General features: G+C 65.7%; 50 protein-coding genes (1 of these 50 cut by a window edge). 22 read left to right on the top strand and 28 right to left on the bottom strand.

All coding sequences use genetic code 11. The features are described 5' to 3' along the window. Positions 1 to 278, bottom strand: partial view of a CoA transferase subunit A gene (locus B0G38_RS19350; RefSeq protein ID WP_264670952.1) — the 5' portion only. Its footprint begins 439 nt before the window's first position; the window shows 278 of its 717 coding nt (coding positions 1-278); it begins with the start codon at positions 276 to 278; the stop codon falls past the left edge of the window. Between the two features lie 176 nt (positions 279 to 454). Here B0G38_RS19350 and B0G38_RS19345 point away from each other — a divergent pair, with 176 nt between their 5' ends. Next, a complete protein-coding gene (locus B0G38_RS19345) occupies positions 455 to 1,243 on the top strand; it encodes an IclR family transcriptional regulator (RefSeq protein ID WP_264670951.1) in 789 nt (262 codons plus the stop codon). 50 nt (positions 1,244 to 1,293) lie between these two features. On the opposite strand, the gene B0G38_RS19340 is transcribed toward B0G38_RS19345, so the two are convergent. The 5 genes from B0G38_RS19340 to B0G38_RS19320 form a co-directional block, all read right to left on the bottom strand. After that, the gene (locus B0G38_RS19340) at positions 1,294 to 2,391 is read right to left on the bottom strand and encodes a hypothetical protein (protein ID WP_264670950.1); all 1,098 of its coding nucleotides are present in this window, start codon (positions 2,389 to 2,391) and stop codon (positions 1,294 to 1,296) included. 97 nt (positions 2,392 to 2,488) lie between these two features. Beyond that, entirely contained in the window at positions 2,489 to 3,829 is a 1,341-nt protein-coding gene (locus B0G38_RS19335; protein WP_264670949.1) for a dihydrolipoamide acetyltransferase family protein, read from the bottom strand. A 9-nt stretch (positions 3,830 to 3,838) separates the two neighbouring features. Continuing rightward, positions 3,839 to 4,831: an alpha-ketoacid dehydrogenase subunit beta gene (locus B0G38_RS19330; RefSeq protein ID WP_264670948.1), complete on the bottom strand. Its 993-nt coding sequence runs from the start codon at positions 4,829 to 4,831 to the stop codon at positions 3,839 to 3,841. A gap of 29 nt (positions 4,832 to 4,860) precedes the next feature. Continuing rightward, complete coding sequence (pdhA, locus tag B0G38_RS19325) at positions 4,861 to 5,955, bottom strand: pyruvate dehydrogenase (acetyl-transferring) E1 component subunit alpha (RefSeq protein WP_264670947.1); 1,095 nt, start codon at positions 5,953 to 5,955, stop codon at positions 4,861 to 4,863. Positions 5,956 to 5,999: 44 nt separating this feature from the next. Continuing rightward, on the bottom strand, positions 6,000 to 6,485 hold the full coding sequence (locus tag B0G38_RS19320; protein ID WP_264670946.1) for a CBS domain-containing protein: 486 nt from the start codon (positions 6,483 to 6,485) through the stop codon (positions 6,000 to 6,002). 262 nt (positions 6,486 to 6,747) lie between these two features. Between B0G38_RS19320 and B0G38_RS19315 the strand changes: the two genes are divergently transcribed. Together B0G38_RS19315 and B0G38_RS19310 are read left to right on the top strand one after the other, a co-directional pair. Continuing rightward, on the top strand, positions 6,748 to 7,431 hold the full coding sequence (locus B0G38_RS19315) for a hypothetical protein (RefSeq protein WP_264670945.1): 684 nt from the start codon (positions 6,748 to 6,750) through the stop codon (positions 7,429 to 7,431). A 21-nt stretch (positions 7,432 to 7,452) separates the two neighbouring features. Beyond that, positions 7,453 to 8,511, top strand: coding sequence for a Gfo/Idh/MocA family protein (locus B0G38_RS19310; protein WP_264670967.1), 1,059 nt, complete (start codon positions 7,453 to 7,455; stop codon positions 8,509 to 8,511). 6 nt (positions 8,512 to 8,517) lie between these two features. Here B0G38_RS19310 and B0G38_RS19305 read toward each other — a convergent pair whose 3' ends face one another. Together B0G38_RS19305 and B0G38_RS19300 are read right to left on the bottom strand one after the other, a co-directional pair. Next, entirely contained in the window at positions 8,518 to 9,522 is a 1,005-nt protein-coding gene (locus tag B0G38_RS19305; protein ID WP_264670944.1) for an aldo/keto reductase family protein, read from the bottom strand. A gap of 41 nt (positions 9,523 to 9,563) precedes the next feature. Further along, complete coding sequence (locus tag B0G38_RS19300; RefSeq protein WP_264670943.1) at positions 9,564 to 10,148, bottom strand: TetR/AcrR family transcriptional regulator; 585 nt, start codon at positions 10,146 to 10,148, stop codon at positions 9,564 to 9,566. A 99-nt stretch (positions 10,149 to 10,247) separates the two neighbouring features. Between B0G38_RS19300 and B0G38_RS19295 the strand changes: the two genes are divergently transcribed. From B0G38_RS19295 to B0G38_RS19280, 4 genes are all read left to right on the top strand, one after another. Further along, positions 10,248 to 10,775, top strand: a complete 528-nt coding sequence (locus tag B0G38_RS19295) for a DoxX family protein (RefSeq protein WP_264670942.1) — start codon at positions 10,248 to 10,250, stop codon at positions 10,773 to 10,775. A gap of 233 nt (positions 10,776 to 11,008) precedes the next feature. Continuing rightward, entirely contained in the window at positions 11,009 to 11,485 is a 477-nt protein-coding gene (locus B0G38_RS19290) for a hypothetical protein (protein WP_264670941.1), read from the top strand. Continuing rightward, positions 11,485 to 13,272 (top strand): glycoside hydrolase family 15 protein, encoded by a 1,788-nt coding sequence (locus B0G38_RS19285; protein WP_264670940.1) that lies wholly within the window; start codon positions 11,485 to 11,487, stop codon positions 13,270 to 13,272. The genes B0G38_RS19290 and B0G38_RS19285 overlap by 1 nt, the downstream gene beginning before the upstream one ends. A gap of 100 nt (positions 13,273 to 13,372) precedes the next feature. Next, a complete protein-coding gene (locus tag B0G38_RS19280) occupies positions 13,373 to 16,888 on the top strand; it encodes a chitobiase/beta-hexosaminidase C-terminal domain-containing protein (protein ID WP_264670939.1) in 3,516 nt (1,171 codons plus the stop codon). A 119-nt stretch (positions 16,889 to 17,007) separates the two neighbouring features. Here the strand turns inward: B0G38_RS19280 and B0G38_RS19275 are convergent, their stop codons facing one another. Together B0G38_RS19275 and B0G38_RS19270 are read right to left on the bottom strand one after the other, a co-directional pair. Further along, a complete protein-coding gene (locus B0G38_RS19275; RefSeq protein WP_264670938.1) occupies positions 17,008 to 17,670 on the bottom strand; it encodes a response regulator in 663 nt (220 codons plus the stop codon). Then, complete coding sequence (locus B0G38_RS19270) at positions 17,660 to 19,495, bottom strand: sensor histidine kinase (RefSeq protein WP_264670937.1); 1,836 nt, start codon at positions 19,493 to 19,495, stop codon at positions 17,660 to 17,662. Before B0G38_RS19270 ends, B0G38_RS19275 begins: the two co-directional genes overlap by 11 nt. A gap of 191 nt (positions 19,496 to 19,686) precedes the next feature. Between B0G38_RS19270 and B0G38_RS19265 the strand changes: the two genes are divergently transcribed. Further along, the gene (locus B0G38_RS19265) at positions 19,687 to 21,213 is read left to right on the top strand and encodes a CitMHS family transporter (RefSeq protein ID WP_264670936.1); all 1,527 of its coding nucleotides are present in this window, start codon (positions 19,687 to 19,689) and stop codon (positions 21,211 to 21,213) included. Positions 21,214 to 21,301: 88 nt separating this feature from the next. On the opposite strand, the gene B0G38_RS19260 is transcribed toward B0G38_RS19265, so the two are convergent. The 11 genes from B0G38_RS19260 to B0G38_RS23365 all read right to left on the bottom strand — a co-directional run bounded on the left by B0G38_RS19260 (position 21,302) and on the right by B0G38_RS23365 (position 31,853). Further along, entirely contained in the window at positions 21,302 to 21,955 is a 654-nt protein-coding gene (locus B0G38_RS19260) for an SAM-dependent methyltransferase (RefSeq protein WP_264670935.1), read from the bottom strand. Between the two features lie 69 nt (positions 21,956 to 22,024). Beyond that, a complete protein-coding gene (locus tag B0G38_RS19255) occupies positions 22,025 to 23,227 on the bottom strand; it encodes an MFS transporter (RefSeq protein ID WP_264670934.1) in 1,203 nt (400 codons plus the stop codon). Positions 23,228 to 23,369: 142 nt separating this feature from the next. Beyond that, positions 23,370 to 24,884, bottom strand: coding sequence for an amino acid permease (locus tag B0G38_RS19250; RefSeq protein WP_264670933.1), 1,515 nt, complete (start codon positions 24,882 to 24,884; stop codon positions 23,370 to 23,372). 57 nt (positions 24,885 to 24,941) lie between these two features. Beyond that, positions 24,942 to 26,345 (bottom strand): aspartate ammonia-lyase, encoded by a 1,404-nt coding sequence (locus B0G38_RS19245; protein ID WP_264670932.1) that lies wholly within the window; start codon positions 26,343 to 26,345, stop codon positions 24,942 to 24,944. 15 nt (positions 26,346 to 26,360) lie between these two features. After that, positions 26,361 to 27,371 (bottom strand): asparaginase, encoded by a 1,011-nt coding sequence (locus B0G38_RS19240; RefSeq protein ID WP_264670931.1) that lies wholly within the window; start codon positions 27,369 to 27,371, stop codon positions 26,361 to 26,363. Positions 27,372 to 27,430: 59 nt separating this feature from the next. Continuing rightward, on the bottom strand, positions 27,431 to 28,129 hold the full coding sequence (locus tag B0G38_RS19235; RefSeq protein WP_264670930.1) for a FadR/GntR family transcriptional regulator: 699 nt from the start codon (positions 28,127 to 28,129) through the stop codon (positions 27,431 to 27,433). 92 nt (positions 28,130 to 28,221) lie between these two features. Then, on the bottom strand, positions 28,222 to 28,650 hold the full coding sequence (locus tag B0G38_RS19230) for a DUF1801 domain-containing protein (protein ID WP_264670929.1): 429 nt from the start codon (positions 28,648 to 28,650) through the stop codon (positions 28,222 to 28,224). Between the two features lie 31 nt (positions 28,651 to 28,681). Next, positions 28,682 to 29,749, bottom strand: a complete 1,068-nt coding sequence (locus B0G38_RS19225; RefSeq protein WP_264670928.1) for a zinc-dependent alcohol dehydrogenase — start codon at positions 29,747 to 29,749, stop codon at positions 28,682 to 28,684. Positions 29,750 to 29,851: 102 nt separating this feature from the next. Continuing rightward, positions 29,852 to 30,490 carry an HD domain-containing protein gene (locus tag B0G38_RS19220; protein ID WP_264670927.1) on the bottom strand — a complete coding sequence of 213 codons (639 nt, stop codon included), beginning with the start codon at positions 30,488 to 30,490 and terminating at the stop codon, positions 29,852 to 29,854. Between the two features lie 123 nt (positions 30,491 to 30,613). Then, positions 30,614 to 31,594: a GlxA family transcriptional regulator gene (locus B0G38_RS19215; protein ID WP_264670926.1), complete on the bottom strand. Its 981-nt coding sequence runs from the start codon at positions 31,592 to 31,594 to the stop codon at positions 30,614 to 30,616. Between the two features lie 58 nt (positions 31,595 to 31,652). Continuing rightward, positions 31,653 to 31,853 (bottom strand): PLDc N-terminal domain-containing protein, encoded by a 201-nt coding sequence (locus B0G38_RS23365; RefSeq protein ID WP_413542095.1) that lies wholly within the window; start codon positions 31,851 to 31,853, stop codon positions 31,653 to 31,655. Between the two features lie 523 nt (positions 31,854 to 32,376). Between B0G38_RS23365 and B0G38_RS19210 the strand changes: the two genes are divergently transcribed. The 5 genes from B0G38_RS19210 to B0G38_RS19190 all read left to right on the top strand — a co-directional run bounded on the left by B0G38_RS19210 (position 32,377) and on the right by B0G38_RS19190 (position 42,004). Continuing rightward, positions 32,377 to 34,422, top strand: a complete 2,046-nt coding sequence (locus B0G38_RS19210; RefSeq protein ID WP_264670925.1) for an Hsp70 family protein — start codon at positions 32,377 to 32,379, stop codon at positions 34,420 to 34,422. Position 34,423: 1 nt separating this feature from the next. Further along, entirely contained in the window at positions 34,424 to 37,033 is a 2,610-nt protein-coding gene (locus B0G38_RS19205; protein ID WP_264670924.1) for a LuxR family transcriptional regulator, read from the top strand. A gap of 152 nt (positions 37,034 to 37,185) precedes the next feature. Next, positions 37,186 to 38,457, top strand: coding sequence for an IniB N-terminal domain-containing protein (locus B0G38_RS19200; RefSeq protein WP_264670923.1), 1,272 nt, complete (start codon positions 37,186 to 37,188; stop codon positions 38,455 to 38,457). Between the two features lie 107 nt (positions 38,458 to 38,564). Then, positions 38,565 to 40,394: a dynamin family protein gene (locus B0G38_RS19195; protein WP_264670922.1), complete on the top strand. Its 1,830-nt coding sequence runs from the start codon at positions 38,565 to 38,567 to the stop codon at positions 40,392 to 40,394. After that, positions 40,391 to 42,004 (top strand): dynamin family protein, encoded by a 1,614-nt coding sequence (locus tag B0G38_RS19190; RefSeq protein WP_264670921.1) that lies wholly within the window; start codon positions 40,391 to 40,393, stop codon positions 42,002 to 42,004. The genes B0G38_RS19195 and B0G38_RS19190 overlap by 4 nt, the downstream gene beginning before the upstream one ends. On the opposite strand, the gene B0G38_RS19185 is transcribed toward B0G38_RS19190, so the two are convergent. Then, a complete protein-coding gene (locus B0G38_RS19185) occupies positions 41,912 to 42,520 on the bottom strand; it encodes a hypothetical protein (RefSeq protein ID WP_264670920.1) in 609 nt (202 codons plus the stop codon). The two genes, B0G38_RS19190 and B0G38_RS19185, sit on opposite strands and share 93 nt — an antisense overlap. A 149-nt stretch (positions 42,521 to 42,669) precedes the next feature. Between B0G38_RS19185 and B0G38_RS19180 the strand changes: the two genes are divergently transcribed. Both B0G38_RS19180 and B0G38_RS19175 read left to right on the top strand, forming a co-directional pair. Next, positions 42,670 to 43,944: a glycerophosphodiester phosphodiesterase family protein gene (locus tag B0G38_RS19180; protein WP_264670919.1), complete on the top strand. Its 1,275-nt coding sequence runs from the start codon at positions 42,670 to 42,672 to the stop codon at positions 43,942 to 43,944. Between the two features lie 136 nt (positions 43,945 to 44,080). Then, complete coding sequence (locus B0G38_RS19175; RefSeq protein WP_264670918.1) at positions 44,081 to 44,827, top strand: DUF4386 family protein; 747 nt, start codon at positions 44,081 to 44,083, stop codon at positions 44,825 to 44,827. A gap of 61 nt (positions 44,828 to 44,888) precedes the next feature. Here B0G38_RS19175 and B0G38_RS19170 read toward each other — a convergent pair whose 3' ends face one another. The 3 genes from B0G38_RS19170 to B0G38_RS19160 all read right to left on the bottom strand — a co-directional run bounded on the left by B0G38_RS19170 (position 44,889) and on the right by B0G38_RS19160 (position 47,576). Next, on the bottom strand, positions 44,889 to 45,365 hold the full coding sequence (locus B0G38_RS19170) for a heavy metal-responsive transcriptional regulator (protein ID WP_264670917.1): 477 nt from the start codon (positions 45,363 to 45,365) through the stop codon (positions 44,889 to 44,891). Between the two features lie 75 nt (positions 45,366 to 45,440). Continuing rightward, positions 45,441 to 46,460: a PHP domain-containing protein gene (locus tag B0G38_RS19165; RefSeq protein ID WP_264670916.1), complete on the bottom strand. Its 1,020-nt coding sequence runs from the start codon at positions 46,458 to 46,460 to the stop codon at positions 45,441 to 45,443. A 78-nt stretch (positions 46,461 to 46,538) separates the two neighbouring features. After that, positions 46,539 to 47,576: an NAD(P)-dependent alcohol dehydrogenase gene (locus B0G38_RS19160; protein WP_319801272.1), complete on the bottom strand. Its 1,038-nt coding sequence runs from the start codon at positions 47,574 to 47,576 to the stop codon at positions 46,539 to 46,541. 96 nt (positions 47,577 to 47,672) lie between these two features. On the opposite strand from B0G38_RS19160, the gene B0G38_RS19155 reads away from it, so the two are divergent. Then, a complete protein-coding gene (locus B0G38_RS19155) occupies positions 47,673 to 48,353 on the top strand; it encodes a TetR/AcrR family transcriptional regulator (protein WP_264670915.1) in 681 nt (226 codons plus the stop codon). A 48-nt stretch (positions 48,354 to 48,401) separates the two neighbouring features. Here B0G38_RS19155 and sigJ read toward each other — a convergent pair whose 3' ends face one another. Next, a complete protein-coding gene (gene sigJ, locus B0G38_RS19150; RefSeq protein ID WP_264670914.1) occupies positions 48,402 to 49,277 on the bottom strand; it encodes an RNA polymerase sigma factor SigJ in 876 nt (291 codons plus the stop codon). Between the two features lie 76 nt (positions 49,278 to 49,353). Here sigJ and B0G38_RS19145 point away from each other — a divergent pair, with 76 nt between their 5' ends. From B0G38_RS19145 to B0G38_RS19135, 3 genes are all read left to right on the top strand, one after another. Then, a complete protein-coding gene (locus B0G38_RS19145; RefSeq protein WP_264670913.1) occupies positions 49,354 to 50,184 on the top strand; it encodes an SDR family oxidoreductase in 831 nt (276 codons plus the stop codon). Between the two features lie 181 nt (positions 50,185 to 50,365). After that, positions 50,366 to 52,432 carry a transglycosylase domain-containing protein gene (locus B0G38_RS19140; RefSeq protein ID WP_264670912.1) on the top strand — a complete coding sequence of 689 codons (2,067 nt, stop codon included), beginning with the start codon at positions 50,366 to 50,368 and terminating at the stop codon, positions 52,430 to 52,432. Between the two features lie 152 nt (positions 52,433 to 52,584). After that, on the top strand, positions 52,585 to 54,090 hold the full coding sequence (locus B0G38_RS19135; protein WP_264670911.1) for an FAD-dependent monooxygenase: 1,506 nt from the start codon (positions 52,585 to 52,587) through the stop codon (positions 54,088 to 54,090). A 42-nt stretch (positions 54,091 to 54,132) separates the two neighbouring features. On the opposite strand, the gene B0G38_RS19130 is transcribed toward B0G38_RS19135, so the two are convergent. Next, positions 54,133 to 54,999 (bottom strand): DUF4097 domain-containing protein, encoded by an 867-nt coding sequence (locus B0G38_RS19130; RefSeq protein WP_264670910.1) that lies wholly within the window; start codon positions 54,997 to 54,999, stop codon positions 54,133 to 54,135. Between the two features lie 9 nt (positions 55,000 to 55,008). Then, positions 55,009 to 55,512, bottom strand: coding sequence for a type II toxin-antitoxin system HicB family antitoxin (locus tag B0G38_RS19125; protein WP_264670909.1), 504 nt, complete (start codon positions 55,510 to 55,512; stop codon positions 55,009 to 55,011). 287 nt (positions 55,513 to 55,799) lie between these two features. Between B0G38_RS19125 and B0G38_RS19120 the strand changes: the two genes are divergently transcribed. The 3 genes from B0G38_RS19120 to B0G38_RS19110 all read left to right on the top strand — a co-directional run bounded on the left by B0G38_RS19120 (position 55,800) and on the right by B0G38_RS19110 (position 57,269). Further along, positions 55,800 to 56,093: a hypothetical protein gene (locus tag B0G38_RS19120; RefSeq protein WP_264670908.1), complete on the top strand. Its 294-nt coding sequence runs from the start codon at positions 55,800 to 55,802 to the stop codon at positions 56,091 to 56,093. 435 nt (positions 56,094 to 56,528) lie between these two features. Then, positions 56,529 to 56,699 (top strand): hypothetical protein, encoded by a 171-nt coding sequence (locus B0G38_RS19115; RefSeq protein ID WP_264670907.1) that lies wholly within the window; start codon positions 56,529 to 56,531, stop codon positions 56,697 to 56,699. A gap of 183 nt (positions 56,700 to 56,882) precedes the next feature. Then, positions 56,883 to 57,269, top strand: a complete 387-nt coding sequence (locus tag B0G38_RS19110; protein WP_139006651.1) for a hypothetical protein — start codon at positions 56,883 to 56,885, stop codon at positions 57,267 to 57,269. Positions 57,270 to 57,508: the final 239 nt, after the last annotated feature.

The following is a 57,508-nucleotide window of genomic DNA, read 5'->3' as shown; positions in this document are numbered from 1 at the left end:
GTCCCGGCGAGGAACTGCTCGGCGAAGAGCTTGTTTTCACCTACGTAGGAGGCGAGGACTTTACGGACCTGGCCGGACTCGATCAGCACACCCAGTCCCTTGCCATCGATGCCCATGTTGTTGGAAACGACGGTGAGGTCTTTGACGCCGGAATCGCGGACGGCATCAATCAGGTCGGCCGGAATGCCGCTGAGACCAAAACCGCCGACAGCGATTGTCATTCCGTCATGCAGCACACCTTCCAGTGCCGCCGTGGGTCCTGCTGCCAGTTTGGACATGCTTCCTCCTCGTTGAGTGCCTGACGTTCTGCACGCCTTGCTGTCCATGTTGTGGACAAGCGGTTTACCTGCACGCTAGCGGTGCTGTTGGCGCGGCGTCAAGGGTGGGACTTTGCTGTATTCACACTGTGGACAAGCCGGAGTAGAGTGTCCATATTGTGGATTCAAGGAGTGGAATGGCAGAGAAAACGGTGCAAGGGGCGCAGGTGGTCGGGCGGGTGGCCCAGCTGCTGCGCATTGTTGGGCGCTCCCCTGAAGGAGGTGTTGCGCTTCCGGCTATCGTCGAGGCATCGGGTCTGACGCGGCCCACGGTCTACCGGCTGCTCAACTCATTGGCGGCCGAGGGGCTGCTGGATCACCATGCCGAGACGGGCATGTGGCATTTGGGCCCCGAGATTTATGTCCTCGGAGCCGTCGCCGCCAACCGGTACGCCATAGAGGATCTGGCCCGGCCTAGCCTGCAACGCTTGGCAGACGAAACCGGCGAGAGCGCATTCCTTTCCATTAGGCGTGGCGACGAAACGGTATGTCTGCTCCGGGTCGAAGGCAGCTTTCCGGTGCGTTCGTTCGTTCTGCATGAAGGCGTCCGCTTCCCCCTGGGCGTTGCCTCCGCCGGACTGGCCATCATGGCCTTCCTCCCGGATGCGGAAGTGGACCGGCTGCTTGACGACGGCGGTGCGCGTGCCGCGCGCTTCGGCCCGGCCCATACCGCAGAACGGATCCGGGCGAACCTGGAAGTGACCCGTCGCAACGGCTACACCGTGAACCCAGGGCTCATCCTTGAGGGCAGCTGGGGGATGGGGGCCGCCGTTTTCGACCGCCAGAGCAATCCGGCATGGGCTCTGTCCCTCACCGGCATCGAGCAGCGGTTCCGCCCGGAACGGCAGGAATTCCTTGGGAAACTTCTGCTGGAAGAGGCGCACAAGATCACCCAGCAACTGGGCGATCAGGCCAGTGGGCGCTGAGCGTTTGATGCCCGGGGACTGGTACAGACCTTCAAACTATTGCGTTGGCATCAGGCGGCCAGCCGGTCAGGTTCTGTGTTTTCCCAAACGTCGAGGACGCAACGCCGCAGTGCGGTTGGAATGGTGATGTCCTGTCCGATGACGATCAGGCCCAACTCATGGAGGTGCTTCAGACGTCGTCCCACCTCGGCGTAGAACTCCGCGGTTTCCGGAGGTGCACCGGCCGGCATCAGCGCGCCCGGATTAGTCAGAATCAGCCCGGAGATCGCCCCTGTCGTTGCGGCCGCCTGTGCAAGGATACGGCCGATAGCATGACCTACGGGGAGCCCGTCGCTGTATGGGGAGCTGTCGCCACTGAACTCATCTTCGAAGCATGCGTAAACGAGATTTTCGAGAAGGGCCAGCCGGTCGGGATTGTCCCCGTTACTGAAGGTATTCCGAATATCTGCCAATCGTTCTGCTGAACCTTGGATTGGGGTGAGGCCCAGTTTCGCAAGGATATCGAACCTGACTTGTGCCGAGTTTCCGTCGGGAGCGTCCTTATCGAACAGTGTGACGGATGCCCAAAATGCCTGGCGCCAGGTGGCTCCGGAATCACTGTGCAACTGGGCATCCACGGCTGCGAGCAAGTTTCGGGCCTTCTTCGCGAGAGGCGTTTCTTCGAGGAACTTTAACTGTTCTGTTTGGTCCAGCTCGGACCACTCAACACCGAGGCTCGGTCCGACGGCGTCGAATGCGATATGCGCCCGGTGATAGAAGACCCGCAGGTCCTCCAACTGCCCGGTGGTGCCGGTCCAGCGGTCGGTCTGCTCCAAGAAGTTGGTATACAGCGACATCGAGTTCACAAACGGAATGAAGAGGAAATCTGCTCCCTCAGCGATCTCATCAACGCACAAGCAAAGCGCGGCCTCAAGCGGGAGAGCCCGGAACGAAGTGCAGCTGGAGTTTGGCTGAAGCTTCCGGTGGAAACCCAGAACCATCTTGACGAATTCCAAAGCGTGATGGCTCTCCTGATTCGTCGAGTCTTTACCTATCCAATCGGCATATGCTGGGGCCAGCGCATCAATCTCGGCTTCGCGGGTTGGGATCTGCCGGCGAGGCTTATTCGGACGGGTGTTTTTGGAGCGGCGCTTCTTGTTTCGTCCCACGATGGTGCCTTTCGTCGCGAAGGATGGTCTGGTTCGTCCACCTTCCCCCGCTACGACAATGCACCGCTATCCCGCACTTCCAGACTGTGGATAACTGCTAAAGGAGGATGCGCAGAGGCTCTTCCAGCGTCTGTTTGAGGTCCCGCAGGAACGCCGCCGCGGTGGCGCCGTCCAGCACCCGGTGGTCAGCGGTCATGGTCAGCTTCATGATCCGCCGGCTCTGCAGTGTCCCGTCCTGCACGAAGGGTTCCTCCGTAGCGGCACCTACCGCCAGGATGGCGGCCTCCGGCGGGTTGATCACGGCCGTGAAGTTATCGATTCCGAACATGCCCAGGTTGCTGATGGTGAACGTGCCGCCGCTGAATTCATCGGGCTTGAGCTTGCCGGCGCGGGCCTTCTCCGCCAGTTCCCGCGTCTCCGCGGCGAGTTCGTCCAAGGGTTTGGCATCCGCGTCCCTGACTACCGGGACAATGAGTCCGTTTTCGATGGCGACGGCGACGCCGATGTGGGTGCGGCCGTGCTGCAGGATCTTATCTCCGGCCCAGGAGGAATTCACCTGAGGATGGGCGTGCAGGGTGACGGCGCAGGCGCGAACCAGCAGGTCGGTCACGCTGACCTTGACCCCGGAGTCCGCGTAGCGCTGGTTGACCTCCTGCCGGAACGCGAACAAACGGTCCACACCCACTACGTTGGTCAGGAAGAAGTGGGGAGCGGCGGCGCTTTCGGTCAACCGGCGTGCCGTTGCCTTGCGCATCTGCGTCAGTGGCACCTCGATGGAGTCCGCGCCGGTATCCGCCTGGCCCGCAGCTCCTTCCGGCCGCGCTGCCTTGGTCTGGCTGGGTCGCACCGGTTGCCCTGCCTGAGCGCCCTGGCCCGGTTTCTCGGTTCGTCCCTCGCCCTCGCCCGCGGCCGCCGCGGCCTCGACGTCAGCGCGGACTATCCGGCCGCCCGGGCCGGTGCCCGTGATGGTAGCTGGATCAAGGCCGTGCTCGGCGGCGATTCGGCGGGCCAGGGGAGAGGTCAAGACCCGGCCGGCCGGTGTGGGTTTGGCCGGCTCTGCCGCCTCAGCCTTCCCTGCAGACGGGGCAGCCGGCGCCCCGGCTGGTGCGGGCGTTGCAGGTTCGCTGGGTGCTGCCGGTGCCTCGGCCGCCGTCGTACTTTGTGTTGTTGAAGTGCCGGGAGCCGTTCCGCCTCCGGTTCCGCTCCCGTCGCCGATGATGGCCACCGGTTCTCCGATGGCTACGGTGGTGCCCTCGGGAACGAGAAGTTTCTCCAGGACGCCGTCCTCGAACACCTCCAGGTCCATGGTGGCCTTGTCCGTGTCGATCTCGCCGATCACGTCACCCTGATGGACTGTGTCGCCCTCCTTCTTGAGCCAGCGGCTGATGACACCTTCTTCCATGGTGTCGGACAGGCGCGGCATGAATACTTCCGGCATGGCTGGCTCCTATCGGGAGAAACTGGTGTCGTCGAGGACTTCGCGGATGACCCGGACCAGGTCGCTGGCGTCCGGCAGCGCCGCCACTTCCAAGGCTTTGGCGTAGGGCAGCGGCACTTCGGCGGCTGCCACGCGTCTGACGGGGGCATCCAGATAATCGAACGCGCCCTCCATCAGGGAAGCGGAGATCTCTGCGCCGATTCCGTAGCTCAGCCAATCGTCCTCCAGCACGACGGCCCGGCTGGTTTTGCGCACTGAGGCACAGAATGTTTCCCGATCCAGCGGCCGCAGGCTCCGCAGATCCACGACCTCGACAGAGATGCCTTCGTCCTCCAGCTGGCGGGCGGTTTCCAACGCGATGACCGTGCCGCGGGAGTAGGTAATGACGGTGAGATCGGTGCCCTCCTTGACCACGGCCGCCTTGCCGATTTCAGCGATCTGCTCGCCGTCGGGTACTTCGCCCTTGGTGTTGTAGAGGGAGAGGTTTTCGAGGAAGATGACCGGGTCGTCGTCGCGGATGGCTGCGGTGAGGAGTGCCTTCGCGTCGGCAGGGGTAGAGGGAGCCACTACTTTCAAACCAGGCACATGTGCGTACCAGACTTCGAGGTTTTGCGAATGCGTGGCCGCCAACTGTTGTCCGCCGCCGCCCGGAAAACGGATGACCATGGGCACGGGCGTCTGGCCGCCGAACATCCCGTAGATCTTGGCTGCGTGGTTCACGATCTGGTCGATAGCGACAAGGCTAAAGTTCAGCGTCATGATCTCGACTACCGGCCGCATGCCCAGCATCGCGGCACCGATAGCGGCTCCCACGAAGCCCTCTTCCGCGATCGGAGTGTCCCTGACCCGTTCCGGTCCGAATTCCTTCAGCAGGCCGGCGGTGATCTTGTAGGACCCTTCGAAGATACCTATTTCTTCGCCCAGCAGGAACACGTTCTCGTCCCGCGTGAGTTCCGCTCGGAGGGTGTCGTTAAGGGCCTGCCGGTAGCTGGTGGTGGGCATTCCGTCTCCTGTGCTGGCTCCGGTGATGGTCATAGCCGCGGTTCCCGGGCCGCGGCCGGCTGGCCGGGCAAGGCCTGCGGCGCGTTGGCCACCGGGGTGGCATAGGCAAAGTCGAAAAGTTCGTCAGGCGTGGGCGCCGGGCTGGAATCCGCGAAGGCGACGGCGGACGCGACCTTCTCCGTGGCGTCGTCCTCGATCTGGACCGCCTGCTCCTCGGTGAACACGCCCGCGGAGAGCAGTTGCGCCCGGAACGCGGGCACAGGGTCCGCGGCCTGGGCCTCTTCCACATCCGCTGCCGAGCGGTAGCGCGCGGGGTCCACAACCGAGTGGCCGCGCAACCGGAAGCTCATGACCTCCAGCAGCCCCGGCTGACGGTCAACCCGGGCGCGGTCCAGCGCGGCTTGAGCGGCTTCCCGCACCGCGACGACGTCGTTGCCGTCCACACGTTCGCCGGGCATCCGGTAGGAAGCGCCGCGCTTGTAGAGCAGCGGCTCGCCCGAGGCCGCCTCCACCGTGGTGCCCATGCCGAGCCGGTTGTTGACGATTACGTAGACAATGGGCAGGTTCCAGATGGCGGCGAGGTTCAGCGACTCATGGAACGCGCCGATATTGGTGGTGCCGTCGCCCATCTGGCACATCACCGCTTCGGCGTCCGGCCCGGGTTTTCCATGGAGCGTCAGGGCCAGCGCCGCACCCGTGGCCGGCGGGAGCTGGCCGCCGACAATGCCGTAACCGCCCAGCATCCGCGTCTTTGTGTCGAACAAGTGCATAGAGCCGCCGCGGCCCTTGGCCACCCCCGTGGACTTGCCGAAGAGCTCGGCCATGACGCGTCCGGGATCCATCCCGCGGGAGAGGGCATAGCCGTGGTCCCGGTAGTTCGTGAAGAGATAGTCCTTCTCCTGCAGCGCCGCCATCAGACCAACGACGGTGGCTTCCTCGCCGAGGTTGAGGTGGCAGTAACCGCCGATTTTGGCCCGCTTGTACATCTGGTCCGCGGTGAGCTCGAACTTCCGGATCAGAACCATCTCGCGGTAGTACCCGATGAGCACCTCAGGGGGTTCATCCCCAGGGAATGATCCTGCCGCCTGGGACCCTGCTGTTACCGGGGCTGCCTGGTCAGTCATCGCTTACCTCCATCTCCTGGATCTGGTTCAGCCCATGGACCGGTTCATGGGCCCGGCGGCTGCTCGTGCAGAACGAACCTCTCGCTGTCCGCCCCGCATTTGGGGCAGGCCTTGGGCGGGTGTTCGCCTCGCACCGGTTCGCCGCAGGCACCGCAGACCCACTCGGTAGCCAGCAGCGCCACGATGTCCGCGCGGCTGACAATCCCGACCAGGCGCCCGTTCTCCAGGACCGGAACGCGCGCGATCCACTGGTTGACCAGCAACTGCCGGATGTCGGAAATGGCGGTCTCCGTAGTCACGCTGATCACGGAGCTGGTCATGACCTGCGCCGCAGTGACGCCCGGTGTCGCCAGAAGGTCGTACTCGCTGACCAGTCCGACCACATGCTGCTCATTGTCCACTACCGGCACGGCGCTGATGCGGTGTTTGCCCAGCATTTGGGCGACGTCTTCGACCAGTGCTTCCGCTGCAACGCTGATGACCGGCGTTGTCATGATGTCGCGTGCGGTTACCGGGGCGTGGATTTCCACCAGCAAGCCACCTTCCTGGATCATGCGGCCGGGCCGCAGAGATCCGATCAGCCGGAGCGGGGAGCGCCTCGCTGCGCTTCCCTCTGACCTTCAGCCTAGCCAGCCGTCCGCATTTAGCAAGGGGCCAATGCAGGTTGTGGATGCCACCCAGGGCACCCGTCAGCGTATATTTCCTCCCAACGGGAAGTTTCGATAGGGCCGACAGACCGCCGGTGCCGGCAGGCCCGGGGGCAACTCGCGGCGGTAGTGGAAGGAGCTGGAGTTGGAGCAGATTAGTATGACGGCGGGACGCGGCTTTGCGTTTCTGTTCCGCGGCATTAAAGTCCTCCGCCCCGAGCGTCCGATCCATCCGGAAGGCGTCAGCCTCACCGGGTCGGTCGAAAGGCTTCCGCCCACACGGCGAAGCGGTATTTCGTGGCTTGATACTTCCGGTGTTGTTCAGGTCCAGGCCCGGCTGTCGCGATCGATCGGCCTGCCCGGACCGCTGCCCGATATCGTGGGTCTGGCCCTGCGGATCCCGGCAGATCCGGGACCCTTCGATGTACTGCTCGCGTCCACGGGGATGGCCGGAGCCAGCCGTTTCATCCTGACTCCGCACAGATTCGCGTCGGAGGCAGCTTTCACCACCTTGATGCCGTACCAGAGCAGCCGGGGGCCGGTCCTGCTTGCGGCCCGGCCGCTGGACTCCGCGCTCAGGCTCCCCGCGAAAACGGAGGATTTCCGGCAGGCGCTCGGGGACCGCGTCTGGACGCTGGGGCTCTACCATTCGGCACTACGCGGGCCATGGACCCGTTTCGCCACCATGTCCTTGTCGCTTGATCGAACCCAGCAGGACACGGACCGGCGGTTCGATCCGCTGCTGCATCCGCTGCCCGGCGCCGGCATCTACCGGTGGACCAGGACCCTGCGCGAGCCCTCCTACACAACGGCCCGAAAACCGAGCTAACAGACACGAGCTCCCCGTATGATGGCGCTCGTGACCGACGCTAAACCACTCCGCACCGCCGTTATCGGATTCGGCCTTTCCGGCCGGGTCTTCCATTCGCCGTTTCTCGAAGCCAGCGGCGACTTCTCGCTGGACTTCATTGTTACCGGCAATCCCGAACGCGCCTCCCTGGCCCGGGCCACCTACCCGGAGGCGGAAGTCCTCGCCAGTACGCAGGAGCTCTTCGACCGCGCCGCCGAACTGGACCTGGTGGTCATCGGGACCCCGCCGGCCAGCCACTTCGCGCTCGCAGACGCCGCGCTGGAACTCGGACTGAACGTCGTGGTGGATAAACCGTTTGTCCCCACGTCCGCCGAAGGTGAGGCGCTGATCGAGAAGGCGCGGCAGACCGGTGTCGTACTTTCGGTCTTTCAGAACCGGCGCTGGGACTCGGATTTCCTCACGCTGAAAAAACTGATTGACGACGGCGGACTCGGCCAGGTGCATATCTTTGAGTCGCGTTTTGAACGGTGGAAGCCGGCCGGCCTGCGCGCCTGGAAGGCGACGGCCGGACTCGCCGAGGGCGGCGGAATCCTCTCCGACCTCGGTACGCATCTGATCGACCAGGCGCTGCAGCTGTTCGGTCCCGCGGCCACGGTCTACGGCGAGACAGCCCGGCACACTGACGCGAGTGCCTCGGAAGCGGATGAGGACGCGTTTGTGTCCCTGCTGCACGAATCCGGGGTGCGCTCGCGGCTCTCCATGAACCTGATCTCCGGGCTGCCGGCGCCGCGCTTCCACGTGCTTGGCTCCAAGGGCGCCTTTACGAAGTGGGGGATGGACGGGCAGGAGGCAGCGCTCGACGGCGGCATGCGGCCTTCCGCGGCGGGGTACGGAGAGGAGCCGGAAGAGACCTGGGGGACCACCGGCGTGCCCGGCGAGGTGCGGCCGGTCAAGGCCGAACGCGGGGCGTACCCGGAGTTCTACCGGCAGTTGGCAGCCAGCATCACGTCCGGTGCGCCGCTGCCGGTGGACCCGGCGGAGTCACTCGCCGTCGTCAGGATTATCGAGGAGGTCCACCGGCAGAACCAGCCGCGCTAGGGGCGGTCAGGCCAGCCGCTCCTTCGGGGCCCGCGTCTTGGCCGGGTCCCGTTCGGCGAGGCCGCCGATGACGTCGTCGATCTTGCCCATCACCGCTTCGTCCAGCCGCACGCCCCCAGCGGCGACATTGGAAACCACCTGCTCCGGCCGGGACGCCCCGATGATTGCGGAGGCGACGTTCGGATTCTGCAGGACCCAGGCAATGGCGAGCTGGGCCATGGTCAGCCCGGCTTCCTCTGCCAGCGGCGCCAGTTGCTGGACGCCTTCGAGCACGTCGTCGGACATCCAGCGCTCGATCATCTGGGCGCCGCCCTTCTCGTCCGTGGCGCGGCTGCCGGCAGGCGGTTCGGCGCCCGGCAGGTACTTGCCGCTGAGCACGCCCTGGGCCAGCGGAGACCAGACGATCTGCGAGATGCCCAGCTCTTCGGAGGCGGGGATGACCTCACCTTCAATGACCCGCCACAGCATGGAGTACTGCGGCTGGTTGGAGATCAGCTGGATGCCCAGTTCCTTTGCCAGCGCGTGCCCGGCGCGCAACTGCCCGGCGTCCCACTCGCTGACGCCGATGTAGAGTGCCTTGCCCGCGCGGACCACGTCGGCGAAGGCCTGCATGGTCTCCTCGAGCGGGGTTTCGACGTCGTACCGGTGGGCCTGGTAGAGATCCACATAGTCCGTCTGCAGCCGGCGCAGCGAACCATCGATCGACTCCATGATGTGCTTGCGCGACAGTCCGGTGTCATTGTGCCCCTTAGGCCCGGTGGGGAAGTAGACCTTGGTGAAAATCTCCAGCGACTGCCGCCGCTCGCCCTTCAACGCCGTGCCAAGGACTTCCTCCGCGGCGGTGTTGGCGTAGACATCCGCGGTGTCGAAGGTGGTGATGCCGGCGTCCAACGCCGCCCGCACACATTGGGTTGCCGTGTCGTTTTCCACCTGCGAGCCATGCGTGAGCCAGTTGCCGTAGGTGATTTCGGATATTTTCAGGCCGCTGTTGCCCAGGTATCTGAATTCCATGCTGCCCAGACTAATGCCAAAGTGCGACGCCGGGCCGCGTCTCAGGCGATATCGCCCGCCGTGTGGGGGAAGAGGACTCGCGCCACTCTGCGGGCCGCGTCCCGGGGATCGTCCGGCAGATCCGCAGGCAAGTTCCCGCTGAGCCACAGGGAAGCGAAGCCATGCACCAGTGACCAGGCAGCCAGTGCAGCGTCCTGAGTCTGGGTGCCACCGTCCTGCGCGTACGGCGCGGCACCCTCGTAAAGTATCCGCGATGTGCTGGCCTGGGCCTCGAGCAGTTCCGGATCGTCGGCATGGTAGAGCTCAGGCCGGAACATCACCTCGAAGTGGGCGCGGTGTTCAACGGCGAATCCTACGTAGGCGACGCCAACGGCCAAGTACCCTTCGGGCTGGCCCGCTGCCCTTTGCAGGACATCGCCGAGCAGGCCGAACCCCTGCGTGGCGACCGCGGTCAGCAGGCCGGCTTTGTCGCCGAAATGGTGTGCCGGGGCGGCATGGGAGACGCCGGCGCGCCGGGCCAGATCGCGGAGGCTGACCGCTGCGGGGCCGGACTCGCTGATCACCTCCAGCGCCGCATCGATGATGGCGCGGCGCAGATCTCCATGGTGGTAATTCGAGGTTTCCATCTTCTTAGAGTAGCCGCTATCTAGTCATTGACAAGTTCCTCGATCCGAGTAATCTAGTCAGTGTCAAGATAAATACGATGTCCGATGGAAGGGCTTCCCATGGCACCCCTCATCACCCTGTTGGCAGTAACGCTGCTGCTGCGGCTGGCCGGGACTATCGGCCTCAAGCCGCTCCGGTCCTGGCAGGTGAGCCTGCGCGGCGGGTTGGCCGCCATGCTGTTCCTGACCGGAACGGCCCACTTCAACGGAATGCGCGCGGACCTCATCGAGATGGTGCCGCCGGTGCTTCCTTACCCCGGGCTTCTGGTCACGCTGACCGGCGTGCTGGAACTGGCTGCTGCCCTAGGTCTGCTGCACCGCCGGACAGCTCCTTGGGCGGCTGCCGGATTGACGCTGCTGCTGGTAGTCATGTTTCCGGCCAACGTCTACGCGGCGGTTGCCGGGATCGACTTCGGCGGGGAACCTGCCACAGCGCTGCTGCCGCGAACGCTGATGCAATTGGTGTTCATTGCCGCTGCCGCCGCCGTGGCCTTGCCCTCTTTCAAAGCACTCCGCAGACGGCGGAAGGCTGCGTCGACTCTCCGCGGCGACGGTCCTCCGGTCCGTGTTTTTGACGGCGGGCAATAGCGGCGTCCTCTATGCGGCCACTCCGGCGGGACTTCCTGAATGGAGGTTCCGCCGTTGGCCGTAGCGTGGCCGCCTGCCTGCCTGTTGCCGTAGCCGACGGGTGGCCATAGTCTTTCCACAAGCCCCGCCGCGCACACTTCCACCAACATCCTCTTCGGTATCTGCCGGCGGGGAAACAGGCGTGTCGGCAGGAGGCCGCCGGGCAAACCGGCGGAATCGGGAGCGGAGACGGGATGGACTGGGCAGGCTGGGCAGTGTTCGGACTGCTCGCAACGGGTGCACTGACCATGGTCATGATCGCCGCGCAGATGGCCGGACTGACCCGGCTGGACCTGCCACTGGTCCTGGGCACACTGGTCACGCCCGATCCCGATCACGCGCGGGTGGCAGGCTTTTTTATCCATCTTGCTGCCGGTCAGATCTTCGCGTTGGGCTATGCGGCCACGTTCGCGCTGCTGGGCCAGGCGACCTGGTGGCTCGGGGGACTGCTGGGCCTGCTGCATGTGGCGGTTGCCCTGACCGTGGTGCTGCCGCTGCTGCCCGGCGTCCACCCGCGGATGGCCTCGCACCGGGCCGGACCTTCCTACCGCGCCGCACTGGAACCGCCGGGCTTGCTGGCTTTGAACTACGGCATCCAGACCCCGGCCGTCGCGGTGGCCGCGCACCTGGTCTACGGCGTCATGCTCGGGCTGCTTTTCCAGGTCCGCTGATGGATGCGGGACTGCCGGACATCGGGGACTACGGGCTGATCGGCGATACCCGTACCGCCGCGCTCGTCTCCGGCGCGGGCGCGATCGATTGGATGTGCGTGCCAAGTTTCGACGGCGAACCAGTGTTCGGGCGACTGGTCGGCGGGCCTGAAGCGGGAACTTTCCGGCTGGGCCCTGCCACGCCGGCTGCCCCCATCGAGCGCCGCTACCGGCCGGAGACGGCAACGCTGGAAACCACCTGGACCGTCGGCGAGGGCACGCTAATCCTCACCGATGCGATGGTGGCCGAAGTGCGCGGCCAGCTGCTGCCCGCCACGCTGCTGGTGCGGCGGCTCACGGCCGTGGAGCAGCCGGTGGAGGCCGTGGTGGAGTTCGATCCGCGTCTGGGCGAACGGCATGTCCGGCCGCGGGTCCGTTCCAGGTCGAGCCTGGTCTGCGTGTGGGGCCAGCTGGCGCTAAGTCTGGGCAGCGATGCGGAACTATCGATCGAACCCGGCACACCGGCGTCGTTCTTAGTAACCCCGGGCCATCCTGTCACCCTGGTGCTGGGGGTGGCCTACGGGGAACCGCTGGTGCACGTGGAGCCGAAGGCGGCAGGGGAGTTGCTGGCAGCGGACGAGGAGCTGTGGCGGGCGTGGGCAGCGGAGATCGACGGCGGAACACCGTACCGGGACGCGGTGGTGCGCAGCCTGCTGACGCTGCGGCTGCTGACCTATTCACCTTCCGGGGCTCCGGTGGCCGCTCCGACAACCTCCCTGCCGGAGTTCCCGGGCGGGATCCGCAACTGGGACTACCGCTACGCCTGGCCGCGGGACGCCAGCATCGGGGTCGGGGCGTTCCTCGGCGTCGGCAAGGCCGCCGAGGCCCGCAGTTTCCTGCGCTGGCTGCTGCACGCCAGCCGGTTGGAGCGGCCGCGCCTGCCCGCGATGCTCACGCTGACCGGCAGGCATGTTCCGCCGGAACGCACTCTGGCGGGATGGCCGGGTTACGCCGGAAGCACGCCGGTCCGCGTGGGCAACGGCGCCGCCACGCAGCACCAGCTCGACGGGTACGGCTGGGTCCTCGATGGGGCCTGGGTGCTGGTGGAAGCAGGGCACAAGCTCTACTCGGAAACCTGGCGGGCCATGCGCGGATTCGCCGACCTGGTGGCCCGCCGTTGGCAGGAGCCCGACGCGGGCATCTGGGAGATCCGCGACGACGCCGCGCACCACGTGCACTCCAAGATGATGGGCTGGCTCGCCCTCGACCGTGCGCTGAACATCGGGCGGACCCACCGCGTCTCGCCGCGGCAGCGGCAGCGGTGGCTCAAAGCCCGGGAGGCGCTTGCCGCCGAAATCAGGCTCAGGGGCTTCGACGCGGAGGGGAACACGTATACCCGCAGCTACGGATCCACCGACCTCGACGCGGCCGTGCTCATCCTGCCGCTGCTGGGCATCGAGGCCCGGGATTCGGAACGGACCCGGGGTACCGTGGACGCCATCCGCCGCAAGCTGTCCGCCGGCGGACCCCTGCTCTACCGCTACCCGCCCGGACGCGACGGCCTGCCCGGGACGGAGGGCGCCTTCCTGCCCTGTTCCTTCTGGCTGGTGCAGGCGCTCGCCGAAACGGGCCACCGTGCCGAAGCTGCGGAGCTGTTCGAGGAGATGCTCGGGCTGGCGAATGATTTGGGGCTCTTCGCCGAAGAAATGGATCCGCAGACGCACGCCCTGCTGGGGAATTTCCCGCAGGCCCTGACCCACGCGGCGCTGGTCCAGGCCGCCCTGGCCCTGCGTGAATCGCGAGGTTAACCGTTCATAGGTTTTTCCCAACGCGCAAACCGGAAGCTGGTTGTGGGGCACGCACTGACATCGCGCCTTTGACGAGGAAACTGTGCACGAGGGGGAACTCATGACATCCGATCCTGAAATCCAGCTGAGGCCGCCCAACGGCCGAAGGAAACAACGACGGCGGGCGGTGGGGATGGCTGCGGCAGGTGCAGTCCTGCTCTCGGGCCTGTCCGTTCTGCCGCCGGCGTCGGCGGCCTCGCTTCCCGCAGGCGGAGCAGGGCTCTCGCAGTCCGCGCTGGCGGGGATGCTTCCGGCTGCCTTGCCGACCGGTCCGACCGGGGTGGGTCCGGTCAATCCGGACAATGGCTATCCGTACTGGTTCGGCGACGGCGGCGATCCGGAGCGCGGACTCGCTCCTGTCCGGCTGGAACTGTGCGTGGACGCCGCGAACTGTCCGGTTATCGGCGTCGATTATGATCCGACACAGCCGCTGACCATTCCGGGGAACTTCCCGGAAGAATCCTTCTGGTGGTCGGGCGAAACAACCTTGACCATGCCCGACGGGGCCGAAGCCCGGTTGATCATGGCACAGGAAGCAGCCTTCAGCGGAGCCGGAGAAGTGGCCGACGGCCAGCAGAACGGGTTTGCCCGGCTGCGCATCCGGCTCGAAGACGGCGTAGCAGGCCAGCAGTACACCTTCACGCACCCGTACGGTGTGGACGTCCTGACGGCCGATGACCGCGGCCGGATCCGCTTCACCGAGGACATCGGCTGCATGCAGCAGCCATGCACCTGGGAGGAGTCTTCGGAGGGCCGCATCGGTCCGTTCCTGCGTTGGAATCCGGACGTGCTCCCGGCCGCGCCGGAAGGAACCATCGGCGACCCTAACGTGGAACACGAGGTCGTGGGCAGCCCTAACGATACGAACTTCTTCCGGGTGTCAGGGCCGATCGGCGGCAACGTCCAGACGGCTGAGACGAACCTCTTCGCCGTCCAGGGCAAGATCGCGACGATCGAAGCGGGTGTGGACAAGCCCGGCGGCCTTTACCAATCCGCCCAGACGGTGAAGATCCATTCGTCCTTCCCGGAAGGGAAGATCATCTACACCGTGGATGGGACCGATCCCGCAGTCAATGAGGACGGGACAGTCACCGGTAAAGAGTATGTGCCGGCGGCCGGTGCCGCTATCTCGGAAGTAGCCGTGGATCTGGCTACCCCCGGGACCAACACGCTGAAGTACATTTCGATCGACCCGGCCACCGATGACACCACGGAGATTTACACCCAAGAATACGAGCTGGACGCCACCCGGCCGTGGCTGGATGCAACACCCGATGCCGCCGTCGGCCCGCTGGCCGGGCCGCAGATGGTGACGTTGAGCGGAAATACCAACGATCCCGCTGTTGCGCCGGACATCTACTACACCACGGACGGCTCCACACCGGAGTTCTCTGCGGATGGAGAGCCGCTCGGCAATACCTGGGAATACACGGAACCGATGCAGATCGGGACTTCGACCAACCTCCGCGCCGTCGCCGTGGACCCTGCTACGGGGACCGCCGGCGAAATCCGGTCCTTCCCGTTCAAGGTCCACAATCTGCAGGCGGTCGGCCCGAATGGCGACCATGGCTTCCCGCAGTGGCTGCGGGACAACGGCTGGGAAGGCCAAGAACCGGTCCAGCTGGACCTGTGCCTGGAAGACCCGCTGTGCCCGGTCGTCGAGGAGCGGCCGAATCCGCTGGAGCCAACCTCTTTCCCGGATAACTTCCCGGGCGAGGCATTCTGGTTCGCCTCGGAGTCGGTCATCGATGTTGGGGGCGAAGAGGTCCAGCTGACGCTGGCTTCGGAAGCAGCCTTCGGGGCTGACATGGTGCGGGAAGGGGACCAGGTGGCCTTCGGCCGGATCAGGGTCCGCGGCGACGGCGTCTTCGAGCCGGGTGCCACCTACAAGATCACGCATCCCTACGGTGTAGTGGAGCTCGTGGCGGACGTCGACGGCAACCTCAACTACACCGAGGACCTCGGCGCGCTGAACGGCACCGGTGACTTCTCCCATCTGCTGGAGGCCAAGATCGGCCCGTTCCTGAGGTGGGACGAGGGCGCTCCGGCAGGCTACCTCGGCGACGGCAACACGCCGCACGCCGTCGTCGGCAGTCCCTACGATACGAACTTCTTCAAGGTCGAGCAGGTGACCGAGGCCGACGGCGTCGAGCTGTCGACACCGGAGGTACTGGGCGAGACCGAAGAGTTCGTGGTCCAGGGCAAGATTACGGGAGCAACCCCGCCGGAGGCGCCGGCCGTGACGGCCAATGTGGCAGGCGGCACGTTCAATGCAGTGCAGACCGTGGAACTGGCAGCCACGCCTGCCGATGCCCTGATCTTCTACACCCTTGACGGGGCGGATCCGGACACTGAGAGCACACCGTATACCGGGGCCATCGAGATTGCGGCTGAGGGAACGACTACCTTGAAGTTCGTCGCTTACAACGGCGGTGTTCCATCGGAAATCGTGACGCAGACCTACAACCTGGATCTGACGGCGCCGGCTCTGACCGCCAATGTTGAAGCAGGCGAGGTCCCCGCGGACACCGCTGTGACCCTGTCGGCCGAAGAGGGTACGTCCATCTTCTTCACTCTCAACGGCGCAGAACCTACTGCCGCTAGCACGCTCTACACCGCACCGGTGCAGCTCGCCGCGGGCGAGACGCTGCGGGCCGTAGCGATCGATGCTGCCGGCAACACCAGCGCGATAGGCACCTGGAGCACTGCGGCGACGGAGGAACCCCCGGTAGACACGGAGGAACCGCCGGTTGATACGGAGGAGCCCCCGGTTGAGACTCCGGGCGAGGAAACTCCGGTGGAGGAACCCGCTCAGACGCAGTCGAGCAACGATTTCACCGGTGACTCCAAGGCTGACCTCATCACCACGGATCGCTCCGGCAAGCTCTGGCTCTACGTGGGCAAGAACAACGGCGGCTACGAAGCGAGGAAGCAGGTCGGTTGGGGATGGAACAGCATGACCAGCCTGATCAGCACCGGCGATACCGACGGTGATGGCAAGGCCGACATGGTGGCACGCGACAAGGCCGGGAAGCTCTGGCACTACGCGGGCAAGGGAACCGGCTGGTTCGAACCGAAGAAGCAGATCGGATGGGGCTGGAACATCATGACCAGCATCGTTGGACCCGGCGACTTCAACGGCGACAACGAGAGCGACTTGATTGCCCGCGACAAGGCAGGCGATCTGTGGCTCTACGCCGGACACGGTAACGGCTGGTACGCCCCGAAGAAGAAGATCGGCTGGGGTTGGAACAGCATGACCATGATCGTCGGGCCGGGCGACTTCAGCGGCGACGGCAAGGCTGACCTGGTGACCCGGGACCGCCGGGGGGATCTGTTCCTCTACGTCGGCGACGGGAAAGGCAGCTACGACCCGAAGCGGAAGATCGGCTGGGGCGGCTGGAACAGCATGACCATGATTGTCGGACCCGGCGACTTCAGCGGCGACGGCAAGGCAGACCTGGTGACCCGGGACCGCGCAGGGGACCTGTTCCTCTACGTAGGCGACGGTGAGGGCCGCATGGCACCGAAGAAGAAGATCGGCTGGGGCTGGAACATGATGAACAACATCCTCTGATCCAGATCTGACCAAAACAAGAAACCAGTGAGGCCTCCTGCCGGTATCGGACAGGGGGCCTCGCTGCGTGCCGGGAACGGAAGGGGCGCGCACCTGAAAGCACCATTCGGCGGTTTAGGTTACGGTCCCACCGGGCCGTAGCGGTGTTCGGGCCGACCGGTGCTGCCGTAGCGAAGATGGATTTCGACGGCGCCGTCGTCGGCCAGCGCCGAAAGGTAGCGTTGGGCGGTAGCCCGCGAGATGCCGACCTGCCGGGCCACGTCCGCGGCGGATTTCTGTGTTCCGGGTTCCAGGGCTTCCAGTACCGACGTCTCCGTGGCCGAACGAGCACGGCCCGAACCCGGCGCCTCCCCGGCGTGGAGTGCGTGCAGGGCGCGTTCCACCGTGTCCTGGTCCACGGCACTTTGGTTGGCGAGCAGCCGGCGGTAGCGGGCATACGCCCGCAGCTTCCGGGTCAGCTGGTCGGCGGTGAAGGGCTTGATCAGGTAGCCGAGCGCGCCGCGGCGCAGGGCCTTGCGGACCGAGGCCGCATCGGCGGCGGCCGTCAGCATGATGACGTCAACATCCAGGGTCCGCAGCAGGTCCAGGCCGAGGGCATCGGGCAGGTACACGTCCAGCAGGATGAGGTCCGGTTCCCGGGCGTGCACCACACGCAGCGCCTGCTCAGCGGTGCCGGCCGGCGGCAGCGCGGTGAAGCCGGGGACCGCCTCGACGTAGCTGGCGTGCAGGCGGCCAACGTGGAAGTCGTCGTCGACAATGAGCACCTGCAGGTCATTCGTCATGCATCTCTCCTGGTTCCTTCGGGGCAACTGTTCCGGGCAGTCTGGCGCAGAAGACCGCGCCGGGGCCGCCGGGCTGGCCGGATTCCGCCACCCAGACATCGCCCCCGCGGCGGCGGGCCAGCTGCCTGCTCAGCGGCAGGCCGAAGCCTTGGCCGTGCACATCCTGCAGGCTGTCTCCGGCCGTTTCGGCGGTGGAGAATCCCTCGGTGAAGATGCGCTCGAACGGTGAGCCGCCGCCGTCGTTGTTTGCCACGGTTTCCTGTGCCAGCCGCGCCAAGCCGTCACCCGAGTCGGCGACCACCAGGTGCAGGACGCCGCCGTCCTCGGTGAGCTCGTCCAGCAGTTCGACCTCGGCCCAGCGCTCGGCGTTGCTGCCATGCACCGCCGCCCGCACGGCGTTGTCGATCAGGTTGCCGATCACGGTGGTCACGTCCTGGGGGTCGGTGATGCGGCCGCGGATCAGGGTCTCCGGGCCGATCCGCAGCGTGACGCCGCGCTCGGCCGCCTCCACGCTCTTGGCCCCGATGAAGGCCTGCAGGTACGGGTCGCGCAGCAGCTCGGACTGCTCGGCCGGGTAGTTCAGCGGCCCGGTTTTCATGATCGTGCCCATGTAGTTCTGCGCCGCGGCGTAATCGCCGATGCCCAGCAGGCCCGAGACCGTGTGCAGCCGGTTGGCGAATTCGTGCCGCTGCGCGCGCAGGGCCGTGGTGAGCGCGCCGACGGCGTCGAGCTGGCGGGTGAGCGACTGCAGCTCGGTCCGGTCGCGCAGCATGATCACCCAGCCGAGCTCCGGCGCGGCGGCCCTCTCGGCGGCGGCCTCTTCTGCGGCGGCCCATGGGCGGTAGCCGCGGCGGCCCGGTTTGCGGCTGGGCTGTACGGCGCGGGCGGTCAGGATCAGCACCCGGGACCCGACCACCTGTTCCACCGTGGGGGACTGCGGTGTAGCCGCGTCCAACAGCGCGGAGAACGACGGCGGGAGGCTGGCTTTGTCCAGCGGCAAGCCCACGATTTCGGTAGCGATGTCCATCCCGAGCAGCCGCTTCGCCTCGCGGTTGAACACCGTGATGCGGCGGTCCGCGGAGACGCCGATGACCCCTTCGTCCACGCCGCGCAGCACCGCCTCCTGGTCCTGCGTCAGGGCAGCGATCTCCTCCGGCTCCAGGCCCAGGGTCAGCCGCTTCAGCCGCCGCCCCAGCCAGAGCGAAGCCAGGGTGCCCAGACCCAGCGCACCGGCGGCGGTGAGGGCGATCGGCAGGATGCTGCCGCCGAGGCCTTCGAGAATGTCCTTGCTGGAGAAGCCCACACTGACCTCTCCGACCACCCGGGAGGAGCTGCCCGGCGCGTAGACCGGCACTTTGGCCCGGGCGGAATGGCCCAGCGTGCCCTGCTCCTGCACCGTGACTTCGCGCCCGCTCAAGGCCTCGCTCGGATCGGTGCTGACCCGCTGGCCCAGCAGATCCGGATCCGGGTGCGAGAGCCGCAGGCCGGCGTCGTCGGTAATCACCACGAACAGGGCGCCGGTGCGCAGCCGCACGTCCTCGGCCAGCGGCTGCAGTTCTCCCTCGGCCAGCACCTCGGCGGCAAGTTCTTCCGGGCCGGCATCGGCCAGGGCAAAGACGCCCGCGCGCACATCACCGGAGGCAGCCACTGTGCGCGCGACGGCCAGCGCCTGGTCTTCGGCTTCGTCGCCGAGCCGTTCATACGTCAGCCAGCCGTAGACCACGGCCGAGAGCAGCACCACCAGCGCCACCACGCCCAGCTGCATCAGCAGCATACGGGCCGAAAAGCCCGGCCGCAGGGTGCGGGTGGGGGAGGATTCCATCATTCCTCCTGTGGATCCGGCGGATACAGCGCCCGCGATCCGACAGATCGGCGGCCCTGTGAGCTAAATGAGCAAAACGTGCGCAATAAGCAGTATGCACCTCAAGTGAACTAAAGCGCCATCCGTGATCGGGCCCACCCTACAGTTTGTAAGGCCGGTCACACGCACCCGGCCTGCTGTTTTAAGGAGTTGTTGTGCTGGTATTCCTCGGATTCGCGATGATCGCGGTCTTTATGGCACTGATCATGACCAAGAAGCTGACACCGGTGTTGGCGCTCATCCTGGTCCCCACCATCTTCGGCCTCTTCGCCGGCGCCGGCCTCGGCCTCGGCGAGATGGTCCTGGAATCGATGAAGTCCCTGACTTCCACGGCCGCGCTGCTGATGTTCGCCATCATCTTCTTCGGCCTGATGATCGACGTCGGGCTGTTCGACCCGCTGGTGCGCTTCATCCTGCGCACGCTGGGCAACGACCCGGCCAAGGTGGTCCTGGGCACGGCCGTGCTGGCCGCCGTCGTATCGCTGGACGGCGACGGTTCCACCACCTTCATCCTCACCACCGCGGCGATGCTGCCGATCTACCTGCGCCTGGGCCTGAGCCCGGTGGTCCTCACCTGTGTGGCCGGCCTGGCCAACGGCACCATGAACATTGTCCCCTGGGGCGGTCCCACGGCACGCGCCGCCGCCGCCCTGGACGTCTCGCCCACCGACGTCTTCGTCCCCATGATCCCGTCCCTGATCGCCGGCATCCTGGTGGTCATGGTCTTCGCCTGGACCCTCGGCCTGCACGAGCGCAAGCGCCTGGCCAACGCCAAGCCGGAGTTCTGGAACGCCGGCGGCAACGCCAAGGGTAGTGCCAACGGCAGCGCAAACAACGACGGCGGCGCTGCAGCCAGTTTTGCTGGCGGCGGTTCCGCATCGGCCGGCACGGGTGCCGGCAACGGACGCGGCGGCAACGGAGGTAACGGCGGCACCGCCGTCGTTGGTTCTTCGAGCGGCCAGGGTGGCGGCGGTTCCGTCGCCGTGCTGGACGCGCCGGAACAGGTGGAGAACGCGGACGCGTCGCTGACCGGTTCCGCGCTGGATCCCAACCGCGCCACGCTGCGCCCCAAGCTGTTCTGGTTCAACCTGGCCCTGACCACCGCTGTCATGGTGGTCCTCGTGCTGGACATCGTGCCGCTGGCCTTTGTCTTCATGGTTGGCGCCGCGATTGCCCTGCTGGTGAACTTCCCCAAGGTCAAGGACCAGGCGACGCAGCTGGTGGCCCATGCCCAGAGCGTGCTGGCCGTGGTTTCCATGGTTATGGCCGCCGGCGTACTGACCGGCGTGCTCAACGGCACCGGCATGGTGGACGCCATGGCTGCCTGGCTGGTCGACATCATCCCGGACTCGATGGGCCCGTACATGGCCGTGATCACCGGACTGCTCAGCATCCCGATGACCTTCTTCATGAGCAATGACGCGTTCTACTTCGGCGTGCTGCCGGTGCTGAGCGAGACTGCCAGCCACTTCGGCGTCACCCCGGCTGAAATGGCCCGTGCATCCATCACCGGGCAGCCGGTGCACATGCAGAGCCCGCTGGTTCCCGCGATCCTGCTGCTGGTTTCACTGGCCAGCGTCGAGCTGGGCGACCACCACAAGAAGGTGCTCTGGCGTGCCGCTGTGGTCTCGCTGGTGATGCTCGCCGTGGGCATCCTGCTCGGCGCCATCCCGTGGGACTAAGCCTCAGCAACTGATGAGCGGCACCCGGCCAAGGGTAAGAACCTGGCCGGGTGCCGACGTCGTTAATCAGGTGTTCTATCCGGCTGTTCTATCCGGCGCGGCGGGCCAGCAGCACGCTGTCGGTAAGCGTGTCGGTCTGTCCCTCCGGCCCGGTAATATCGCGGACCACCGAGTCAACCGTTTCCAGCGACCAGTCCGGGGCGTTTAGCCCCAGTTCCACCGCAAGCTCCGCGGCGGTGGGCAGCGGCTCATGGGGTTCGGGATGCTTGGACCAGGACGGGAAGGACTCGTGCCCGACCACCAGCAAAGCGCCGCCGGGGGCAACCGCCCGCGCCGCCGCGGCGAGGATGCTGTTGCGGGGCAGCTCGACCGGTGAATGCAGGAACTGGGCTGAAACCAGATCGTACTGGGTTGTCGGCTCCCAACTGGACAGATCCCGCTTCAGCCACTGGATCTTCTCCGCCACACCGGCGTCCTCGGCATGCTTCGCCGCCCGTTCCAAGGCGAGCCCCGAGACGTCGATGCCGGTAACCTGCCAGCCCTGCGCCGCCAGCCAAATGGCATCCGCGCCTTCTCCGCAGCCCAATTCCAAGGCATTGCCGGGCTGCAGGTCAGACGCCTCGCGGACCAGCATCGCGTTCGGGTTGCCGCTCCAGATCTGGTCCCGTTCGGCGTAGAAGGATTCCCAAAAATCGTCCGGTACTTCCGTATCGCCAGGGTTATGGCCAACATGTTCGCTCATGTCTTCAGACTTTACGCCGGGCCACCGTCAGGGAGAACGCGTCTTGCAACCAGCGAACGGAGACGCTGGCTACACACGCGTCGTTTCGCTCGGAGCCCTGCGGCCGTGCACTGCGAAGTAGAGCCCGATGCAGGCGATCATGAGTACACCCGTGGCGACGTACATGCCCTGGTATCCGGCGAGCGGAATCAGCAGGCCCAGCAGGACCGGGCCGAAGCCGGTGCCGACGTCGAACATCAGATAGTAGGTGGCGATGGCGGTGCCCAGCCGCCGTGCCGGCACGGAGTTGACCACGATCGCCTGGCTGCACGGGACCAGGGTGCCGAAGCCGAAACCGGTCAGGATGCCGGCCACGGTAACCGTCGCCGGCGAGGACCCGGCCGCCAGCACTGCCAGCCCGACGGCGAAGATCAGCAGCGACGGATACATGACAACGTTGTCGCCCCTGCGGTCATGGAGCCGCCCCACGGACAGCCGCGAGACCAGCACCGCCGCGGCGAAGACCAGGAAATACAGGCCAGCGGCTGAGGGGTCGCCGCTCGCTGCCGCGTACGAGGTCAGGAAGGACAGCACGCCCGAGTAAGCCAGGCCCGCCACCAGCACGATGCTGGCGACAGGCAGTGCCCGCGGTTCGATGACGGCGGCCAGCACGCGGGCCGCCCGACCCTCCGGTTCCGCTTCTGCATCCATGGCGCCATCGTCGTCGTCGTTCTCGGGCAGGCGCAGGGCAAGGGCGACGGCGAAGGCGGCCGCCGAGCAGGCGGCGCTGAACCAGAACACGGCCTGGAAATCCGCGCCGTTGGCCAGCAGCACGGCGAGGAACGGGCCCAGGGCGGTAGCGATGGTTGTCGAGGACGCGAAGTAGCCGGTGCCTTCGCTGCGCCGGGCCCGCGGGATCAGTGCCTGCGCCCCGGTGGTCACGGCGGTGTGCGCCAACCCGAAGGCGGCACCGTGGATCAGGCGCAGCACGAGCAGCAACTGGAGCGACCCGGCGGGGATGTACAGTACGGACACCGCAACGAACACCAGCAGGGCCAGCAGCAGGATCCGGCGCCGCCCCACCCTGTCCAGCAGGATGCCGGCGAAGAACCGTGACACCAGTGCGCCGACGATGAACGCGCTCGAGGCGAAGCCGGCGGCGCTGTCCGCTGCCTGGAACCGTTCCAGCGCGTACAGCGCCATCGAGGTCATCAGCAGGTAGAAAACCATGTAGATGAACAGGTTGGTACCGATGGTCAGCACGAAATTCCTGGTCCACAGTTTCTCGCGCAAAGGCCCTCCCACGGATTCCAGCCGGCACACCGGCCGGTTTCCGGCCGCCCTTTCGATTATCGCGCGTTCCAAGGCGAAGGTCCGGCAGCCGTACCCGGATGGGCACCGCTGCCGGACCTTGGGTCCGCGTGGGGTGTCGGTGTCAGACGTCGGAGGAGACGGACTCGGCCTGGGACCGCGCCTCTTCTGCCTCGCGCCGTGCGGCGATGGCGTAGATGTTGTCGCGGCAGCGGTACCAGCCGAACATGAGCGCCGGGATGATGATGGCCAGCGAGGCCACGGTCCAGGTGCCCACCGGGGTATCGAAGGCCATCAGTACCAGTACCGCGGCGAGGAAGGCCAGCGTCAGGTAGCCGGTGAACGGCGCCCCGGGCAGCCGGAAGGCCGGCCGGGACAGCAAGCCCTTCTTCGCCCAATGGCCCAGCTTCAGTTGGCACAGGATGATCATGCCCCAGGCGCTGATGATGCCGATGGCGGCGGCGTTGAGGACGATCTCGAAGGCCTTCGCCGGCACGATGGCGTTGAGGGCCACGCCCAACAGTGCGACGACTGCGGTGAGGGCAATGCCGCCGTATGGTACGCCGGATTTATTCATCCGGCCGGCGAACTTGGGGGCGGAGCCGGAGACGGACATGGAGCGCATGATGCGACCGGTGGAGTAGAGGCCGGCGTTCAGCGAGGAGAGCGCTGCGGTGAGCACCACGAGGTTCATGATGGCGTCGACGCCGGCCACGCCGATAGTGCCGAAGAACGTCACGAACGGGCTTTCGCCAGCCTTGTAGGCGGTGTACGGCAGCAGCAGGGACAGCAGCACCAGCGAGCCGACGTAGAAGACAGCGATGCGCAGGATCACGGTGTTGATGGCCCGCGGAATGACCTTTTCGGGGTTCTTGGTCTCGCCGGCGGCGGTGCCGATCAGCTCGATCGAGGCGTAGGCGAAGACCACGCCCTGGATGACCACGATGGCCGGCATCACCCCGTTGGGGAAGATGCCGCCATTGCCGGAGATCAGGCTGAAGCCGACCTCATGGCCTTCCAGCGGAGTGCCGAAGATGACGAAGTAGATGCCCACCAAGAGGAAGGCGACCAGGGAGACTACCTTGATCAGCGCGAACCAGAACTCCAGCTCGCCGAAGACCTTCACCGAGACCAGGTTCAGGCCCAGCACCAGCACCAGGGCGCCGAGGGCGAAGACCCACTGCGGCACGTCGCCGATGGGCGCCCAGTATTTGGCGAAGAAGTTCATGTACAGAGCCACGGCGGTGACGTCGACAATGGCCGTCATGACCCAGTTGAGCCAATACAGCCAGCCGGTGGCGAAGGCCGCCTTTTCGCCGAAGAATTCGCGGGCGTAGGAGACAAAGGAGCCCGACGACGGCCGGTGCATGATCAGTTCGCCCAGGGCCCGCAGGATCAGGAAGGCGAAGAAGCCGCAGATGGCGTAGATCAGGACCAGGGCGGGACCGGCGTCGGCCAGCCGGCCGCCGGCACCCATGAACAGGCCGGTGCCGATGGCGCCGCCAATGGCGATCATCTGGATCTGCCGGGGCTTGAGGCCCTTGTGGTAGCCCTGGTCCTCGGCGTGCAGCGCGGTGTCGGAGGGGTGGTCGGTGTGAACGGGTTTGGCGTTCAGGAGTCCCTGGGGTGGGGGAGTCATAGTTGTCCTTCTGGGTGGGGGACTTGGGTTGCTGTTGCGGATTGCGGGGGAGGGGACTTAATTGCTGAGGTTGGCGAGCCGCTCCGGCGAGAGCAGCTCATCCAGTTCGGCACCGGTGAGCAGCTGGTGCTCGAGGACCAGTTCGGCCACGCCGCGGCCGGTGGCCTGCGCTTCCTGGGCGATGGCGGTTGCGGCGGCATAGCCGAGCCGCGGGTTCAGCGCCGTGACCAGGCCGATGGACTGCTGCACGGTGAGCCGGAGCCGTTCGGTGTTGGCTGTGATGCCGCGGATGCAGCGTTCGGTCAGGGTCCGGCAGGCGGCCTCGAGGTGGGAAATGCTCTTGTCCAGGCTGTGCACGATGATGGGCTCGAACGCGTTGAGCTGCAGCTGGCCGGATTCGGCGGCCATCGTGATGGTGACGTCGTTGCCGACCACCTCGTATGCCACCTGGCTGACCACCTCGGGAATCACCGGGTTGATCTTGCCGGGCATGATGGACGAGCCGGACTGCACTGCCGGCAGGTTGATTTCGCCGAACCCGGCGCGCGGGCCGGAGGAGAGCAGCCGCAGGTCGTTGCAGATCTTGGACAGCTTCACGGCCACCCGCTTGAGCACGCCGGAGAGGTGGACAAAGGCCCCGACGTCCTGGGTCGCTTCGATCAGGTCCACCGAGGTGACCAAGGGCAGGCCGGTCACTTCTGCCAGGTGGCGGCAGGCCGCTTCGCTGTAGCCGGCCGGGGCGTTCAGACCGGTGCCGATGGCGGTGGCGCCGAGGTTGATCTCGTGGATCAGCAGCGTGGCTTCGGCGAGCCGTTCGCGGTCTTCGCCCACGGTCACGGCGTAGGTCCCGAATTCCTGGCCCAGGGTCATGGGCACGGCGTCCTGCAGCTGGGTGCGTCCCATCTTGACCACGGTGCGGAACTCCGCGGCCTTGTCGGCGAAGGCTTCTTCCATCGTGGCCAGGGCGTCGAGCAGGCTGCGCACGCTGTTGATGGTGGCCACCCGGACCGCGGTGGGGTACACATCGTTGGTGGACTGGCTCAGGTTCACATGGTCGTTGGGGTGCAGTTCGGAGTAGTCGCCCTTGGCCTGGCCGAGGATCTCCAGCGCCCGGTTGGCGATGACCTCGTTGGCGTTCATGTTCGAGGACGTACCCGCACCGCCCTGTACAACGTCCACGACGAACTGCTCGTGCAGCTTGCCGTCGATGATTTCCTGGCAGGCCTGGGCAATGGCGTTGGCGCGGACGGAGTCGAGCAGGCCCAGTTCTTCATTGGTGCGCGCCGCTGCGAGTTTCACGGCCGCCAGGCCCCTGACCAGATGGGCGTTGCTTGAGAGCGGCTGGCCGGTGATGGGGAAGTTCTCCAGCGCCCGCAGGCTGTGGACGCCCCAGTAGGCGTCCGCAGGAACGTCCCGGTAGCCCAGCAGATCGTGGTCGGTACGGAATGACGAAGCTGTCATTGGTTTTCTTATTCCTTAGTTCGAGGTGCTGAAATCGATGGCGCGGAGCGTGCCCACAGGACGCCCGCCGCCCAGGACGGGTGCGGGGGCAAGAGTTTGCAGCAGGCCGGGGGCGAGGCCCAGGGCTGCCAGCGCGTGGAGGGTGACCGGCAGGCGGGCGCGGTCTGAACCGTCCGAGATCTTGACCGCAACGGCGCGGCCATCGCGGAGCCCCACCAGCTGCAGGCCCTCAAAACCGTCCTTGGCCAGCAAGCCGGGAACCAGCCGCATCAGCGCGGTGACATCCCGGCCTGCACCGGCGACCTGCTCGGGATGCGCCATCATCGCGTTGGCCACGGCGGCCTCGGCCGTGCCCGGCGCGGCGGAGGCAATCCGGCCAAACGCGCGGGCCATCCCAAGCAGGCTCAGGGCAAAGAGCGGCGTGCCGCAACCGTCCGTGCTGGCCAGCGGGGATTCCTCGCCGGTCAGCTCAAGAACGACGGCGGCAATCGTCGCCTGCAGCGGATGTTCCGGATCGAGATACCCGGCTACCGGCCAGCCGTTGATCACGCAGGTAGCCGCCATGGCCGCGTGCTTGCCCGAGCAGTTCTGGGCCAGCTGCGACGCTTCGCCGCCGGACCGGAGCCAGCTCTGCCGTTCCGCATCGCCATACGGCAGGTCAACCGTGTTCTCGAGCACCGCTTCGGTGAGACCGTGCAGTTGGAGAATGCGCAGCGCTCCGTCCTGGTGTCCGCTGGAGCCGGAGTGGCTCGCCGCGGCCAGGGCCAGCAGGTCCGGCGGCAGGTCCAGGCCGGCGCGGACCATGGCCACGGCCTGCAGCGGCTTGAGCGAGGAGCGGGGGTAGAACAGCGCCAGGGGGTCGCCGGCGGAAAGCCGGGTGTCGCCGTCGTAATCCAGGGCGATGACGGAACCGTAGTGGACGCTTTCCACCAGTCCGTCGCGGGTCTGCTCGGCGAGCGGGACATGGTTGGGCCGGGGCACGGCGCAGGGCTGGCCGGGTTCAGCCTGGGACATCAAGGGCAGCATGGCGGCTTTCTGTTGGGAATGAGGTCAAAAAGGAGCGAGGCGGGAGCCGCCTGGATGAATCAGCTGGCGTTCAGCAGGCGGTCCAGTGCCACGCCTACCGCGGCCAGATGGTCGCGCATGGCGGCGCTGGCTTCGGCGGCGGAACCGGCTTCGATGGCGTCGAGGATGCGGCGGTGTTCCACATCGGATTTCTGCTGGCGGCCGGCCACCATGTTCAGCGTCTCGGACTGGTGGGCCAGGGCGTCGCGGATGTCCGCCACCACCGACTCGAACACGCGGTTGCCGCTGGCGCGGGCGATGGCGGAATGGAAGCTGGCATCGAGGCTGACCCAGGCTTCCGGATCGTCCTCGGTGCACATCGCCTGGACGACGTCTCGCAGGAACGCGAGCTCCTCGTCGCTCCGGCGTTCGGCGGCCAGCCCGGCGGCCGGAACTTCGATGTGCGGGCGGGCCTCGGTCAGTTCCCGCGCGGAGTACTGGCCGAGGGTGAGGTCCGAGGCCACGCGGTCCGAAATGACGAAGGTGCCCTTGCCGGTCCGAGTCACCGTCAGCCCGAGGGACGCGCAGGACCGCAGCGCCTCGCGGATCACGGAGCGGCTGACGGCGTACTGCTGGGCCAGCGCGGCCTCCGAGCTGAGCTTGGTGCCGACCGGGAGCTTGCCTTCTTCGATGGCGGCGCGGAGGGAGCGCAGTACGGCCTCGGCGGCACCGACGCGGACAATGGGCTGTCCTGCTGTCCAGCTGTCTGACAGGTTCACGCAGAGAAATATGTCACGGGTCACACGGCTGTGTCAATTCTTGGCCGCTCAGCGCCGCGGCGAAGCTTCAGGCACGGCACTGAGCGGCGGCGTTACATATTTTCGCCCGGCAGCTTCTCAGCCTGCTCGATCCAGGACCGGAGCTGGTCCACGTCCAGTTCATCGTTCTCGTGGATATCCAGGTAGCGCACCGCGTCGTGCTTGGACGCCTTCGGCGGCAACGGATCGAGCGATGTCCCTTTGAAGAACTGCAGCTGCACGTAGTTCGTGTAGCAACGGAACGACATGAACCAGCCCTCGCCCTGATGGCCGTAGAACGGCTGGTTCCATTTCACGGCCTTGTGCACCTCGGGGACGGTACGCACGATGAGGTCATCGAGGCGCTGCCCGACAGCAAGTTTCCAGCCGGGCATGGCAGCGATGTAGTCCTGCACCGGGCCGTTCCCCTCACCCTTGGGGATCTGCGGGTTGCCACCCGAGAGCAGCTTCGGTCCTGCATCTTCTTTCTGGCGATCGGTCATTCGATCACGTCCTCGATTCGCATCTGGAGAATCACATCCGGAGCACCGCTTTGACCAACGGACGGCCGTGATCGTCAGGCACCCCTTCTGCCGTCAGGCGCAGCGCCTCCACCGCCTGCCCCATCGGATAAACGGTGATCAGGCGGTCGCCGAGGTCCGGCATGGTGGTCAGGAACGCGAGCGCGTCGTCAAAGTCCGAGCGGGTGGAGGCATAACTGGTCAGCACGGTCAGCTCCTTGCCGACCACCGTGTTCACCGTCTGCCGGGCACCCGTGGCATACATGGCCACCAGCACAAGTTTGCCGCCCGGCCGGAGCACCTCCACGGCGGAAGCCAGCTGCTTGCCCGAACCGGACGCCTCGATCCAGACATCAACGCTCTCCGGCTCGGGCGCGGTGGTGCTGCGCAGGCCGAGGCTCGCGGCAAGTTCCTGGCGTTGCTGATGGTGGGGGCCGGGCCGACCCACCATCACGACGTCGGCGCCCAGGCTCCGGGCAATCAGGGCAGCAAGCAGCCCAACGGCCCGCGTGGTCGAAACCGCCACGCGGTCGCCGGGACGGATCTGTCCCACGGTGGCGGCCGCACGCCAGGCGACGGACGTGGGCTCGGCGAGCACCGCCGTCGCATCCGGGAGACCCTCCGGCACCGCCAGCAGGTTCTGCCACGGAACCAAAGCGGTCCGCGCTGCCGTTCCGTCACGGTTGAGCCCCAGGGTGCTGGGCCGGAGGCACTGCTGCGGCCGGTCGGCCAGGCATTCTTCGCAGCCGCCGCAGCTGAGCATGGATACCGGAACAACGCGCGTCCCCGGGGCCGGCCATTCCGGCACCAGCAGGCCGACGGCAGATACCACCCCCACGGCTTCGTGCCCGAGCACCGTGCCCGGACGGACCCAGTCAAAGGCCGGGTCGGCATGGTAAACAACGACGTCGGCACCGGAGAGTCCGCACAGCGTCACCTTGAGTTCCACCTCGTCCGGCCGCGGAGCGCGGGGCCGGTGGGGGACAAGGGCAACGCCGCCCGGTTCAAGGCTGACCCGGGCGAGGGCGAGCCCCGGAGACTTTGGGCCGGGGAGGCCGGCAGCAGCTGGTGACGATGCCACTGTATGCCCCTCCCCGTTGCTGCCCCTTTGCTTCCTGTTCCGATCCTAACGGCAACAGGTCCCCGCTGGCGCTGAGGCGAACCGGACCGCGGAAGGCCGGACTTACTCCGGCCAGGCGGAGTTCTGGATGATTTCCACGAAGTCCGTGCGGCGGAAACCGGGGCTGAAGTGCTCGAGCACATCGGCGTTGACGTTGCCGAAGGTGGTCTCCGGGCGGTGCTTGTTGCCTTCCGTGAAGGCGGCCAGGATCTGGCGCTTGAAGTCCGGCCGCGGGTGCGCGGCGGTGACGGCGTCGATATCGCTCCGATCCAGATCCTGGTATCCGATACCCAGGACATCGGTCTCCACACCGGCGGTTACCAGCGCGATTTCCGGATCCATGAATTCGGGCACGCCCGGGGTGGTGTGGAGTGCGACGGCGGTCCACACCTTGAGCGCGTCAGCCTCCGAACGACCGTGGTCCAGCAGGAATGACTTGGCGGCATTGGCGCCGTCGACCTCGAAGCGAATCTCGTCCGTACCGTATTTATTCGTCAGGCCCAGGTCGTGGAAGAGCGCGCCCACATAGAGCAGCTCGTGGTCGACTTCGAGGCCGAGCCGCCGTCCTTGGAGCGCGCCGAAGAGAAACACCCGCCGGGAATGGTCGAACAATAAGTCGTTGGTGGTGTCGCGGACCAGTTCGGTTGCGTTCCGCACGAGTTCGGTATCCGGAACTGTAATGCCGGCGATGACATCGGCCATGATTGTCTCCTTTGTCCAGGGCACGGGGATGTGCCTACTTTCCATACTGGCCGGTGGGGCAGGGGAGCGGACCCGGCGCAAAGGACGACATTCCCTCGGATTAGGCCATGGCGTCACTAGGCTTCAGCCGTTTTTCGCCGTCGACCGGAAACGCTGCTGATATCGCGACGGAGGCACGCCGATCCGGGCGATGAATGTCCGCCGCAGCGCTTCGGAGTTGCCGAACCCCGATCGTTCGGCCGCTTCAGTGATGCTGTAACCGGCGTCAAGCAGGGCCTTGGCGGTGTCGAAGCGGATGAGTTCCACGTACTTCGAGGGAGTGGTCTGCAGTTCATCGCGGAAGAGCCGGGTCAGGTGCCGCACGCTCAGGTTGGCGTTGCGGGCAAGCACTGGGACAGAATGCTCCGCCGCAGGGTCCGCTTGGACGGCGTCAAGCACCGGGCGCAGCGGAGAGGACTTGGGCGGTTCCCCCTGCAACGGGGCAGAAAATTGCGATTGGCCGCCCGAACGCTGCATGTACACCACCAGTGAGCGGGCTACCGCTCTGGCCAGATCCGGGCCATGGTCGTCTTCGATCAGCGCAAGCGCGAGGTCGATTCCCGCGGTGACGCCGGCCGAAGTGTGGATTCCACCGTCACTGACAAAAATGGCGTCAGGCTCCACCTGCGTCGCCGGGTAGCGCAGGGCCAGCTCCTTGGTGTGTTTCCAGTGGGTTGTGGCGCGGCGGCCGTCAAGCAGCCCCGCCGCGGCAAGAACGAAGGCACCCGTGCAAATGGAGGACATGCGCTCGGTGTTGCTGGCCAAATGCCCGGCGGCAGCGACCAGCCCGGCGGGAACCTGCTTCATGGGCAGGGCATCACCGCCGGCCACCAGGACGGTGTGGAAGCCCGCCGCTTCGGCCGCCGCGGCATCAACCGAAACCCGCATGCCCACCGAGGACTGGACGTCGTTCCCGTCCGGTGACAGGAGGACAAGTTCGTAGGAGGCGCCGAGCAGATTCGCCTCGGCGAATGCCTCCGCCGGGCCGGCGACGTCGAGCAGTTTCACGCCGTCGAAAACCAGGATTCCCACCCGCACAGGAGTGCTGCGGCGTGCGGTTGACATGGACGCCTCGATTCCGGTCAGCCCCTAGCCGGTTGCCGGGTTACCTTCGGTTATTCCATCACGAATGGACATCTCCCCGCTGGTTCTTACGGAGAGTTCGATGTGCTGCCAACCAGAAGGAGGCGCCAAGGACGGGGACGAGGAGGACCGCGCACGCCCAGGCGGTTTTGGCTGCCGCAGAGAAGGTGCTGCGGAGGACGCTGACCAGCGCTCCTGCGCTGAGGCAGAGGGCGAAAGGGCCAGCACACACAAGCCACATCAGCTGGTCGTACTCCACGTGCATCCCCCGTTCCCTCGTTCCGTCTAGAGGTGCGGTGTTGCCCGACTCCGGTCGGCCACGATTTTTCCAACCCCCGTTTGAGAGTCTAGATTTCGCGTACGACGGGCGGCATCAGTCCGAAGGATGAGATCGATACACGGCTCGTCAGCCCCAGGGACTGCACCACTCGAGACCTTTAGGCCTACCTAATCCATTAACCATAGACAAAGGTATTTTCCCGCGGGATTACGGGGTCCAAACCCCTTGCTATTCCATCAGAGGGGCTCCTAACCTGAAGGAGTTGAGGTCAGGTAAAGACAACGAGTGGGCCGGCTGGGAACCGGCGATTATCATTAGAACACCTTTGAGGGTCACCGCAGCGGAGGTAATGAGGTCCGCTGACATGCTGCATCCATGGCATGGATCTTTGCCTGGCTTATTGGGGAGCATCGCACTGCTCTGACTGAAGGCCCGTTCGCGGGTGGGGACGATCGAGGTCGATCGCGCATTGTTGGGGGAGTCCATGGCCTTTGTACTTGGTATTGATATTGGCACGAGCTTTTCCGCTGCGGCCGTTGCACGTCTGGACGGTGCAGGACAACCGGCGCCGCAGGTCCTGAACCTCGGCGTACGCGGCGGCGCGGTGCCGTCGGTGATCTTCCTCGGCGAGGACGGTCAGGTCTTGGTGGGCGAGGCGGCCGAACGCCGCGGAACAACGCACCCGGACCGGTTGGTACGTGAATTCAAACGGCGCGTGGGCGATGCCGTCCCCATCGTTGTCGGCGACCTGTCTGTAGCGCCCGAGGATATTGTCGCCACCATGGCACGTTGGGTGGTCGACCGTGCCCAGGAGCGCGAGGGGGAGCCGCCTGCCGCCATCGCCATCGCGCATCCGGCCAGCTGGGGTGGCTATAAAAAAGACCTGGTCCGGCAAGCCCTGGCCGGCGTGGGGCTTGCCGAGGTAACGCTGGTCAGCGAACCGGAGGCAGCGGCGGTCCACTACGCTTCGCAGGAACGGGTTGATGAGGGCAGCACCGTCGCGGTCTACGACCTCGGCGGCGGGACCTTCGACGCGGCCGTACTGCAGAAAAGCAGCGCGGAGACTTTCCGCACGCTCGGGCGTCCCGAGGGAATTGACCGCCTCGGCGGCGCCGATTTCGACGATGCCGTCTTCCGCCACGTTGCTGCCTGCGCGGCAGACTCTCTGACCGGCCTCGATACCAGTGACCCGGGAGTGCTGATGGCACTTGCGCGGCTCCGCCGGGAATGCACGGAGGCGAAGGAAGCCCTGTCCACGGATTCGGAGGCCTCCATTCCCGTACTTCTTCCGGGCGGACAAAGCCAGATTCGTTTGGTGCGCTCGGAGTTCGAAGGCATGATCGACGACGGCGTCCAGCAGACCATCGAGGCGCTCAAGCGTGCCCTGCAGGCGGCGGACACCGATGCCGGGGACCTGGCCGCCATCCTCCTGATTGGCGGCTCTTCGCGCATCCCGCTCGTGGCCCAGCTGCTCTCGGCGGAGTTCAACCGGCCGATCGCTATCGACGCCGATCCCAAGGCCTCCATCTCGCTGGGCGCGGCGTTCTCCGCCGCGGCCATGCTGGCTCCGGTAACTGCCGCAGCGCAGGCTGCTCCGGCCAGTCCGGCGAGTCCGGCCAGTCCGGCCGCGCCTGGGGAAGTATCCGGAGGGGAAGCGGCCGCTGGGGAAGCGGACCTTCACAGTCACGGCCACCGTTTCCGGACTGACATCGGGACGAGCGCGCCCGTGGCTTCCGCTAAACCGGCGCACCCCCGGACGGGTGCCCGGATGACGGCGGTGGCGGCCGCCGTCGCCACGCTCACCATCCTGACCGCCACAGCGGCGCAGAGCCCAGCGGAGATGAATCCGTTGGCGGCGGGGGCAGCGGGGGCACAGGCTTCGGAAGAGGAAGGCGCAGCGGGGACGACTCCGCCCGGCGGCGCTGCCGGACCGCAGGGATCAGGCGCGGGTGGACCGGCAGGAATACAGGCCTTGGACGGCAGCGGCGGGACTCCGATAACTGATAATTGGCAGGCGGTGGACGCAAACGGCGATCCGGCCGCCGGGACAGCGCCCGAGGACGGGACCGCGGGAACAGGAAATAACGACGTCGGCAAGGCCACACCGCCGAAGGGCTCTACCCCAGGCACAAACGCACTCAGCCCGGACTCGCCGTCGAGCACGCCGAAGCCGACAACAAAGGGAACGAGCCCATCAACAGCCAAACCGAGCCAGCCCGCACAAGAGCCGGCAGCTCCGGCGCCGCAGCCGGAGTCGCCGGCCCAACCCCCGGCCACACAGCCGCCGACCACAGCCGAGCCGCCCGTGACGCCTGCTCCTGAGGTCCCGCAGACGCCGGTGCCCGAGCCGCCGGCCCCGGAACAGACGGCTCCCGCCTCTGACCCGCCCGCACCCGCACCGGCTGAACCGGCGCCTCCTGAACCTGCGCCGGCGGCGCCCACCACCACGGAACTAGCAGCTGATCCGGTGCCGTCCGCGCCCGCTCCGGAAGTGCCCGAGACCACACCTGCTCCTGCACCGGAAGGGTGACATGGTGGAGACAAGTTTCGCGGGCATCGGATCGCGCCCGCTCCGGCCCACCGTTGCTGCCTCTTTCCTGGCCGAGGTAGCGGCCGCCCCGGAATCGCGGTTGCTGGCCGGTATCGTTGGTGCCGGCGGAACAGGGAAGACCGTCCTGCTGGACGATCTCGAGGCACAGTACCGCGCCAGTGGCCTCCATGTTCTGCGCAATTGCGTGGACCTCAGCGCCACGGATCTCGATCTCTGCACGGTCAATGCACGCGGTGCGGTACTGATCGATGACGCCCATGAACTCAGCGATACGGCTTTGGCCCAGCTCGCTTCGGTGGTCGAGGAGCGGGACGTAAACCTCGTGGTTGCCTACCGGCCCTGGCCGCAACCTGCCGCATTGAGCCGACTCTCCGATGTCTTGGAGCAGCACCATGCACCGGTGATCCTCGGACCGCTGTCCCGCGGGGAGATCCACGCGCGGGCTGCGGAAGTGCTGGAGGGTGCCCCCACGGCGTCGCTCGTGGACAAGCTGGCGGAGGCTACGGCCGGCATGCCCTGGCTGGTTCACCTGGTGATGGAATCGATCGGCCAGCATGGCAGCAGTGCCTTGTCTGAACCGCACTGTTCACGCGGCCTGATGGACCAGCTTGGCTATGAACTCGACAAGGTCGACGGCGGAGTGTCCGACCTGCTGCTCGCCCTGAGCGTCGGTTTCGACCTCGCCGGGCAAATTCCACCAGCCTTGGACCATGCAGGGGAAAGCCTCGACCACCTGGTTACCAGGGCGCGGGCCGCGGGATTGCTGCGCGCGGACGGAAGGCTGGTCCCGCTGGTGCGCCGGGCCGTGCTTGCCGCGACGCCGCCGTACCGGGTCCGCGAGGCTCAGCGGGCCCTGGTGGATGCCTTCACCGCGGAGGGACGTTCACTCGGCGACGTCGCCCGCGGACTCGCGCGCGGCGGATTAAGGGACCCGCGGATCGCCCGGGCCTTGGAGCGCGAAGGCGACAGCGTGCTGGCCGAGCAGCCCGCGCTGGCCTCAGCCCTCTACGACGAAGCGGGCGCCGCCGGCTCCGACGAACTCACTACCGCGGCCCGCCGGGCCCAGGCCGCCTCCGCCGTGGGCGACCTTGACGGCGCCGGCCGGATTCTGGACAACCTGCTCTCTAGCGAAGATGCCCCCGACCTCCTCCGCGGGGTGGACGTAGCCGCGGCCACCTGGGCGCAGCGCGGCATGCTGGCACGCAGTGCGGAAGTCTACCGGTGGCTGGGAGCGGACAGGACCGGCCCCTCAGCTGCGCTCGCCGCCGTCGCAATGATCGGCACCGGCGACCGCGAAGGCGCCGAAACCATGCTCAAGGCCCGCGGGCCAAGCGGCTCGCCCACGCTGGCCGCTGTCGCCGTCGGACTTATGGGGGAGGGGATCAGCGCGTCCATTGCGGCGCAGCCGGCCTATGCCCTGCCCGCCCTGATCCGGGCATCGGACATGATGACGGCGTCCGGCAGCAGTATTCCGCTCCCGGAAGTCCCGGCGGCGCTGGCTGCGCTGGTGGCCCTGCATTGCGGCGAACCGGCCGTGGCGGATTCCGTACTGGACGATGCCTTGGCCGGAGAGCAGGCCGGTGCGGCGGCGCGCCCCAGGTTGTTGTTGCTGCGCGCCTGGACGGCCATGCAGCTGGACCGCCCGGACCGTGCCCGTGCGGCCATCACCGAGGCTGGTGCCTGCGAGGGCGGACTCGCGCCCCGGGACGAACTGCTGTTCGACGCGCTGGAAGTCGGTCTGGCCCGCCGGACCGATGACACCGCTGCCCTCGTCCACGCGTGGCAGCGCGCCCGCGAGCGCATCCTGCACGTCTCGGTGGACCTCTACAGCCTGCTGCCGTTCGGTGAACTGGCCGTCGCGGCCGCGCGGCTGCGTGATTCGGCCCGTCTGGAGCCGCAGCTCGCCGAGGCCTGGGCGTTGCTTGAGCGTCTCGGCGATCCTCCGCTGTGGTCGATTCCGCTGCGCTGGCACGCGGTCCAGGCCGCCATCCTGGCGGAGCGGCCGGCGGACCTTGCGCCCCATGCATCGGCGCTGGTCCGGGCCTCCGGCCACAACCATCTGGCCTCCGTCCTGGCGGCCGCGGGTCGGTCCTGGGTAGCAGTCCTTGCCGGCCGTATCGACGTCGATGCGGTTGAAGCTGCGGCACGCGGGCTGGCCGCGGTCGGGATGACCTGGGACGGCTCCCGGTTGGCTGGCCATGCCGCCCCACGCGCCGACGAGCGCAAGGACATGGCCAGGCTGCTCGCCTGCGCCCGGGACCTTCATCCCGGATCCGTGGTCTCCGTCAGCGCGGAAACCGAGCCCGTTCCAACGCTGCCGGCGGTCCGGCCCGCCGTTCGGCCTTCGGCAGGGCAGCCGGCCGGCGCCGGCTCGGAGGGTGCGGTCCTGAGTGCCCGAGAGCGTGAGGTCGCCCGGCTGGTGCTGGACGGCAAGACGTACCGCGAAATCGGCGCCGCGATCTTCATTTCGCCCCGCACTGCCGAACACCACATCGCCAGGATCCGCCGTCGGCTGGGGGCCGCCACACGCTCGGAGCTGCTGGCGCAACTGCGCCTATTGCTCGGCGAGGAAGCGTCCGGTCCTCCCTAATGCTGGGGGACGTCCAAACCCCTATAGGGGGTAGCCGCACAGGGGGAGATAACCCCGATGCAGGCCCCGCCCCCCGGACCTACGTTTGAAGCAAGCCAGGCAACCAGCTCGGCGGAACCAAGTTCACACACCTTTCAGATTGAGGGAATACCATGCCTACACTTGCGAACACCCTTCTTGAATTCATCATGAACCTGCTCCGGGATCCCGATGCGGCCCACGCCTTCCGCGAGGATCCCGAGCGGGAGCTGGAGCACGCCGGCCTCAGCGACGTCTGCTCGGACGATGTCGACGCCGTCATGCCGGTAGTCCTCGACTTCGCCCCGGTTGGCGTCGGTGCTTCCTTCGACCGCGAGTACAACACGGGGGACAACTCCTCGCGGATCGACCACAACAATCCGGACAGCGACGGGGGAAATAACAACGACGGCGGCGGCGGGGGCGGCGGCGGCCGCGACTGGGACAACGACAACGACAACCACCGTCCGGACCGGGATAACGACGACGACCACGGACACCGTGACGATGACGACCACGGCCACCGCGACGATGACGACCACGGCCACGCGGTCCAGCAGCTGACCCACATCGTCAACGAGTACTCCTACACCTCCACCGTGGATGACCGCGATACCATCAACGACCAGTCCGTAAACCAGAACATCTGGGCCGATGGCGACGTCACCCAGTTCTTCGACAACGACGCCGTCATCGCGTCCGGGGACGACTCCGTTGCCGCCGGCAAGGACGCGAATGTAGCCAACGGTGATGATTCCATCGCTGCCGGCGACGATGTTGACCAGGACAACTCCGAAGACAACTCCACCAATATCGACATTGAGGCCGAGGGCAACGCCGACGTCGAAATCGGCAGTGAGGACACCACCGTCACGGACTCCTTCAATAAGGAAGTCGACATCGACGAATCCTTCAACGAGGACAACAGCGAGGACAACGACGGCATCGACGGCAACCGCAACGATGTCGGCAACGAGGACAACGACGGCATCGACGGCAACAACAACGACGTTGACGTCGACAAGACCGAAGTTGACGTCGAGATCGAGGACTCCTTCCAGGACAACGACGGCATCGACGGCAACAACAACATCGTTGGCAACGAGGACAACAGCGAAGACAACGACGGCATCGATGGCAACCGCAACGACGTCGGCAATGAAGAAAACAACCTCGATAATGTCGGCAATGAAACCACCACCGAGTTCGAGTTCGAGGACAACGACGAATTTACAGACAACTCCGAGAACACGGTGATCAACGAGTCGTTCCAGGACAGCTCCCAGAACACCGACCTCGAGCTCGAGTTCGAAGAGTCCTTCAACGACGAGTCGACCAACGTCGAAGACAACTTCGTCGTTGCAGGCAACGAGGTCGAGGAAAGTGCAGTCGTAGTCCAAGACTGATTATCGACTCAGACTCAACGGCGCACAGCCGGCCCGGCAGGAAGGGGAGGGGGATCCTGCCGGGCAGGTCTGTGTGTTAGGCCGTTGGCACCCAGGAGGAGGCAGGTATGGCAGAACTGGTCAAGCTCGTGGAGCAGAGCATCGAACTGGCGGCGGATGCCGATCGGGCGGATCTGCGCCGCAGGCTGGAGCAAACCCGCCGGCGGGTGCTCGATCCGAATGTCCGCGTGATCGTGGTCGGTGAGTTCAAGCAGGGCAAGAGCAAGTTGATCAACGCGCTCGTCAACGCCCCCGTCTGCCCCGTCGACGACGATATCGCCACCTCCGTGCCAACCGTGGTCCGGCACGGGGATCCGGCATCCGCCACCATCATGGTTCCCCGCGAGGGCAGCCAGGACGGCGACGGCGAACCCGAACTCGAGCGCCGCCAGGTGCCCATCGAGGACCTCGCCGCCTACGTGTCCGAGAACGGCAATCCCGGCAACCGCCGCCGCCTTGCCGCCGCTGAAGTCTCCCTGCCGCGGAAGCTCCTCTCCGGCGGACTGACCCTGGTGGACTCTCCCGGGGTCGGCGGCCTGAATTCGACCCATTCGTTCACCACCCTGACCGCGCTGCCGACGGCGGATGCCATGCTGCTGGTCTCCGACGCCTCACAGGAGTACACGGAGCCAGAGATCCGGTTCCTGCGCCAAGCCATGCGAATCTGCCCCAACGTGGCCTGCGTACTCTCCAAAACAGACCTGTACCCGCAGTGGCGGCAGGTCGCGGAACTGGACCGGGGCCATCTGGATAATGTCGGTCCGGACATCCCGCTGCTGCCGGTCTCTTCCGAACTGCGCCTGCACGCAGCCCGGCATAACGACAACGAACTCAACACCGAATCCGGCTTTCCCGCGCTCGTGACCTACTTGCGCCAGGAAGTCCTCGGCCAGGCCGAACGGCTGCAGCGCCGCTCCGTCGCCCACGACCTGCTCTCCAGCACCGAACACCTGCGCCTGTCGCTGCAGTCCGAACTCAGTGCGCTTCAAAACCCGGAAGGCACCCCGCAGATGATCGCCGGGCTGGAATCGGCCAAGGAACGCGCCGACGTGCAGCGCCAGCGTTCCGCCCGCTGGCAGACAACGCTCAACGACGGCGTCAGCGACCTCATCGCCGACATGGAACACGACCTGCGCGACCGTCTGCGCAGCATCCAGCGTGATGCCGAACAGGCCATCGACGCAGCAGACCCGGGACCGGTCTGGGAACAGTTCACCGAGTGGCTGGAACAACGCGTTGCGTCGGCTGTCTCGGACACGTTCGTTTGGACCAACGAACGTGCACAATGGCTCTCCGGGCAGGTCGCTGAACACTTCGCCCAGGACGAAGTGCCCCTGCCGGTCCTCCAGGTCGATGACACAGACGACGTGCTCGACCCGGTTGTCCCCGTCCCGGCATTGGACCCCGGCCGGCTCAGCCCCTTGCAGAAAATCCTCATCGGCATGCGCGGCTCCTACGGTGGCGTGCTGATGTTCGGCCTGCTCACCGGCATCGTCGGCATGTCGCTGATCAACCCGCTCTCCGTCGGCGCAGGTCTGCTGCTCGGCGGCAAAGCCTACCGCGAAGACAAGGAAGCCCGGCTCAAACGCCGCCAAAACGAAGCGAAGACACTGGTGCGCCGGCAAATTGACGAAGTCGTCTTCCAAGTCGGCAAACAGCTCAAAGACCGGCTCCGGCTGGTCCAGCGTGGAACGCGCGACCACTTCACCGAAATCGCCGAGGAACACCACCGCTCCCTGTCGGACTCCGTGCTCGCCGCGCAAAAAGCAGCGGCCAGCTACACGCTCGAACGAGAACAGCGTATCCGGGAGATCAAAGCCGTGCTTAAGCGTGTCGACACCCTGCGCAAACATGCCCAGCAGTTGGACGGCAAACCGGCCCTGGCAGGCAAGGTGTGAACGGCACGGGGGCGAACGGCTCCAGCGCGAACGGCTCCGCCGTCGACGTCGTTCCGGAACTCCTGCGGCAGGCCATCGAGGCCTACGCGGATGATCCGGACGCGCGGCGCGCGCTCGAGGGATACCAGCGGCGGCTTGCCGAACCCCTGCGGGTGGCGCTCGCCGGCATGGTGAAGGCTGGGAAGTCAACACTGCTCAATGCCATCATCGGGGAAGAGATCGCGCCCACTGACACCGCCGAATGCACCCGCGTGGTGACCTGGTACCGCTACCGGGACACCCCGCGGATCACGTTGTACCCGGCGCCCGGCGGACCAGGAGGACTTGCATCGGAGCCTCGAACCCTGCCCATTAGAAGAGTTAAGGGCAGATTGGTCTTCGACATGGGCACCTTCCGCGCCGAGGAGGTTGACCGGCTGGTGGTGGACTGGCCAGCCAAGGGACTGCGGGAGCTGACCCTGATCGACACCCCGGGCATCGCCTCGCTCTCGAGCGAGCTGTCTGCGCGGTCCACGGATTTCCTCACGCCCCGGGATGCTCCCTCCGAAGCAGACGCCGTCGTCTACCTGATGCGCCACCTGCATGCCGCCGATCTGAGGTTCCTGGAGGCTTTCAAGGACACCTCGGTAGGCCAGTCGGGGACGGTCAACGCACTCGCGGTACTCTCGCGTGCAGATGAGATCGGCGCCGGACGGATTGACTCGCTGCTTTCGGCGGGCGAGATCGCCGAGCGCTACCGTCGTGACGGTACTCTGCGGTCGCTGGCCCTGGGCGTGGTTCCCATCGCCGGCCTGCTGGCCCAAAGCGCGCGCACCCTGCGCCAAGCGGAGTTCACTGCGTTGCTGGAACTGGCCCGGCTGGACCGGTCGGAACGCGAGCGTATGCTGCTCTCTGCCGACAGGTTTGCCCGTCCCACCGAAGGGCTGGAAGCCGGTCCCGAGATCCGGGCAGCCCTGTTGGAACGGTTTGGCTTGTTCGGGATCCGGATGTCGACGGCTCTTATCCGGGGCGGCATCGCCGAACCGACGGCGCTGGCGCACGAGCTCGCCCGCCGCAGCGGACTGGATGAGCTGCTTCACCTGATGTCGGGCCAGTTCCAGGCCCGCGCCGCGCAGCTCAAGGCGCGGACCGCCTTGGCCGGTGTGGAGGCCCTTCTCCGCGAGCGGCCCCGGGCCGGAACGGAGCGGGTGGCAGCATTGCTCGAACGGATCCAAGCCGGTGCCCATGAGTTCCGGGAGCTGCGCCTGCTGGCTACCGCTCGGACCACGGGCCTGGACCTACCCAAGGAGTTGGCGTCAGAGGCCGAACGCCTGATCGGCGGCCGGGGGATATTGCCCGCACTCCGGCTCGGCCTGCCCGACGGCACGTCGTCGGAGGCACTGCGGGCCGAAGCCCTGGCATGCCTGCGCCGCTGGCGCACACTGGCCGAGAACCCGATGACCGACCGCAGTGCCGCGGAATCCTGCCAGATTGTGGTCCGCAGCTGCGAGGCGGTCCTCGCCCGACTTCCGGATGGCTCAGCCCCGCGGCCTACCGTACGTCTCGTGCTTGGCTCGGAACCAGGCGTCGGCGCCGGGCAGCAGACTGACCAGCAGCGCCGCACAGGCTAGCACCACCTGCGCTACCAGCGCCCAGCGGAGGTACATTTCGCCCTCGCCGGGAGCCACGAGGAACGCGTCCGCCAGGACCGCCGCTCCGCCGTGGAGTAGGAGGACCACCAGCTGCACCCACCGGACTCCGCCCCGCCGGCGCATCAGCCCGCGCAGCAGGAGCGCTTCGACCACAATGATGAGTGCCAGTGCGCCCAGGCTGCCCCAGTGCACCAGGGCAGCCACCGCGTCGACCGACGCTTCGTCCTGGGCGGGGTCAACCTCGGACACGATCTCGCGGAGCCGTTCCAGCCGGTCGTCGCTCGATAGGTACGCAAAGGCGATGGCCACCGCGCCGAGCAGGAAGCTCAACAGCCACAGCGATCTCGCTGCCTTCACCATGCCGGTGGGTGGCAGCGTCTGCCCTATCGGCGGAGGCGTCCGGTCGGACAACTGCGGTCTTTGCGGCCGTCCCGGCGGCGACGGATCGTGCCGTGCCGGACCGGCAGGATCATTGGTTCCCCAGTCTTGAGACATGCTCGTAATCTAGTGGCGGCCGCCACCCCGCGTCCACCTTTTCCCGCCCTTCATTCCCGGTTCACGCTGCGTTGGCATACCGGATGCAACCACGAGCCAGCATCGATCAAGGGGACATTGACCACCAGGATGAAGGAAGTTCAATTCTTATGGCATCACGCATTACCACGCTTCTGACCGGATCAGCCGCGGCCACCGTCGGGCTGTCCCTGCTCGCGGCGCCCGCCGCCGTTGCCCAGCAGACCGCGCCGCCGCCTGGCACAGCCAACACCGCCGACGCAGCCGCGCAGGACACCGCGGCCAGCAACCAAGCCGAAGCGCCGCTGCTCATCGGGCACCGCGGTGCCGCCGGCACTGCACCGGAGAATACGGTTGCCGCGTTCAAGGACGGCCGGGCCTCCGGTGCGGACTTCTTCGAGATCGACGTCCAGCTCAGCGCCGACGGCGTGCCGTTCCTCTTCCACGATGACACTCCGGCCCGCACCACCAACGTCGAGGGCGTCTTCCCGGACCGCGCCAACGATCCGATCACGTCCTTCACGTGGTCGGAGCTGCAGCAGCTCGACGCCGGCGCCTACTTCGGCGAGGAATTCGCCGGCGAACGCATCCCGCACCTGGATGACGCTGCCCAGGTCGCCACTACCGAGACCGGCGTGTACATCGAAATCAAGTCCCCGAAGAACTCCCCGGGCATCGAGCAGCTGGTCGCCGATGAGCTGCGCACCGATAAGAAGTGGCAGAAGCTGGTTGCCGCGGACAAGATCCAAGTGCTCAGCTTCGACGAGGCCTCCAACCGGGCCTTCGCCTCGATTGCCCCGGAGATCGAGCTGCAGCAGCTCTCCAGCACCGTTCCCGGTCCGGATACCTTGGCCCAGTGGGCCGAGTACGCCGATTCCGTGGGCACCAACTACCGCACGCTGACCGCGCAGAACGTCGCCGATGTGAAGGCCGCCGGTTTGGTCATCGGCGTCTACACCGCCAATTCCCCCGAGGCAGTCCAGCACTCCATCGACCTCGGCGTCGACGCAGTCACCGGCGACTTCCCGATCCAGACCGCCCGCTACCTCGACGGCGGAAAGCCGTTCCCCGCGGCGAACGGCGTCGAAATCGTGGACTCGGTCAACAACCCGGCCGGCAGCGACGTCCAGGCGGAAACCGGCGAGCACGTGCTCCTGCGCAACACCACCGGACACAGCATCGATGTCAGCGGCAGCATCATCCGCGACGCGGCGAACAACATCCTCGCCATCGGCGACGGGTACATCCTGGCCCCCGGCGCCGAGCTGCGCGTCTACACCGGACCCGGCACCAACACCGCGGAGAGCTTCTACAACGACGGCACCGCCTCGGTGCTCAACAACGGCGGCGACTCCGTGGCGCTGTGGACTCCGCAGGGCCACCTGCAGGACGTCTTCGCCAACTGAAGAGCCTAACTACGTACGACGCCGGCACTTCCGGTGGGAGGAAAATCCCACCGGGAGTGCCGCCGTCGTTGTTGAAAGAAAAAATAGGTTGCCCATCGCAGCCGGCGGGCGTCTACTAAAGAACAGGATCGTCCCGGTGAAGCTGTCTCTGCTGCCGGCGCCGGTCCACCGCGGAAGGACCGGCATGAACAGCCAAAGCGCAACCAACTGGATCCGTGCCGGCCTGCTGGCCTTGCCGGTGTACGGTTTGCTGACTGTCTGGGCGACGCTCGAGCCCCAGCCCGATCAGGCCACCGACCCAGCAGCGTGGGCGCGCTTCGTCAGCTCGGATTCCTATCTTGTAAGCCATCTGATCGGCAGCACGGGCGGTTCCATCCTGGCGGTTTTCGGGATCTTCGCGCTCGGAGTCTATCTGCATGGTAGGCGGCCGGGACGCCTGGCCTTGGCAGCCATGGTGATAACAGTCGCCGGACACCTTCTGCTCATGGTGCCGGCAGTAATCTCCACCTTCACCACGCCCGCTATCGGAAGGGCTTACCTGGATGGCAGCGACGGCGTCATGCAAGTAGAGTTCCCGCCCGCCATGACGGCCAGCTTTATGCTGGGCCTGCTGCTTGCTTTCGTGGGCAACGTGCTGCTTGGTGTGGCGATGTGGCGGTCGGGGATCCTGCCGCGGTGGACGGGAGCCCTGTGGATCGCTGCGGCCCTGATCTTCTACATCCTTGGGGTGGTGCTGGCGCTGGCGACGATGGGCAGCAGTTTGCCAACGCAGCCCATCGGGGCGCTGCTGACGGCGATCGCCGGAGGTTGGGTGGCATGGACGGCGCTGCGCCCTGCATCAAGCGAAACACAGCGCGTCCAAGCGCAGCCGGGCCTGCCGTAGCCGGAGGCCGTACGTGGGTCAGCAGCAACCGCCACCGCAGCAGCTTCCATCGCAGGCCGGGTCATCGCAGCAGGGACACGCCCTCTTGGTGTGCATCAAGGGTCACCTCCTTTCTGCTTTTCGTACCGGGCGGACACCACGTGCCCGGGGCCGGATCCGGGCAGTCCGTGCCGTTTAGCTGATCGGCCATGGCCTGCAGGTCGGAGCGCAACCGGGTGAGGCGGTCCAGCTCCCTGTCCAGCTCGCCGATCCGCCGGCGGAGCAAAGACTCGGCCGGTTCACAGGGACACCGGCCCGTGTCCCGAACGTCGAGCAGGTCGGCTATCTCAGCCAACCGCAGCCCCAGCCGCTGGCAACCCTGGATAAAGTGCACGCGGTCCGCAGTGCTGGGCGGATACAGCCGGTAACCCGTGGGGGACCGATCCGGGGGTGGAAGCAGGCCCGCCCGCTCGTAGTAGCGGAGCGCGTCGGTGGAGACGCCGACAGCCTTGGCCAATTCGCCAACTTTCAGCGCGTGAGGCGCCTGTAAGCCAGTCATGGCTTCAGCATAAACCTTGGAGCCCACTTCAAGGTCAACAAAAAAATCTGGTTCCTGCGGGCCGCATTTGTGCGCTTATTTGCCCGCACCCGTCCATTCCAGCAGCCGGTCCAACGGCCACGTATTAATGATCCGTTCCGCCGGGACACTGTTCCGAGCGGCGCGCTCGGCACCGTATTGGAGGAAGTCGAGCTGGCCGGGCGCGTGGGCATCGCTGTCAATGCTGAACAGGCAGCCTGCGTCCAGGGCAAGCTGGATCAGGTTGTCCGGCGGGTCCTGCCGCTCGGGACGCGAATTGATCTCGACGGCGACATCGTTCTCGGCGCAGGCGGCGAACACCCGCTCGGCGTCGAACTCCGATTCCGGGCGGGTGCCCCTGGACCCTTTTACCAGCCGGCCCGTGCAGTGGCCCAGCACGTTGGTGTGGGAATCGGTAATGCCGCCGAGCATTCTCTTGGTCATGGTGCGCTTATCGGAGCGGAGCTTTGAATGCACGCTGGCCACCACAACATCCAGCTGCTGCAGCATTGTGGGCGTTTGGTCCAGCGTGCCGTTTTCGAGGATGTCGACCTCGATCCCGGCCAGCAGGCGGAAGCCATCGGACGCCTGGTTGATCTCGGCGACCACGTCCAGCTGCTCAGTAAGCCGCTTCGCGCTCAGTCCATTGGCGATTTTCAGATTGGGGGAGTGGTCGGTCAGCGCCAGGTAGTCCCGTCCCAGCATCCGGGCTGTGTCCGCCATGGTCTCGATGGGGGACCCGCCGTCGGACCAGTTGCTGTGGCTGTGCAGATCGCCACGGAGGGCGGAGCTCAGTTCCGCGCCACCTTCGGCCAGCGGCTTGGCCGAACGTTCCCGCAGCTTCGCGAGGTAGTCGGGCACTCCGCCGTCGACCGCCTGGCTGATGACCTCGAACGTTCTGCTACCGATCCCCTTCATATTCTTAAGCCTGCCGTCACGTGTCCGGGCGGCGAGCTCCTCGGGCTCCAGGCTGCGAATGGCGGTGGCCGCCTTGCGGAAAGCCTGCACCTTGAAGCTGGGAGCAAGCTCGCGTTCGAGCCAGAAAGCAATCTCATTGAGTGCGTCGACAGCATCCATGGCTCCATCTTCCACCAAGGCGCAGCGCTGCGCCGCTCTAACGCAAAATCTCCGGCCGGCATTGGGTTGCGGACATCGTCAAATGGTGATGACAACCTTTCCGCGGACCTTGCCGGCCTCAAGGTAGCGCAACGCGTCGGGGACCTCGGCCAACGGGAACGTCCTGTCGATACTTGGCTTGACCTTCTCTGCCTCGATGAGCGCGCTCAGCTCTTCGAGGTCGGCGGCGCTTACCTTGCCGATAAACATGGTCAGCCGCTGGCCTATGAAGGGCGACAGGAGCAGGGCCCCCAGTTGCCGGTTCATGCCGCCGGTCAGGTTTCCGCCTTCTTCCCCGCCCGTGATGACCGCGGTTCCCTCCGGGGTCAGCGCGCGGCGCAGCCGGGCGAGCGAGGGGTTCCCCGCAATGTCGAGGATCAGATCGTAGCGGCTGGCGCCGTCGGCAAAGTCTTCCCGGGTGTAATCGATGACGTGGTCGGCACCCAGGGAGCGAACGGCGTCGAGCTTTGCGGTGCTCGCCACACCGGTGACAGGCGCGCGGAAGGCCTTGGCCAGCTGTACCGCGAAGGATCCGACGCCGCCGGACGCACCGATGACCAGCACTTTCTGCCCCGGCTCGATCCGGCCCGCGTCGCGCAGGCCTTGCAGAGCGGTGACCGCAGATACCGGAACGGCCGCGGCCTGCTCGAAAGTTAGATTTGCCGGCTTGATGGCCAGCTGGTCCTCGCGTGCTACTGCATATTCTGCAAAGGATCCGTGGCCGCTTCCGAAAACTTCGTCGCCGACGGCGAATCTGGTCACTGCCGGACCGACTGCGACGACAGTGCCAGCGAGGTCCATCCCGGGTATTGGGTTTTTCGGTTTGCGGAGCCCGAAGGCCAGCCGGGCCAGGTAAGGGAGTCCCCGTGTCAGATGCCAGACGCCGCGGTCCAGCCCGGCCGCCCGCACCCGGACAAGCACTTCGTGCTCCGCGGGAACGGGGCGTGGAATCTGCGTAAGGTGCAGGACCTCCGCGGAGCCGTAGACGTTTTGAACAATGGCGCGCATGGTGGCTTCCCCTTTGGCCGGGCCGTTCTTCAGGGTTCCCTTATCCACATGCTCTGCACGAGGTGCCACGGCCGTTTCCTTTACTCATGAAGTGCGGCGAAGCTGCCGTACTAAGTACGAAAAGAGTATCGTACAATGTACGAAAATACGATAGGCTGAAGTGAAATGCCTCAAGAAACAATTGGAACAAGCGAGGAGCGCTCTCCTTTAAGCAAGGAGCGTGTACTGCGCGGAGCTATCGCCCTCGCCGACGAAAAGGGCCTCGCGGCACTCACCATGCGTTCGCTGGCGCAGGAGCTCGGAGCCAAGCCGATGTCGCTCTACCATTACGTGGCGAACAAGGACGAGATGCTCGATGGAGTGGTGGACCTCGTCTTCAGCGAGATCGAGCTGCCGTCTTCGGCGGGGGACTGGCGGGTGGAGATACGTCGCCGGGCGGATTCGGCGCGGCAGGCATTGCAGCGACACCCGTGGGCGACCGCCCTGATGGAGTCGCGCACTGCGCCGGGGCCGGCGACTTTGCGGCATCACGACGCAATCCTGGGCACGCTGCGGTCCGCGGGCTTCTCCGTGAAGATGGCCGCCCACGCCTACGCCCTGCTCGACGCGTATGTGTACGGTTCCGCGCTGCAGGAAGCCGCGCTGCCTTTCAGCGGTCCGGATACCGTTGCCATCGTCGCCGAACCGATAGTGCAACTCTTTGCCGAGGGCGAGTACCCCCACCTCATGGAAATAGCCACCGAGCACGTGCTGAAACCCGGTTACGACTTCGGCGATGAATTCGAGTTCGGGCTCAACCTGATCCTGGACGCGCTCGCGGCAGCCCTACCTGCGGATCAAGCCTGATTTCCCGGGCGGGTGCCCGCTAACCACGACGGCGGACACGGGCTTCGGTTAGACGGCCAGGGAGAGTTGGTTGAGCCGCGCTGGATCGGCGAGCACGTCTATCGCCACGATCTTTCCGTTCCTGACGGTGAAAGCCATGACTGAAATAGCCTGTTTGCGCGGAACCACCACGGCTCCGGCGGTTCCGTTGACCAGGGCCGGCCGCACGAACGGTGCGAGCTGCTGGTAAGTAACGGCTTGTCCGGCCACTGTCGAAGAGCCGCGCAGGACCGTGGTGGCAGCGGGACGGGCCAGTCCGCCGTCGGAACGAAGCACGACGTCGGGGTCCAGCACCGCGACGAGCGCAGCGAAGTCGCCGTTGCGGGAGGCTGCGAAAAAGGCGTCCACCGCTTCACGCTGGCGTACGGGGTCGGCGTCGGGGACATGGGATTCCTGCTCCACGAGACGGCGGGCACGGCTGGCGAGTTGCCGCGCTGATGCCGGCGAGGCGCCGATAACGGTGGCGATCTCGTCGAACGGAACGCTGAACATGTCGTGCAGCACGAATGCCAGCCGTTGGGCAGGAGTCAAGGTGTCCAGCACGACCAGCAGGGCGAGCCCGATCGAGTCGGCCAGCAGCGTCTCCTGCTCGGGATCAGTCCCTTCGACACTGCTCACCACAGGGTCCGGCATGTGCAGCCCGAACGGCTGTTCCCCGCGTGTGCTGCGGGAACGCAGCATGTTCAGGCACACCCTTGCGAGTACGGTTGTCAGCCAGGCGCCAAGATTCTCGACACTTTTTGCATCCGTGCCGCTGAGCCGTAACCAGGTCTCCTGGACGGCGTCGTCGGTCTCGCTCAGCGAACCGAGCATGCGGTAAGCCACGGCGCGGAGCCGGCCCCGGTGCGGCTCGAACTGCTCGGCCAGCTGTTCAAGATCGTCCATCTGTCACATTCTCCCGCCGGGAAGTGTCATATCAGTGAACCACGATAACGAGTGACTATCCTGAGAGGGGACAACAATGCAGTTGCACACCAATCAAGAGCACAGCACGACGGCGCCCGTGCTGGTAACAGGCGGGACAGGAACGCTGGGGCGGCATCTCGTTCCGCGCCTGCTGGAAGCCGGCAGCCGCGTGCGGGTGTTGAGCCGGACCAGCCGCGAACCGGTGGAGGGTGTCGAGTTCGTTACCGGTGATCTGGCCGCGGGGGAAGGCATCGAAGCGGCGGTGGAAAGAGTGGAAATCATCGTCCACGCTGCGGGCAGCGGCAAAGGTGACGATGAAAAGGCCCATTATCTGGTTCGGGCCGCGGCCGTGGCCAACGTCCGGCACCTTGTTTACATTTCGGTGGTCGGCGCAGACCGCACCCCGATCACCAGCGGCGTTGACCGGGCGATGTTCGGCTACGTCGGAGCCAAGCGGACGGCAGAGCTGATCATCGCCAACTCCGGGCTGCCCTACACGACTCTGCGAGCCACCCAGTTCCATGACTTGGTGCTGATGATGGCGCAGGGGATGGCCAAGCTTTCCGTGATACCTGTGCCTGCCGGCTTTAACATTCAGCCGGTTGATGCTGCAGAAGTAGCAGCGCGCTTGGTTCAGTTGGCCCTCGGCGAGCCGGCAGGCTTAGTCCCAGAAATGGGAGGACCGGAGGTGCACCCGTTGGCGGAGTTGATCCGAGGCTACCTGCGCGCGACCGGCCGCCGCCGACTCATCGTGCCGGTTCGGATGCCAGGCGGGGCGGCACGCGCGTTCAGGGACGGCGCCAATCTGGTACCCGAACACACTGTAGGCCGCAGGACATGGGAAGACTTCCTGGCGGAGCACATTGCCGTCAGCAGTTATGCCTGACGCTCTAGTCAACGCCGGGCGGAGGTTCTACTGTTTTCTTATCTGCTCCATCTTGGTAAAGGAGGGGTGTGGGAAACCAGCGGCGCCCGAGGGGTGCCTTCCCAACGGCCCCTCACAATGCGCGGTAGCGGCCGGCTACGCACCAGGTGTAACCGGCACCGGAATTCCCACATGAAACATCATGCGGCTATGGGGACGCAATAAACCGGAACCTGTCAATCTCGATGAGCTGCTGGCTGAGGCGCGCCCCGGCCGAATCCCGAAGCGGCGTGCCGGTCAGGGGCGGATCGACCTGTGGCTGGCGAGCGTAGCTGTCGCAGCTTTAGGCGTAGGCATGATCGTGGCACCGGCAGCGGTGGGCTTGTCTGTCGCAGGCAACACTGTTCTGGACATGTGGGAGGAGCTGCCGACCGACTTGCCGGTGGACCGCCTGCTGCCGCAGCATACGGTGTTGCTGGACAAGGACGGCAAGGAATTCGCCCGTATTTACAGTGAAAACCGGACAGATGTGAAGCTGGACCAGGTGTCCGAGGCGTTCAAGGAAACACTGATCGCGACCGAGGACGCGCGTTTCTACGAGCATCGGGGCGTGGATCCCCTCGGTGTCACCCGCGCGCTCATCAACAATGTGACCAGCGAGGATGTTCAAGGCGCGTCCACCATCACGCAGCAGCTGGTCCAGAACATGCTGGTCAACCACGCGCGCGACGAAGTCGAGGAGCAGGTGGCTGTAGGCGTCACCTACAACGCCAAGATCCGCGAGGCCAAATACGCGCTTGCGCTGGAGAAGCAGCTGTCCAAGGATGAGATCCTCACCCAGTACATGAACGCCGTCTACTTCGGCAACGGCGCTTACGGGGTGCAGTCGGCCGCCCGTATCTACTTCAGCACGACGGCGGCGAAGCTGAACCATGTCCAGTCGGCGCTGCTGGTCGGCATGCTCAAGGCACCCGTTGACCTCGACCCCTTCGCCAACCCCGAAGGTGCCACGGAACGGCGCGACACCGTGTTGACGGTGCTTGAGCAACGAGGTGTCCTGACAGCCGAAGAGGCAAAGGCCGCCCTGGAATCGGAGCTGGCCGTGAAGCGCGGCTCGGCCCCATCCAGCTGCGGGGAATCCAAGTACCCCTTCTACTGCGAGCTCGTCCGCGAGGAAATCCTGACGAACAAGGCGTTCGGGAAGACGCCCGAGATCCGTCAGGAACGCTTCCGCCTAGGCGGTTTAACGCTAACGACGACGTTGGACCGGAAAGCGGCAGATGCTGCACAGGCTGCGGTCGAGAAAGCACTTGGCAATACGAACCGCGCGGCTCTGGGCACCGCGATCATCGTGCCAGGAACCGGCCATATCGCGGCCATCGTCCAGAACCGGGACTGGGGCGAGGGCAAAGGCAAGACGGAAGTGATCTACGCCAAGAGCGCGTTTCAGGTAGGGTCTGCCATGAAACCCATTATTCTGGCCGAGGCGCTGAACCAAGGCATCCCGACCTCCACCCGGCTACGCGCTGACGGACCCTACCGCTCGTCGAAACTCGATAACCCGCGCGGCGGTTATGTCAACTACGGCAACCGCGATTACGGGGTGATCAATGCCTATAAGGCCATCCGCAGCTCTGTGAATGTGTATTTCGTCCGCCTTATTGAGCGCGTCGGGGTTATCAACGCGGCCGAGATGGCCGAAACATTGGGCATTACGTCTATCCCCGTCGATCAGCTGGTCGGGCGGGAAGCCTCGCTGGCCCTGGGTGCCTACGAAGTGTCCCCACTGGAAATGGCCAACGCCTACTCCGCCTTCATGGGCGGGGGAGTGCTCTGCCAGCCGGTAACGGTCATCAAGGCGGTGCGTACCGGCACCAAGGAAGAGCTGCCGGTTCCGGATCCTGATTGCCATCAGGCGATCGACAAGGATATAGCCAACACCGTGGCCGATGTGCTCAAGGAACCGTTCAAACGAACCGGCACCCTTGGCCCGCGGCTCCGCCCGGAAGGCCGTGAAGCGGGCGCCAAGACGGGAACCACCAACGACTTCGCCGCCAACTGGATTGTCGGCGGAACACCCCAACTCGTGGCTGCCGTCTGGCTGGGGGATCCGAGGGGTGGGGCGCAGTATCCGCTGACGCGGGTGGAGGCCTACGGCAACACCTACCGGGATCTGACCGGTTCCGAAGTGGCCGGCCCGGTCTGGCAAGACACCATCGAGGGTGCGCTCAAGGGCGAGAAGAAAGTCCGGCTACCCGACGCGCCCTGACCGAGTCCCGGTACCGCCGCTCTACGGCATCGGGAAGGATGCCAGCCCGTTCCTTCCTATTTCCAATCTACCTCCCGCCCCGGGGCTTGCGGCAAGCCCCGGGCCCGGCCGCATAATCGGCATGCTGGAACTCAGGGAATGGGAGTGGCAAAATGTCGATGACCGAGCATGCAGTGGTAGTTGCCGGAGGAGGTCCCACGGGGCTGATGCTGGCGGGCGAGTTGGCGTTGGCGAGGGTCGACGTCGCTATCGTCGAGCGGCGTCCCAGCCAAGACCTCGCCGGCGCCCGCGCAGGTGGCTTGCACGCGCGCACCATCGAAGTCTTGGACCAGCGCGGGATCGCCGACCGGTTCCTCTCGGAGGGGCAGGTGGCGCAGGTCGCCGCATTCGGCGGCAGCAGTTTGGACATCAGTGACTTCCCCACCCGGCACAACTATGGGCTTGGGCTGTGGCAGAACCACATCGAGCGCATCCTGGCCGGCTGGGTCAACGAGCTGGACGTGAAGATCTACCGTGGACGCGAAGTGACAGGTTTCGCCCAGGACGGCACCGGCGTCGACGTCGAGTTGGACGATGGCCGGCAGTTGCGGGCGGAGTATCTCGTCGGCTGCGACGGAGGGCGCAGCCTGGTCCGTAAGGTGGCCGGCATCGCCTTCCCCGGATGGGATCCGACGACCAGCAATCTGATCGCGGAGGTCGAGATGGCTGAGGAGCCCGAACTGGGCGTCCGCCGCGATTCCCTCGGGCTCCATGGTTTAGGAAAGTTGGAGTACGAGATTCACGACGGCGATGTGGTCTACCTGGATGGCGGGCCTATACGGGTCATGGTGACCGAAGGGCACCTCCAGCGAACGGACGAACCGACTTTGCGTGATCTCAGCGAGGCGCTCATCGCCGTCTACGGGACGGACTATGGAATCCACAATCCAACCTGGATTTCCCGGTTTACGGACATGGCACGGCAGGCCGCCGCTTACCGGGACAGGCGGGTCCTGCTGGCCGGCGACGCCGCGCACGTGCACCCGCCTGACGGCGGACAAGGCCTCAACACGGGCATGCAGGATGCGGTGAATCTGGGATGGAAACTGGCTCAGGTAGTCAAGGGAACATCACCAGCGAGCCTCCTGGATACCTATCACGCCGAGCGGCATCCGGTTGCTGCCCGCGTGCTGCGAAACTCCATGGCGCAAGTCGCGCTTCGCCGGGCCGACGAACGCACTACGGCCTTGCGCGACACCGTCTCCGAACTGCTGAGCATGGACGAGCCGCGAAAGCGGTTCGGAGCCATGATGTCTGGTCTGGACGTCCACTATGACCTCGGCGAGGGGCATCCGCTGCTCGGACGCCGTATGCCCGATCTTGACCTGGTCACCGTCGACGGCCCGCTCCGCGTGTTCACCCTGCTGCACCGGGCCAAGCCCGTGCTCCTCAACCTCGACGAACCCGGCCGCTTCGACATCACGCCATGGGCAGATCGAGTGCAGTTGGTCGACGCGGAACATGTCGGTGCATGGGATCTTCCTGCAATCGGGGCGGTTACTGCGCCCACCGCCGTGTTGGTTCGTCCCGATGGATACGTAGCTTGGGTGGGAGAGCTGGCTGACCCAGGGCTCCCTGACGCGCTCACCAGCTGGTTCGGTGCGCCTACCCCGGCATAGCGCCCCGGCTCCAGACGCGGTGGCATTCATGCTGGTTCCTTCTTAGAGAACCACCGCGCGGAACGCGCGAACGCTGCCATAGTTGGTGCGGGCAGTGACCTTGAGACGATCGGCGGTGCCGTCGTCGTTCTGGATTTCGGGCTCGGCCACGTCAAGTTCGTTGCGGACGGCGCCGCCCTTGGCGTTCAAGTCGAGCCAAGTGAGAGTGCCATGGCGGATACCGACCTCGACGTCGCCGTAGCTCGCGACGAGCCGGGCGGTACCGCTGACCGCGTCGCTGATCCGGATTTTGCCGTGCGCGGCGCGGGCTTCGACGTCGTCCATGACGGTGCGGACGTCGATGTTCCCGTACCCACTGATCGCTACGAGCCGTCCCATGACGAGCCCAACGGAGACGTTTCCATGCGAGGATTTCACTGTCGTGTTGCCATACACCTCGCCCACGAACACACTGGACCCGGTGAGCTCGGTGGTGCCGCTGACCCGCTCAAGGCTGACCTCACCGTGAGCGGTCTTTGCGGTCAGCTCGGCACAATCACCGGCTGTGATGTCGCCGTAGGCGGTAGTCAGCGAAGACGGCCCAATAGGCCCGCGGACGCGGATATTCCCGCAGGACGACTTCACTTTGAAGCGGGATCGCTTGGGAACGAGGACATGCACGTCGATTGACCAGCCCTTGTTGACCCACGCCCTGAGCACGTTCTCGCGCTTCTGCGTGATCATCAGCCGACCATCAGCGAAGTCGACGGTGGTGTTCTCAGCCGCGCGAACGTCGGCAGGTCGATCCGCGTGGGTGGGCGTGATGTCAACTGTGATCTCGTCGACATCGTCGGCGGTGACCATCAGCTCGCCCATCACGAGGTTGATTGTGGCTTCGATAATGCTTGAGGCGGCGTAGGTGTACTGCATGGAAACTCCTTACCGGACCCAGCCGGTGAATCGGGTGCCGCTGTTGGCGGGCGGCACCGGAGCGGTAATGGTCTGGTCGGCGAGAGCGGTTGCGACCGCGCGGACCAGCCAGGTGTTGACCGAGAGACCTTCGCGAGCGGCGGCAGCCTCGGCTTTGGTTTTGAGGTTCTCCGGCAGGCGCAGCGTGGTACGGGTAGTCCGCCCGTCAACGGTGTAGTCCATGGACGACGCTGGCTCCTGAGCCACCACGGCCTCCGTGGTGTCAGATGGCAGCGGTGGTGTCACCACGAATTCCGGATCCCGCCCACGCAACCGCACATCAACGGAGCCGGGCGCGAGCTCGGACGTGATCTCACTGGCTGCCTCAGACAAGACCTCGAGAATGACCAGACGTAGCGATGCATCGAGCGAACGGATCAACTGGCTGGCGATCTCACTCGCCTGCTCGCCGGCAAGTTCGGTCGCCTCCACCAGCTGGCCCTGAAGGTCTTGTACATGTCGCGAAATATCCACGACATCAGTATGACACCATGATGGTGTCATAATCAATAGACTGGCGCTCGGCTCACTCCCGTCCTGCACCAGAAGCTCCTTCTGGAGGTTGCGCCTCGTGGTCCTTCCGCTGCGTATGCCTCGCTGACTGTCGCCGTCGCCGTGCTCATGCTTGATCTGCCAGGCCTTGGACAGATCGGGACAACAGGCAGAAATATTGGTTCCTTGCAGCGGGCAAACCGTCGGATTCGATGGAACCGGCTTAGCCTCTCCTTATACTGGTGCAACTACTTCATCCGGAGGTCGACGTGGACGCCAGCGAAGATGGGACCGGCGCGGCAATGCCCGTCCGTGTGGTTGCTGTGAATCAGGCTGACGCTGACTCAGCGGCACGGATTCCGCCGGATATGCTCTGCACGTACGCACCGGATGGGTTAGGCATCGACGCCAGTGCCTACGCCGCTGATGAAACCGACCCTCGCGACCTCGACAAGATCTTCGCCGCGCTGCGGGGCGGGGACTCCGGGCAGACATACATCGGAGTGGCCGGGCCAAGTCCATGCCCCGACGCGTTCGGGAGTGCAGACGCCGACGGCGACTGACCGGGGACGGACTCGACGTGAGGCTCGGCCCCACCGCCTTCGAAACCATGGGCGGGAGCAGCAGTACGAAGCTTCGTCGTGCGTGCCGATAGTGTGTGGAGGTGGGCGTTCCTTTCGCTCCGGTTATGGTGCGAACACGAAGTATGGGGGAAGTAATTGCCTAGGAAACCGTCCGTAGGAATGACTGCTGTCCTATTGCTGGCAGCCGGCGTGGTTCTTGGTCTCAGTACACACTCCGGCGAGCACGGCCTCCCCGCTTCCGTAATCGAGCCCTCGTCTCCTTCGCCAGCTGCCCTTGGAACGCCCTCTGCTTCCGCGTTCGAATCTGAGTCCCGAGACGTTCAGCATGATCCCGAGGCGAGAGTTTATGAGCCGTTCATTGAATGCTCCGCAGACTATGCCGATGGACCAGGGGCTAATCTGGACAGGCAGAACATGATCGGCCCGGAGAACAGCGTGATTGTTTCCCCTGAGGAGATGAAGGCCATGGGGCGCCCCGAAGCTGAAATACAGGCACAGGCAGCAAGGTGGAACGAACTTTCGCCGGAAGAGCGCGAAGAGCAGTTATGCCGTGCCGCCCAACAGAACGCAGTCATCGGCCAATAGTCCAGCTGACCGCGGGGGCTCGTCGGATTAATGAATTGTCGGGGTTGTATCTCGATCCGAACGGACACCTTCCGCCCTGCCCGCCGTTGCTCAACCTCCATCCACGGCTGATGTTGCGCTGCTGGGGACGTTGGTCTTCTTTCAAGGGTGGACGAAAGAGAGTGCAGAAAGCAGGATGGAGCCATGAGCTCCCACAACGCACTTCTTAAGCATGTATCCATCGCAGCCAAGGAATCCACGTTGGTAGCGAAATTCGATATAGACGGCAACATTCCCGGCTCGGGGCCCTATGTGGTCGGCCTCGTGGCTGCCACCCCGGATCATTCCCACCAGCGCAGAATGGGAATCGAGTTTATTAACGGCGAAGCTGTCTCGTTCTACTGCTTCAGCCATGACGGCACCGAGGAGAACTTTGACCTCAGCGGTGTGGAGCATTCAGGGAATACTATTACCGGCCACTTCCCCTTAAGCACGGTACTGGGACTGGAAAAAGGGCACCTAATGACAGCGTTTAGCGAGGCCGAAGGGCGAGAATATCAGGCTAATGTGCCAGTGGAGGAAGCGCTCTAGAAGTAGGCCCATCATCAAGTACGAAGAGACTCTGCTTGAACTGGGTTTGAGTGTTCTGGCTAAGGGCGAACGAACTAGTCTTCACCAAACTGCAAGGGACACTTCAGAGGCGGGATGGTTACTTCTTCTTCCTTTTCTTACGTTGGTTACGTCCCGTGGAATGGTGTAATTCTCCGCAGTTGCGCGTTGCTCCGGCAACGTAGTGAGCCATCGTGCGATGGTCAGTGAGTACAGATCAA

It is taken from the genome of Crystallibacter permensis (assembly GCF_025960875.1).
GTDB lineage: Bacteria > Actinomycetota > Actinomycetes > Actinomycetales > Micrococcaceae > Crystallibacter > Crystallibacter permensis.
This window is presented reverse-complemented; position numbering and strand designations above follow the sequence as displayed.

Excerpts from the sequence above, each read along its gene's own strand:
- pdhA (WP_264670947.1), bottom strand. The coding sequence starts at position 5,955 with ATGACTGACCAGGCAGCCCCGGTAACAGCAGGGTCCCAGGCGGCAGGA.
- B0G38_RS19275 (WP_264670938.1), bottom strand. The coding sequence starts at position 17,670 with ATGACGAATGACCTGCAGGTGCTCATTGTCGACGACGACTTCCACGTT.
- B0G38_RS19345 (WP_264670951.1), top strand. The coding sequence starts at position 455 with ATGGCAGAGAAAACGGTGCAAGGGGCGCAGGTGGTCGGGCGGGTGGCC.
- sigJ (WP_264670914.1), bottom strand. The coding sequence starts at position 49,277 with ATGGACGATCTTGAACAGCTGGCCGAGCAGTTCGAGCCGCACCGGGGC.
- B0G38_RS19110 (WP_139006651.1), top strand. The coding sequence starts at position 56,883 with ATGAGCTCCCACAACGCACTTCTTAAGCATGTATCCATCGCAGCCAAG.
- B0G38_RS19170 (WP_264670917.1), bottom strand. The coding sequence starts at position 45,365 with ATGACTGGCTTACAGGCGCCTCACGCGCTGAAAGTTGGCGAATTGGCC.
- B0G38_RS19295 (WP_264670942.1), top strand. The coding sequence starts at position 10,248 with ATGGCACCCCTCATCACCCTGTTGGCAGTAACGCTGCTGCTGCGGCTG.
- B0G38_RS19115 (WP_264670907.1), top strand. The coding sequence starts at position 56,529 with ATGATCGGCCCGGAGAACAGCGTGATTGTTTCCCCTGAGGAGATGAAG.
- B0G38_RS19250 (WP_264670933.1), bottom strand. The coding sequence starts at position 24,884 with ATGACTCCCCCACCCCAGGGACTCCTGAACGCCAAACCCGTTCACACC.
- B0G38_RS19185 (WP_264670920.1), bottom strand. The coding sequence starts at position 42,520 with ATGTCTCAAGACTGGGGAACCAATGATCCTGCCGGTCCGGCACGGCAC.
- B0G38_RS19140 (WP_264670912.1), top strand. The coding sequence starts at position 50,366 with ATGCGGCTATGGGGACGCAATAAACCGGAACCTGTCAATCTCGATGAG.
- B0G38_RS19145 (WP_264670913.1), top strand. The coding sequence starts at position 49,354 with ATGCAGTTGCACACCAATCAAGAGCACAGCACGACGGCGCCCGTGCTG.
- B0G38_RS19215 (WP_264670926.1), bottom strand. The coding sequence starts at position 31,594 with ATGTCAACCGCACGCCGCAGCACTCCTGTGCGGGTGGGAATCCTGGTT.
- B0G38_RS19155 (WP_264670915.1), top strand. The coding sequence starts at position 47,673 with ATGCCTCAAGAAACAATTGGAACAAGCGAGGAGCGCTCTCCTTTAAGC.
- B0G38_RS19245 (WP_264670932.1), bottom strand. The coding sequence starts at position 26,345 with ATGACAGCTTCGTCATTCCGTACCGACCACGATCTGCTGGGCTACCGG.
- B0G38_RS19335 (WP_264670949.1), bottom strand. The coding sequence starts at position 3,829 with ATGCCGGAAGTATTCATGCCGCGCCTGTCCGACACCATGGAAGAAGGT.
- B0G38_RS19135 (WP_264670911.1), top strand. The coding sequence starts at position 52,585 with ATGTCGATGACCGAGCATGCAGTGGTAGTTGCCGGAGGAGGTCCCACG.
- B0G38_RS19165 (WP_264670916.1), bottom strand. The coding sequence starts at position 46,460 with ATGGATGCTGTCGACGCACTCAATGAGATTGCTTTCTGGCTCGAACGC.
- B0G38_RS19130 (WP_264670910.1), bottom strand. The coding sequence starts at position 54,999 with ATGCAGTACACCTACGCCGCCTCAAGCATTATCGAAGCCACAATCAAC.
- B0G38_RS19180 (WP_264670919.1), top strand. The coding sequence starts at position 42,670 with ATGGCATCACGCATTACCACGCTTCTGACCGGATCAGCCGCGGCCACC.
- B0G38_RS19205 (WP_264670924.1), top strand. The coding sequence starts at position 34,424 with ATGGTGGAGACAAGTTTCGCGGGCATCGGATCGCGCCCGCTCCGGCCC.
- B0G38_RS19280 (WP_264670939.1), top strand. The coding sequence starts at position 13,373 with ATGACATCCGATCCTGAAATCCAGCTGAGGCCGCCCAACGGCCGAAGG.
- B0G38_RS19230 (WP_264670929.1), bottom strand. The coding sequence starts at position 28,650 with ATGACCGATCGCCAGAAAGAAGATGCAGGACCGAAGCTGCTCTCGGGT.
- B0G38_RS19220 (WP_264670927.1), bottom strand. The coding sequence starts at position 30,490 with ATGGCCGATGTCATCGCCGGCATTACAGTTCCGGATACCGAACTCGTG.
- B0G38_RS19310 (WP_264670967.1), top strand. The coding sequence starts at position 7,453 with ATGGCGCTCGTGACCGACGCTAAACCACTCCGCACCGCCGTTATCGGA.
- B0G38_RS19210 (WP_264670925.1), top strand. The coding sequence starts at position 32,377 with ATGGCCTTTGTACTTGGTATTGATATTGGCACGAGCTTTTCCGCTGCG.
- B0G38_RS19305 (WP_264670944.1), bottom strand. The coding sequence starts at position 9,522 with ATGGAATTCAGATACCTGGGCAACAGCGGCCTGAAAATATCCGAAATC.
- B0G38_RS19300 (WP_264670943.1), bottom strand. The coding sequence starts at position 10,148 with ATGGAAACCTCGAATTACCACCATGGAGATCTGCGCCGCGCCATCATC.
- B0G38_RS19330 (WP_264670948.1), bottom strand. The coding sequence starts at position 4,831 with ATGCCCACCACCAGCTACCGGCAGGCCCTTAACGACACCCTCCGAGCG.
- B0G38_RS19195 (WP_264670922.1), top strand. The coding sequence starts at position 38,565 with ATGGCAGAACTGGTCAAGCTCGTGGAGCAGAGCATCGAACTGGCGGCG.
- B0G38_RS23365 (WP_413542095.1), bottom strand. The coding sequence starts at position 31,853 with ATGTGGCTTGTGTGTGCTGGCCCTTTCGCCCTCTGCCTCAGCGCAGGA.
- B0G38_RS19290 (WP_264670941.1), top strand. The coding sequence starts at position 11,009 with ATGGACTGGGCAGGCTGGGCAGTGTTCGGACTGCTCGCAACGGGTGCA.
- B0G38_RS19200 (WP_264670923.1), top strand. The coding sequence starts at position 37,186 with ATGCCTACACTTGCGAACACCCTTCTTGAATTCATCATGAACCTGCTC.
- B0G38_RS19240 (WP_264670931.1), bottom strand. The coding sequence starts at position 27,371 with ATGCTGCCCTTGATGTCCCAGGCTGAACCCGGCCAGCCCTGCGCCGTG.
- B0G38_RS19285 (WP_264670940.1), top strand. The coding sequence starts at position 11,485 with ATGGATGCGGGACTGCCGGACATCGGGGACTACGGGCTGATCGGCGAT.
- B0G38_RS19260 (WP_264670935.1), bottom strand. The coding sequence starts at position 21,955 with ATGAGCGAACATGTTGGCCATAACCCTGGCGATACGGAAGTACCGGAC.
- B0G38_RS19270 (WP_264670937.1), bottom strand. The coding sequence starts at position 19,495 with ATGATGGAATCCTCCCCCACCCGCACCCTGCGGCCGGGCTTTTCGGCC.